Genomic DNA, 57671 nt, shown 5'->3' on the forward strand with positions numbered 1-57671 from the left:
ATCCGGTGCCTCAAGCGTTACGTCGCCCGCGAGCTCTACCAGCTCATCACCTCAAACAATCTTGAACCCGCCGCTTGACATCCATAGGAGCATCCAGGCGGCGCTCGGCTCGCGGCCGTGGGGCTACGTCGGCGGCAAGGTGAGTACCACCAGGGCCGCCATCGCCGGCACCGAGGGCGACGCACTGTTCCGCACCCAGCGGACCGGCGAGACGTTCAGCTACGTGTTCAAGAACGCCCCCGCCGGCACGTACCGGATCGGCCTCGACTTCGCGGAGTTCGAGAAGGTGAAGGCCGGCAAGCGCGCCTTCGATGTGCTCGCCGACGGCAAGATCGCACTCTACGACCACGACGTGCAGGCGAAGGTGGGCGCACTGACCGCCGACCCGAACACGGTCACCGTGAAGCACGCGGGTGGCGATCTGACGATCAAGTTCACCCGCGAGAAGGGCGAGGCCGACCCCATCCTCAACGCCCTGAAGATCCAGGAGGACCCCCACCTCTGAGCCGCCCCACCAATGGTCAGAGCCTCCCCGGCAACGTCGCCGGGGAGGCTCTGTACCAGCTGGCAGGAGTGGCCGAACGCTGCGTTATGCCACCGTCGGGAAGTGGTAGCTGCGGGTCGCAGATTTAGGTAGTTTCTCATCTCAAAATTTGGTAGTTCCACTGTGTTGGCCGCCCTGGCCGACGCCCGCGGGGTGCCCGTCCTGGATCTCGACGACATCGGCACTCGAGATGCCGTAGCTGCCAGCCCGCAGACCGCTGCCTCGACGCCAGGCTTGCTGTGCGTGGACGAGTACCAGCACGCACCCCCAAATAGACGATCGAGGAATACGCACTGAGCACCGGACTGCGTTCGTTCACTTACGAGGACCGCATTCACATCATGCCCGTGGACCGGCTATGGACGCCTATCAACGGCGGTTGAGGAACTCCGAGGCCCGACCAACATCGACCTGGCCGCGGAGCCCCCGCATCGTCCGACGCGGCCCGAGCGACCAACCGGCACGCGGAACGCGACCAACCAAACTGAGTTCCCCCCGCTTCGACGGAGCCTCTCAAACATGATCGACTGATCATGGGGAGGAAGTTCTGTGGCCGCACCGAAGAAGTACCCCGACGACCTACGGGCGCGTGCTGTGCGCTTGTATCGCGAGTCGGATCCGAAGCCGACGATCCGGCGTCTGGCCGAGCAGCGCGATCTTCGAGTACATCGACGGCTGGTACAACACCCGCCGCATCCAGAAGGAACTCGGCTACCTCAGCCCGGACGAATACGAGACCGCCTGGCACACCCAAACCCAGCCAGATAACCTCACCCCTGCCCCGACCGGAAGCAGGTAACCACCGCTCCGTCAAAGCGGGGGGAACTCAAACCGTGGGCTCTGGGGCCGCTCCCAAGGCTTGTTCCGTGGGCCGAACGGTGCACCATGCGAACCGTGGCGTACTTGTGGCCGGAGCCCTCTTGGCGCCCTTTCGCGCATCCGCCGCCAAGGGAACGGATAGCGGTTCCTGCCGGGGCCACAGCTCAGGTCCTGTCGTGGTCAGGGGCCGAGCAACGCCAACGGGACGACGGCGACGCCGTCGCGTCGACGATAGGCATGCTCGCCGGCGTAGATGACGACGGCGTCGATCAGGTCTTCCCCGATCCGGTCGCGAAGCCAATGCAGGTGCTTGGTGTCGTTGTCTTCGACGCGGTCGGCCAGCTTGACCTCGATGCCCAGCACCCTTCCATCGGCGTGCTGAACTATCAGATCCACTTCGTGGATGTTGTTGCGGGTCCGTAGGTGACTGACCCGGGCCTCGGCCGCTTCCGCGTAAGTGTGGATGCTGAGCGCTACCAGGTGCTCGAAGAGAGCACCGAGGATGGTGCCTTCGTGCAAGTTGGTGTTTCCTTGCTCGGCGCGTAGCAGCGCGGCGGCATCCAGCCCCAGCAGCCTCGCGGCCAGCGCCGGGTCGGCCAGATGGTGCCTGGCGGATTGTCCGAGCCGATCGAGATGGTTGTGGCCGGGAATCCACGGCGGCAGGTCATCGAGCAGCCATAGCGAGGACAAGGCATCGCGGTAGGCGAGCGTGGTCTCCTTGGCTGGTTTGTTCGCCAACCCGGCGGTGGCCGCGTCAAGAATCTTCGAGTAGGTCGCCGTCGTCGAGGTCGCTGCGGCATAGGCTGCAAGCCACGCACGCAGCACGGCCGGGCGACGCACCGGGTAGCCCTGCTCCGGGAATTCTCGCTCCACGACGTTGTCCAGGTATGCGTCCAGCTCAGCCCGGCGGACGCGCGGGGGCAGCCCGCGAATGGCCGGGAATCCTGACGCGGTGATCTCCTCGACGTAGCTGGCCAACCGCACCCCGGTGCTCCCCCCGACGTCGTGGTTGCTGGCCAGCAACGCAGCCAGGCTCACGGTAGGCGTCTCGATATCCCGTTCCGCCAAGCTCAGCGGACGCATCCGCATCGGAACGATCCGGCCGGCACCCGAGTGCACCACCGCGCCCCGAGGCGCCGAACTGCCGGCGATGATGAAATGCCCGGGCGGAGAGCCGGCATCCACCGCACGACGAACCTGGTCCCAGACCTCGGGCAGGCGCTGCCACTCATCCACCAGCACCGGTCCTGGCAGGCGGGACAAGACCGAGGGGTCAGCAGTCAGAATCTCTCGCTGCGCGGGAAGACTCAAGTCGACGACTGACACGGCGCGCTGCGACGCTGTCGCCGTCTTTCCGACCCCCTTCGGCCCGTGGATCGACAGGGCGCGCAGATGCGGCTGAAGCTCATCCAGCGCGCCGTCCAGAACGCGGCGCCGGTATTCGATCATCAGGCAACTCTACCAAAAACATCCCTCGTATTCTTCCAATTGCACGCCACCTAGTCTTCCGAACGCACGTTACTGCTGGGTTCCAGACGGCGCCTGCGTGAACCTGCCCCCTGCCGGCTGTCAACGACTTCCTCACCCCGCGGCCGTCCACGCCACATTCATCCCGAGGTCGAGTTGCGGCGGTGGGCGCGATGTCGCTGGGGACAGCGTTGCGGCGGTGGCTGCGAATATGAAGTAGCCGAAGATCACCGCGCGCATGGCCCACACACGGACGCGCCGGAGACCCCCGTGGTGCGAGGGCCTCCGGCGAGGCGGTTCCGTGCGGTGGATCAGGACCCGCGAAGGATCAGGTTGCCGTTGTCCGCGGCGCCGCTTGTTTCGCTGGCGCGTTCTACGGCGCCGCATTCCCCGCGGCTTTATCCCGCTGGCGTTTCGTTCAACTTCAAACCACGCAGGATGTTGTCGCGGTTCGCGTTTCCGCGCAGCGCGGTCAAGGAATTCAAGCGGCCCAGCAAAGTCGTGGAAGATGCGGGGCATTTCAAGTCTTGAATCGCCGACAAGGTTTTTTCAAAACGTTGAATGCGACTTTCAAGGTCCGTTCCACTCGGCAAGTTCGCATTCTTGAGCGCTACCTGCGCGTTCACTTGGGCTTGAGTGGGTGGGCAACGACCGGGAACCTTTACCCCGGTGGGGCCCACGCGGTCGGCCGTCGCGTTCGGATCGCCCGGGCTGAAACCCAGCGCCGGCACCAAAGCGTTAACGTTACCGGAGCTGGCTCCGGCGTTCCCCGTCGCCCCACTCGCGGCCGCGTCACCGGATCCTGTGGCGGCGACTTTATCCGCCGGCGTTTCGTTCAAACCCAAACCAGGCAGGATGTTATCGCGGTTCGCGTTTCCGCGCAGCGCGGTCAAGGAATTCAAGCGGCCCAGCAAAGTCGTGGAAGATGCGGGGCATTTCAAGTCCTGAATCGCCGACAAGGTTTTTTCAAAACGTTGAATGCGACTTTCAAGGTCCGTTCCACTCGGCAAGCTCGCATTCTTGAGCGCTACCTGCGCGTTCACTTGGGCTTGAGTCGGTGGGCAACGACCCGGAACCTTTACCCCGGTAGGGCCCACGCGGTCGGCCGTCGCGTTCGGATCGCCCGGGCTGAAACCCAGCGCCGGCACCAAAGCGTTAACGTTACCGGAGCTGGCTCCGGTCTCGGCGGCCTGGCCCATCCCCGTGCCGACCGCGAGCGCCGAGCCGAGCAGCGCTGCGGCGGCACCTCCAATCACCAGCTTGCGCGTCCGGCTGCTGACTCCGCGTCGATACATGCACGGCTCCTCTTCGTCTCGGTACTGCTTGTACCGAGATATACGAGCAACGATGTGGCGGCAGTTCATGACGCTGAACAAGCTTTCCTTAAAGCTTCTTTAACGAAACTCCCGGGGCCACTCACCTGGACCGTCACCGTGCCCTGGCGGGTCCGATGAGCCAGGCGCGCCATGCACGGGTGGTTACGAGTGCTGAGGCGAGTTGGCCACGTCGTGCCCGTTCTCTGGCGGATGACAGAGGGCCGGAGTGACTCCGATTGCCAGAAGTGCCAGATGTCCAGACCGGTGGCTGTCGCGGCCGCCGCCACCAGGTCGGTGAACTCACGGCCGTCAGGTAGTCGGACTCGTCCCTCTGCGGTCAGGTGGGCCTCGGCCGGAAACGGAAGGGGGATCCGCCGATCGAGAGGGCCACATCAGGTTCGATCAGGCTCAATGTCATGAGATCGGTGACCCGCACGTCGTGGATTGGCCGAAGGACGCAACCCCGACGAAGGCGTGACCGGACCACCGACCGCGCCCACCGTAACGTGGGGTCTGGGGGTCGCCCCCAGGCAAATAGAGTGGGCCGGACGTTGCAACATGCGAACCACCCGGTCACCGCTCCCGGCAACCCGCTACCGGGGCGTTTGACAAGCTCACGGGGTTTTCGTCCGGCCAAGTAAAGGCACACCCCCGCCGGCACCCGCGACCTGGCGTACCATTCAACGTACGTTCTGGCGTACGTTACACCCTGGGGGTCACGATGAAGGTGCTGACAATCAGCGACGTTCGCAAGAACCTCGCCGCCGTGGTCGATGCGGTGATCGATGATGCCGAGGAGTGCGTCATCCCTCGCGGTGGCGGCAAGGCCGTCGTCATGGTTTCGCTCGACGAGTGGAACGCCGTGAACGAGACGCTGCATGTTCTCGGTTCCGCCTCGAACGCCCGCCGGCTGCTGGAGAGCATCGCCCAGGCCGACGCCGGCCTGCTCGCGGAGCATCCGCTCGACCCAACGTCCGCCTCGCCGAAACCCGGCAAGGAAGCCGCATGAGCTTGCGCATCGTTTTCACTCCCAACGCCTGGGAGGACTACGACGGCTGGTTACGCCGAGACATGAAGATGGCCCGCCGCATCAGCAAACTCATCCTCGACGTCCAACGGGATCCACTCGGAACCGGTCTCGGCAAGCCGGAACTGCTGAAGGGCCCGCTCTCCGGGTGGTCGTCCCGCCGCATCAACAACGAACACCGGCTCATCTACCGCGTCCGTGGCGGCGACCTGGAAATCGCCGCCTGCCACGGCCACTACCTCGACAAGTGATAGCGGCTCGCGCCACGCTGCCCTCCTAACGGATCGGACAGCCTGGAAAAACAGCCTGAGCCTGCAGCATCGTCGCCTTACACGCGACCGGCATCCAGCACGCCGTCGACACGCACCGCCCGGAAACCCGAATCGTCACCGTTGTGGAAGAAGATCCGCCCGTCAAGAACGCCGTCATCAACCACAGCGGCCCAACCCCGTCCGCTGACCTCATCACCTTCGTCGCTGCCCTCCCAAGAGAACTCGACACCAGCCCCGCCTGACTGCTTCGCTATCCGGCAGTCCATCCAACCGTCGACGACGATGAACCGGAACCGTCCCCGAAGATCCGAGCCGAACTCGATAAAGGCCGGACCCACCAGATCGAAGGCGTCGGCATCCCACAGTTCCATTTCCAGGATCCGCCACCGGCCGACGAAACCCATTGACGCACCGGGAACCGGCTGCTCCGCCATCACTGGTCACCGCCCGGGGAGCCAGGCCGACGAATCACGCGGGCCGATCGAAGCGGACAGGCTCATCAACCACACCTCACGCGCGACGACACGGGCGCGGTGCGCCGTGCTGAGCCATTCTCGCGCGCCGTGTTCAGCACGCGGCAGGCAACTCCGCCCGACGCCGGGAACACACTGCTTCCCGAACCCGAACTGAAGTCCCGGCTACCAACGCGAATAACGACCGATCCGGCCCGCATCCTCACCGAGAAGCTCCGAGTACACGGCAGGGTCGACGGTGTCGTGATGGCAGCGGTCGACCAGCCGATCGAGACGTTCAGCGATCTCCTCCGAGTCGAGGTCGAGCCGCTCGCACAGATCACGGTGCGCATCGACCAGAGGCTCGCTGATCTCCTGCGGATCGATACGGCGCGCGTAGTAGGCATCGTTCAGATACCCGGCCAACTCGTCCCAGACCGCGATGGCCTGCTCGATCAGATCGAGCATGGCCGGACAACGGGACGCGCGCGCAGGATCTCGACCTCGGCAACCAGGCGACGGCCGGCGTCCTCCACATCGGCGATCTCCCATCTGGTGCCGGTGGTCACGTTCGACACCTCACGGATGACGGCCTGAAAGCCGGCCAGGGCCGACTCGTCGACCAAGGCGAGCATGCCCGCCGCCCCCAGCAGCAAGGTTGCGAACAGGCGATCCCGAACAGCCTGCTCCACCACCAGGTCGGTCAACTGCCGCGGACCGAGAGACTGCACGGCCCGCAGAATGTCCGCACGCTCCGGTTCGACCGGTCCCGCACCATGCGGCCTGCCCGCAGCAGAGAACCTGACGCCCGCCTCGAACGCGGACAACGCCACCGCGACAGCATGGGCACAGAAGTCGTCCTCAACAGACCCGACCTCGCAATCACAGTCCCCGATCAATGACTGATCGACCACACCCACCCACGGCTGGAAACGGATCCCACCATCGCAGACCACCGCCCGAGCACCGCCACCCACCGCTTCCAGCTCTCCCACGCCGTCGTCCCGGAGCAATCGCTCAGCATCCCCAACCACCTGCGCCGAGATCGAACTGCGAAACGCCGAAACATCGATACGAACTGCCACGAGCGCCGACGATACCGCCACCGCCTTGAAGCAGAACAGAGGCGCTGAATCCGACCATCTCCCCGAGCCGTGAGCCACCCATGCCGACGGCCAGAACCAGGCGAACCGTCGACCGGACACCCGACCGACGGTTCGCATGCAAGATCAAAGTTGGCCGGACGTGGCACCATGCGAACCACACGGCCACCGTCCCCGGCAACCCACTGCCGGGACGTTTGGCCAGCTCACGTGGCAGTCGAAGTCTGTCATGAGCACTGGCAGCGGCCAACCGGCCGCCGCGCGAGCGCTCGAAACTCAAGGCGGACAGCGCCTCAGAAGATCCGCCGGAGGTCCCCGCCGTAGTCGAAAATGATCCGCATCCGGGCACCACGGCGCTCTCGCATACGGGCTCAGCTGACGCGGGCCAGTACCGTAACCTTCCCGAACAGCCAAGGGCGGCTCGACAAGCGGTGCACTCGCTCGCTGGTGAGCCGGGTCATGCGCGTTCCTCCTCCATGTCTCGACGAAGCCTTCCTCAGCCCGTATGCCTCATTCTCCAACGCTCCCGTCATGGTCGTGATCCGGCCATCCTCGTGCTGGCGGACATGCACGCTTTCGTGCCCGAGAGTCCGTACCAACGTCTCCTCATCCTGGAACGCCGCCGGTCCCAACTGGACGCCGAGCGAGTCAGTCCTGGCCACAGCACCCGGAAATCCAGGTAGGCGATGTTGACCACTTGGTGACCAGGGTGGCGACCTTCGTCCCGTGGAAAAGCCGGCCGAGGCCCCGGTCTCGCCCGCCGCTGGCCGGCAAGGACAAGCGCGAGGAGATCACCACGGGCCACTGAGCCCGGCGACCGATCAGCAGGGGTTCCGCTTCGGCGGGACCCCTGCTGCTTTCTCTCTCCCTCTCCGGCCGCAACCGCTGACGCCAGTGTGATGTGACGATGACTCCGCTCCGGACGGTGTGTGCCAGACGCCGTCGCGCCGCGACGGCGACACCCGGAGGGAGCACCACCGATGCGGATCAGACCGCTCCGCCTGGCCCTGCTGCTCGGCACCCTGGCCGCCGCCACCCTGGCGGTGCCGGCCAGCCCGGCCTTCGCCAGCCTGAGCCTGTACCGGCAGAGCAACACCAGCGTGTCCGACGACAGCTCACCCAAGACCGTCACCGTGTCCTGCGGTACGGACGACGTGGTGGGCATGGGCGGGCACATCAACGGCAGCAACGACGTGGTGATGAGCAAGATGTTCGTGGACACGGGCCTGAGAACCGTGACCGTGCAGGGCATCGAGTCGACCGCGGTCACCACCGCCTGGTCGGTGGACGCGTACGCCGTGTGCGCCCCCGCCGGCAGCGTGACCGGCCTGAACCTGCAACAGCACACGTCCACGAGCGACCCGTACTACAAGTCCGGCATCACCGCGACGTGCACCGGAAGCAACAAGGTGTTCGGCGGTGGCTACAAGCTGGAGCTTGCCGCGGGCAAGGCGGCCATGGACGAGCTGAACTTCAGCTCGTCGCTCGGCTCGGTCAGCTCGACTGCGTACGTGCACGACCCGACCGTCGGCAACTTCACCCTCACCACGCAGGCCATCTGCGGCACTCCGGCAACGACCATGTCGCTACAGACCTGGACGAGCGCATCCAACTCGATCTCCCCGAAGATCGAGACCACGCAGACCTGTCCGGGCACCACCCAGCCGAGCGGGACCGGCGCGGTACTGACCGGCCTGGTCGGCTCCGGTTCCGTCGCCGGCCTGGAGCCGCACCTCAGCAACCAGGCGGCCGAGGTGACCGGGCGGGAGCTGGGCTTCTCCGGGAATGGCTGGTTGATCCAGGCACAGGCGATCTGCATCGGTTGAGCGCTCAGCGGGCGTGATGACGCCACGATGACACCCGGATGTGACCCTCACGTCAACGCACCGACCTGATGAAGGAGATGGCGATGACGAGACGGCGCATCCGGGCTGTGACCGTGGCGGCGACACTGATGCTGGCGGGGGGACTGTCGGCGGTGGCCGCCGCTCCGGCCCAGGCGATCGACGACTGTGCCGGCCAGGGGCCCCAGACGCTCATCATCGGCACCGCAGGTGACGATGTGCTCGTCGGTACCGACGGACCCGACGTGATCCTCGGGATGGGCGGCAATGACACTATCGACGGCGGATACGGCGAGGACCGGCTCGGCGGCGACACCGGCAACGACACGATCCGGGGCGGCGAGTGCGCCGACACGATCCTCGGTGGCGATGGTGCCGACACGCTGCGCGGCGGCGCCGGCGACGACGAGGTGTCCGGCGACGACGGCGACGACATGATCTACGGTGGCGGGGGAGACGACAACCTCGTCGGCGACGACGGAACCGACACCGCCGACGGCGGCGAGGGCACCAACAACTGCGCCGCCGAAATCATGCTCACCTACCTGTACGGCAACACCTATTTCGGGTCGCCGTTCACCGTCAACGGGGTGACCTACTACGGACCAAACTGCGGGGACCTGCCGGTTCGCTGACCGGACCGGCCGCGGCCTGGCTGCGCTGGACACCGCGCAGCAGGCCACGGTCGGGCGGCGGTGCGTCGATCGACCGCATCGCGCGGGTCCACCGCTCGAACGCGCGCCGCGCCTCGCCGTGCCGCCCCGCTCCGACCAGAACGGTCACCAGCATCTGATGCGCCGACTCGTCGAACAAGTCGGCGCCGCACAGCCGCGTCAGGCTGGTCACCGCCTGGTCGGGATCGCCGTCCCGGGCGCTGATCGTCGCCAGCTGGCGCAGCGAGCGTAACCACGCGGCACGTACCTCCTCGCGCAGGCCGTTCGCCCAGTCCTCGTACGGCTCGTCGTCGAAGGCGTCTCCCAGGTACCGGGCGTCCACCTCGGCCAATATCTCGCGGGCCTCCCGGTGCCGGCCCTCGCGCCGCAGTTCGGCGGCGAGCGCGGCATCGCGCAGCAGCTCCTCCGCGTCGATCAGCACGTGGCCGGTGTTCAGCGACATCCCGGCCCCGTCGGCCTCGATGTAGTGCTCCGCTGACAGCAGCCGGGACGGGTCGAGCACGCCGCGGATCACCGAAAGCAGCACCGACAGCCGGTGCCCGGTGCGTCCGCTGCCGGCGTCGTCCGGCCAGAGCAGCTCGCACAGCTCGTCCCGAGCCACCCGCCGGCCGCGCCGTGCGACCAGGATCTTCAACAGCGACCGTGCCTGCCTCGACCGCCACGCCGGCAGTGATACCAGCCGCCCGCGGACCAGCACCTCGAACCGGCCCAGGACCCGGATCTGCACGCCGGTCGCGGCGGCGGACGGCGCCGAGCCGCCATCCGGCACATCGACGCCCAGCGCCCGCAGCCGCTGCGCCGCAGCTTTCCCGGCGGCGCGGTCGGCTCCGTCGGCGCCGCGCAGCCGGCCGATGCTTACCAGCACGCGATCGGCCGCCGGTGCCGCCCCACCGCGCCGCCAGATCGCCTCGGCCTCGCACAGCGTCGCGCGGGCCCGGCCCGGCTCCGGCTCGGCCACGCCGGCCAGTTCCAGCGCCTCGGCCAGGCAGTCGAGCCGCCGGTTGGCGCGGGCCGCGCGGACCGCGGCCTCGGCCCGCCGGCCGGCCAGCGGGATGTCGTGCTCGGCGAGGGCCACCCAGCCACAAGCAGCGAAAGCCAGCGAGGCCAGGCGCGGGGAGGCCAGCCGCTCCGCCTCCTCGGCGGCGGCCCGGGCCGCGGCCGGGTCCGGCTCCGGACCGGCCAGCAGCACCCGCACCAGCTGGCCCAGTGCCGGGATGAGTACCTGCCGCTCGTCGGTGGCGCGGGCGAGGTCGGCCGCCTCCTCCAGCGCGGCTCGGCTTCGCTGCAGCTGGCCGAGCAGGTGGTACACCTCACCCAGGCCGACCAGCCCCTGCGCCATCCGGTTCAGCCCGTGCCGCCGCGCGACCCGCACCACGCGGTCGAAATGCCGGACCGCGTCGTCGAAGCGGCCCAGTCGGGTCAGCGCCTCGCCGGCGTTGTACAACGCGACCGTGCGCATGCCGGGCGGCGCCCCCGCCGCTTCGGCGGTCCCGATTGCCCGCGCGGCGACGTCGGCCGCCTCGGCGAACCGCGCGTCGCGCAGCAGCCCTTCCGCCTGGTTGAGCAGCACCCGGGCGAGCATGCTGAGGTCGCCACCGCGTTCGGCCGAGGTGCGAGCCTGCGCCAGGTGCGCGTCGCGCCGGCCGCCGAACTCCTCCAGCGCCGCGGCCAGGTGCGCGGCCGCCAGTGCCCGGTCGTCGCCTGACGCCTGTGCCGCGGCGAGCATGCCGGGCACGAGTTCGCGCCACTCCGGCCGACCCAGCTGGGTCAGGGTGTTCACCCGGCAGGCGACCAGCAATACCTCGTCCACGGTAGCGGGAGCGGGTATCCGGTGCCGGTCACAGAGCTCCAGCGCCGCCGGGTAGTCCGAGCGCATGTAGTGAGCCATGGCGGCCCGCCACAGCAGGCCGGCCGGTGCGTGCCCGGCATCGACCAGCAGCGGTTCGAAGGTGCGCAGCGCCGCCGTGGCATCGCCGCTGACCCGTAGCGCGTCACCGAGCAGGGTGCGCAACCGGACGGACCGGCGATCCGCCGGCAGCGCCTGGATCAGACTCGCCGTACGGGCGCCGTCCTCGGCTACCATCGCCTCGCCGTCGGTTTCGATCAGCGACGCGCACAGCTCCGCACCGCCGCCGCGGCTCAGCGTGTCCGCCGCGGCCAGCGCGAGCCCGTTTCGCTGGTACCAGTCGGCGGCCGCGCCAAGCCGCTCCCGCTCCCGCTGCCCCGCCCCGCCCCCGCCACCCCAATGTCCGTCGTGGACAAGCAGGGCGGCGAGCGCCGGTACCACCCGGTATGCCGGGCCGGCGCGGTGCCGGTGTGGTACCACCAGCCCGGTGCGCACTAGCCGGCGCAGCCCGGCACCTACCCACGCCGGATTCCCCAGCATCCCCGCGTCATTCCCCAGCAGCCCCGCGTCCGCCAGCTCCTGGCAGAGCGGCACGGTCACCGGGTCCAGGCCGGCCAGCGCACGCAGCAACTCGGCAAGTTCCGGTCGGAGCGGGGCGAGTACCTGCTCGCGCAGCCAGCCCCCGGCCGGCGTACCCGGACCGGTCAGCGCGGCGAGCAGCGCCTCGTCGCCGATGTCGCACCGGTCCAGTACGTCGGCGGCGTAACCGACCAACGCCGGCCAGCCCGCGGTCAGCCGTACCACCTGCTCGCACACGTCCCCGTCCACCACGCGGTACCCGCCACCCAACACTGCGGCGACCGCCTCCATGGGCAGCGCGACGTCCGCGGCGCCGAACTCGACCACGGGCTGCGGCAGGGCGGCCGACTCAGGGCCGTCCCACGGTTCACGGGACGCGAGGCAGATCTGCACGGTGTCGGGCAGCGCCCGCAGCGTGGCGGCCAGTCGCAGCCGGGCGGCCGGCCCGAGCGCCCCGGCGTCGTCGATCACGACCAGCGCGGCGGGCGTCCCGGCCGAGTCGACCGCGAGCCGGTCGGGCAGGGTACCGGCGGCGGAATGGTAGGCGACCGGCCCCTCGTCGCTGCCGGTGCGGAGAAACGCTGTCTTGCCATACCCGGCCGCGGCCACGATCAGCCGGCAGCCGTGGGTGCGCAACAACGCATGTGCCTCCGCTGCCATCCGACCTCCGATCCGTAGCGGTCATTGTGACCGCCTCGGACCGGTAGGACTGTCAGCCAGCCGCCACCTGCTACGGCGAGCTGCCCGGTGACGAGCTTGCCGCCAGGTAACCGGTGATGCTGCTGGGGCCGGCGGGCCTCGATCTTGTGTCGGGCCCACCCGGTCGGGTGCGCGGAGGGTGAGTGCGACGGCGCGGGACCGAACAGGCGGGGAATCGGCCACTGCCATCGCATCCTCAACGCCCGCGGCGAACCCGGCTCCTCACGGGCGGCGTCGAACTCCGGCTACTGTCTCTCGGGCCTGATCACCTGCCCATGATGCGGCTGCTCTGACCACCAACTCGATCAGCTCACCGACTGGCGCCGCCACCTCACCGACCTGATCGCCGCCACGCCGCAACCAGTCAGCCCCGATACGATCGAACAGATCCACCGACACCTGGCCGACGTCCTACGCTCCGGCACTCGTGGCCAGCGAAAAGCGGTCATGGAAACCCACATCGCCGAAATCCAGCTCGACGGCGACCGGCTGATCCCGGTCTACCGGATCCCGGTGGACGAATTTCGCACACGGGTTGGGGTTGTGGGCCGGACGCGTCGCTGCGCGAACCGCATGTCACGGTCGCCGGTGATCCACTGCCGGGAGGTTTGACCAGGTCACAGGCTCGTGGCGGTGCACGATGACCAACGCGACGGCCACAGCGGACAGTGCCCGCGGCTCAAGCCGCCTCGCCGCGCGGCTCGAAACCTACCCTGAGACTTACGCCCAAGGCCGCTGCCAAACGCTCCAGCACCGCGAGAGTCGGAACGGTTCCGCCGGCCTCGAACCGAGCAACCGCGGACTGCGTCATCCCCGACGCCTTCGCCAACTGTGTCTGGCTCCAACCCTGGCGCTCACGAAGCTCCCGAACGGAACGACCGAGCTCGAACGCCAGCCGCGCCGCGTCGTACGCCTCAGCGGCACCCGGCTCAGCCATCCGCCGCTCCCGCATCGCGGCCCAACCGCCACCATCGCTCATGATCTAGCCTTCCTCGTCCACGATCTGATGCGCCTCGTCGATGCACCGTGCAAGCGCCCGGCGCGCCCGGTCGATCTCCCGCTCGTCCCGCATCCGCGTCTTGTGGAAAACCGTCAGCAGGATGATCCTCCTGTTGGTCGCAATCCAGTAGGTGATCCGGACCGCCTGCCGCCCGAGGTGGAATCGCAACTCGCGCAGCTTCCGATCGAGCTGTTTCGTGTAGGGCTCGCCCAGCAACGGTCCTTGTTCAGCGAGCAGGTCGACGTAGAACGCCGCGTGGGCGAACTGAGCGGTCGGGAGGCTCTCCAGCCACTTCTCTACCTCCGGCTCCAGCTCCAGCTCCCCAGGCCATAGCAGCGATGCTATACCACGACGCACCGGAAGGTGGCACAGCGGCCACGAGGCTGAAAAGCGACGACGGTGCCGGTTTGCGCAATGCCAAAAGCACTGCGACAGAACAGCAGGTCACAGTCTTGGTGGGCCGGACGTTACACCATGCGAACCACACAATGGCCGTTCCCGGTAACCCACTTCCTGGACGTTTGACCAGCTCACGGGGCCAATAGCAACGTCAAGAAGCGATAGCCGCAGATGCCTGAGCCGTCAGGTCACACCCGGCGTACGACCAATCCTGGCTTCACCTCGGCCGCGGCGCCCAGGTGGGTGATGTCGTCCGGATCGCTGGTGAACACGATCGCCCCGTACGCCAGTGCCACCGTCACCACCGTGGCGTCGACGACGTCCCGGGTCCCCGCCTTACCGCACAGCACGCCGGCCGTTTTCGCCGTCTCCAAACCAACCGGGAGTACCTCACAGCTGTGCAGGAATCTTCCGAGTTGTACCTGCCGACGGGCATCACGCCAGGCCCCCCATTGGTCCAAGCAAGCGTTGCCGTACCGCGTCTGCCGGAAGGCGACCCAGACGCGCGACGACCTGATGCGTCCCTGCCACAAGACGTGCACCGAAGACGAGATCTGGAAGGCCTGAGTATGAGCGCCGAGATCAGCCTGTCGAAGTGCGAGGCTCCGGGGTAACGGCCGTTACGACGCTCGACAGCGGTGTCCCGACCCGCATGGTCATAACGCGCCTGCCAATCTCAACCGGCGTGGCCGCCTGGTCCTCGCTGACCGGCGACCAGGAAACAAACAGTCGCCCGGCGAGGAGCACACCCTCCAGCGGGCCATCCGGCCCGTGCATGACGGAGGTGACGACCGGGGCCGAGGTCATCGGCACCGGTCCGAATCCGCGCAAGACATGGAGGAGCCGGGCGATCTCGCTCGGCGGTACGTCGGCCCGGCTGGGCGCGTCACGGGCTGCGAGCAGGTCGGCGCGAACCTGGTCGGCCCACGGGCCTTGGATGACATCGAACTTGATGCAGAGTGCGAGGTAGACGCACTTGAGCAGGGCGATTGACCACCGCTTGTGCTCCGGAGTGTCGTACTGCATTTCGACGTCGCCAGCGGCCAGGATCTCGGCATAGATCTCGTCCGACTTGCCGGCTGGCAGGAGCACAAACTCGTCGTTGTAGGTCCGGCGAACCAGGAGCCGGCCGGTCTTGCGCTTACCTCGTACGGTCTCCGATGCGAACCACGTCGTCACCGCGCCCTCGTACCAGTCGAGCAGGTCCACCTCGACCTTGCTGCCGAAGTTATTGTTGCACCGCTTGCACGTCCAGGTCATCACCTTGCCCCCGATACTGCCGGGCGGCACATGCTCGTCCTCCGTCGCTGCAGGGTCACCGCAGATCGGGCACGCGTCGAAGCGCCGCGGTTGCAGTACCTCGACCAGCTCCAACTCCCCGCGTTCGGCCGGACCGGGCGTCTCGTTCGTCGCTTCCAGGCTTCGGCCGTCGGGCAACCGGATGGAGATCGAGTCGGGTGCGGGTTCACGCTTCGCCATCCAACGAGGCTATCGGCTCGTGCCAGCGCTTTTCGCTACGTGCGCTGGTGGGATGACCGATACGCTGCACCCTGGCGAGCCGGCCGAGCGCCCTAGGCGAATGCGATCGGGCAGCGGCGGAAGCCAATACCCCGGTCGAAGCCCCGTTCTACTTTTGCAGTCGGGCGGGTCCATATTGGCGGTCGATGGAGATCGAGTCACCAGTAGATCGCGACGAACTCGACCTCCAGTTTTCGGGTCGTTTGTTCCGTACGGGCAGGCTGGCGGCTGACCGGTGCGGAGGGCTGTCCGGTCTGCGCAGTCGCCTGGTGAAGGATCGGGTCGCGGACGCGGCGTACTGTCTCGCGGTCGGCGCCGGGTGCGACGGTGTTCGCGACGCCGTCGAACGCGGACCGGCGCTGTTCGATATCGGTGGCTGCGGCTAGCGTGACTGCGGCCATCGTCGCGGCGGCCTGCAGTACCGGTTCCTCGGGGCTCGTGGCGCACTCGGCGGCCAGTGCCCGGCCGAACCACAGCGTGGCATCTTCCCAGTCCACCGGCGTCGGTTCTGGGGCCGGGACGGCGTCGGTGTGTTCAGCGGCGTCGGCCAGAACTTCGGTCAGGCGGGTGAACAGATCGCCGGCCTTCAGGAAGGTCTTCTCCAGGACGGTGGCCAACTTGACCGGCTGCCAGCTCTCGCGCAACGTCGCGGATTCGATCCGGACGTAGGTCGTATAGGACTCGCCGGCGAAAAGGACGCGGCGCAGGTCCCGAGTGTAGGAGGCGAAGTTCGTCACGCCGACAACTTCGAGGAGTTTGAGGTGGTGTTGGAGGTTTCCGTTCGGGTCGACCAGGCTGCGGTGGAGGAGGTGTTCTTCGCCGTCGATGGTGAGGACCGCGAAGTCGATGCTGGTGCCGCGGATCGGAACGAGGCCGACGAGCATCCCTTCGATGATTTCGAGGATGCCGACGATCTGGTTGTACTGGGGCTTGTCGATGCCGAAGAGATCTTCGCGGCCGTTGACGAGGTCGACGACGGACGATAGCGCGGTCGCCAGTTGGTAGGTCCGTTCGGCGCTGAGGTTCACGGTCAGCTCGAGCACATCGCCGCGTTTGATATCGGCCACGCGCAGTAGCTGTCCGTGATTCAGAAGTTTCCGCTTGTGCCGGACGACGTCGCGGACCGTCGCCAGGGAGCGGGGTTCCACTTCGCGGCGGCGTCGCTTGCGGTCGACCGTAGTGAGGAGTTCATCGGTGCCGCCGGTGCGCAGGTCGCGGAAGGTGCTCTGGATCACGGCCTTGCGCACCACCTCCTGGCCGGAGGTGTTCGTCTTCTTGACCCTCGCCTCGGCGCTCAGGCCGAGCTTCTTGCCGGCGCTGCTCCCACCTGCCTTGAATTCGCCCTCCGTGGACCGTGTCAGGGTCTCTTTCACGGTGTCCTTGATCGCGCCGTCGCGGGAGGCGATCAGGCTGGTCACGCTGGCCTCATCGAGGTACACGAACTCCCGGCGCTCCTTGGCCCACCGGCGGCCCTTCCTGCGGAAGATCACGCCGACGTTCCCTTCTCCACGCGGGCGGGAATGCGCTGGACCCGCTGCATGCCCTCGTCGACGTCCTCGGCGCTCAGCGTCGTCCGCCCGTCGAGGGCGGCCAGGATCCCGGCCTCCGTCCAGATCGCAGCGAGGTCGGCGGAAGTCCAGCCATCGGTCCGGCCGGCCAGGGCGGCCAAATCCACCGGCTCGGAGAACTTGATAGCCCGCGACGATGCGTCGAGGACGGCTTTGCGGTCGGCGGGCCCGGGCAACACGAACTCGATCTTGTGGGCGAGGCGGCCCGGGCGCAGCAGCGCGTCGTCTAAGGCATGGTGCAGATTGGTCGTGGCGATGATCATCACTCGTTCAAAGGTGACGTGGCCGTCGAGCAGGGACAGAAACTGCCCGACGAGCCGACTGTTGTAGTCGTGGCTAGCGTCGCCCCGCTGGGTGAAAAGACTGTCGATCTCGTCGAAGAACAGAATCGCCGGGGCATTGGCGAGGGCGTGGTCGAACAGGGCACGCAGGGTTCGCTCGCTCTGGCCGACGAACTGGTCGACAATCGCCGGCCCAGCGACGTTGTAGAACTTCGCCCCGCTCTCGGCGGCCAGGGCCTTCGCCAGATGCGTTTTGCCCGTTCCGGGCGGTCCGGTGAACAGCATGCCCTTGATCGGGTTGACGCCCATCGCCTTGAGCTTGTTCTCCGGGTCCAACGCGACCATAACCAGGTTCCGGGCCCGGGAGACGATGCCGGCCGACCCGCCGAAGTCCTGCAGACTGACGGTGCCGGCCGGTTCGAGCACCAGCGAGTCGATGTCGAAGCTGGAACGATCGGCCAGACCGAGCCGGTCGATCGGAGTACTGGAGAGCAACCGGCCGGGACGTCCTGCGCTGTCCATCTCGATGCTCTGGCCGACCTCGAACGGGTCGGGGCTGCGCTGCGGAAAGGATTTCAGGGCGCCATCCACGTCCATGGTGGCCCGGTCGGCGCCGACGTGCCGCACGACCCCGACCGAGGCGGCTGGGCCCCACAGGGCATCGGGAGCCCTCTCCGGGTCTGCCCCGTCACGGAGAAGATAGACGTCGCCGACGGTGTAGTCCTGCCACTGGGACGTGACGATGTAGCCCGCCTTGCCGTCCTGAAAATCGATCCATACCCGGGATTCGGCTGGCTCGACCAGCCGAATTTTCCCGATTCTTCCGTCGTCCAACACAGTCCTAAAGTCGATCTTCAGTGCGACCCCGATCGTAGAGTCCGGGTACGACACTTTGACGCCGTCGCAGCGTACGAGCCCTTGGAGGCGTGGTCGAACCGGTAGGCCGGAGCCCTCTGGCCCGAGCCGTGTGCCACGCCCCGTGACGGCTCACCGGCGACCGAGGCGGGTTCGGCGGCGTACGGCTGCGCGACTCGTACGCCGACATCCGGGGTGGTCATTAGCGAGGCCACCTCTGGTAGCGACGGTTGCGTCATCGCGAGGTGGATGCCTTGCCGGGAACCGATGTGCCGCCTCCGTCGGTGTCCTGAGTCAGAGGTAGGCGCCAGCGTGACGATAGGGCTTGGACCGGAATACCTCGACTGATGCCGCGGACGCGCATCCCGCGGTCGCCGGAGATGACGCGGACGGTGTCGCCACAGATCTGTTGGACGAACTCGGCTCGGTTGAGGACCTCGTAGTCGGGGTCGGGATGCCGTCGATGATCGACGGGGTCGCGGAGGATCTCCAAGGTGACACCGTCCCGGATCACTGATCCGCCGTTGACCGCGGCCTCGAGGTGCTGGTCGAGCAATAGCAGGCGCTTCTCCGCGCGGCCGGCGAGTTGCTTGCTCGATGCGTATGTCTTGGCGTCAAGTTCGTCCAGGACGAGCAGCGGGATCAGGAGCCGGACCTGTCGGCAGTCGGCTTCAGTACGCCAGTCCACCTCGTTGAACGGCCGATGGTGGATGATCGTGTTCGTGTCGAGAACGAGAATCTCCCCTGGCCGGTCGGCCAGGTGCAGAAACCCGGAGAGGGTCTCGATGACCTCGCGCAGCATCTGCTGCTGCGCGTCGAGCTCCTCATAGAAGACGCCCGGGCCGATCGCCAGGTCCTCCGCTCGGCCGTGCGCCCGCAGGTGCCAGTGCCGCTGCGAGTGCAACCGGTCGATCACGTCGTTGTCGGCGAACAGCTGACGAAACTCAACTTCGGACTGCCGAACCCACTCGACGTAACGCGACAACAACTGGTCCCTGACCGTATTGCGGACATTGCCCGCCTCACGGGACCGGTCTTGCAGGACCTCGATCGCCCGTTGAACCGTCTGCCCTCGCCTCGCGATCACGCAACCAGCATCGCCCACCGTCGACCGCAGCCGCACAACGGGAGTCCCGCCGACACGAGAGTTTGACCGTCCGCCCGCCGAAGTGGGGCCGGTGAGTATGCGCGCTCTGCTCGACCATCGAACCGGCTACTGCCAAGGGTGCAACTCCGCCCTCGGCAGCAATTCCGCATCTCAGGCGAAGTATCCGCAAGCATCACTAAATGGATATTCTTTGTAAATTACATATCGTGGCCGGGCGATACACCATGCGAACCACACAGCGACCATCCCCGGCAGCCCACTACCGGGACGTTTGACCAGCTCACGCCACATTCAGGCCAGGCGATAGGTGGTCGATGCGCCCGGCGAAGTCACTCGCGGCAGGCGGGAGGGCCATGATCGACCTCTGCCCGAGGGGCAGCGGTTCGGCGCCCGTAGGAACGCTGAGGCGCGAACTCCAGGGAATACCAGCAAGATCGAGGGCCTCGTCTCGAATCGCCGCGACCACTCGTTCGTGGGATGTCGATAGCCCGCGACCGGTGAATAGCCTGAGTCACCGATGTCACGCGGGAAGGTTACTGGCAGTGACAGAACGGACGCTCATCACCAAGGCCGCGCTGCCCAAGCTGCCGACCAAGGCAGACGACGGAACCCCGTACTGCATGGAATGCCGTCGGTACGGTGAACTCCATCGGATGGTTGCCGACGGCGTCACGAATCATCTCCAGTGCGAAGCGTGGTCCGTGCCGACCTATACGGAGTGGGACCGGCTGACTCACGAACAGATGATGGCCGGCGAACCGTGTCCGGGCTGCGGGGGAGAACTCGTCTCGCTCGGTGAGCCGGCCTCGTGGACCGGCAAGGGCACGATGTATCTGACCGCCGAGGAGCAGGCCGCCCGCACGGCTGCGGAGCAAGCCTTCAAGGAGCGGCACCCCTACTGCCACGCCGGGCGATGGAGTACGGCGGGTAGCGCGGTCAGCCATTGCGGACGATGCTGCCCGCCGCCTCCGATGAGCCCCGACCAAATCCGCCGGATCTCGGAGATCTTTCAGGGCAGTACGGAGGAGCGGGTACGAAAGGCGCGACGTGAAAGTGCAACGTACGAGCGCCACGAATCGGAACGGCGGCTGCCCGGCCGAGCCCGGCCAGTCGCTGTGGTCCTACGCGAGTACAACGAACGCCGCGCCGAGGCCCTGGCAGCAGGAAAGGGAGAAGACCAGGCGTTGATACGGTCCTCTTTCCCGGACGCGGAGCTGATGTTCCGGTGGCGGATGCAACTGGGCTGCGGCGACATCGTCGAGATCCTGACGCTTGGCAACGACCGGCCACCGACGGACATGACATGGTCGTGGGGCGGCAGCCCGCTGCGTAAAGGCGCTTACACCTGTACCACTCACCGGACCCCAGAGACGCCGTACCAGGCGGTGAGCCGCTATCTCACCCGGTCGACGCTGGATCTCGAAGGCGACAAGCGCCTTCGGCGCGAACCTGAGACAGTCGGCTACTGGACCGTGAAGCTGGAATGCGGACACCTCGACCACCAGATCACGCCGCTGGATTGGAAGCCAGCAGACGGCCATCGACAGACGGAACCCAACGATCCCGACGAGGTCGCCCAACGCAAAGCCCGGATGGAACAGATCAAAGAGCATCTCGGCGTAGCCGAGTACGGGCACGCGATCCGCCGGATCGAGCAGGGCCACCTCGAGCCGGACCCGATGACGACGTGCTGGACCTGCCAGTACGAACAACCCATCGTCGCCTTCCAACGCGTGGGCTGGCTGGTGCCACCAACCCCCGTCAAGGACAGATCAGGAGCGGCCACACCGGCCGCTCCGCGACCGACCCGCGTACAGCTGGAGAAACGCGTAGCCGATCTCGAAGCGGAGATCGCCCGGCTGAAGCAGCAGTAGGTCAAGCCCTCACGCACAGCCGCTGACCAAGAACTCGCTGCTGAGCTCAGGCGCCTGTCGAAGCCGGAAACTACCTTCAGTCCTCCGGCAGGTCGGGCTGGTCGATCGAGGCTGCGTTCTTCGGCCGCTTCACGCTAATGACAATGACGACGTCTTTCCCGGTGTACTTCTTGATCAGGAAGATCAGATTCTGGCCGTCGACGAACTGCATGCGTCCGTGCTCGTACGCCTTCTGGCGACCGCCGGAGGTGAACCATGAGGTTGTGACCAGGATTCCTCGTCCCGCCTTCTTCTCCTCCATGGCGCCGGCCAACTCGCGGATGTGATTGACCCCGACGACGTTTTGTAGTGCTTGGCCTGGATGATGGTGACCCCGCCGACGAACGGATCCGGGTTCTCGACCACAGCGACGACACCGTCGTCCTTGCTGGAGGCGGTGGTCCATCCATGCATGCCCATCCGCTTGAGCTGCCGCTCGGCCGCACTGACGCCATCGCTGGCCGATAGTGTCAGCAGCGTGACAGCTTCGATGCGCATTGCGCTCGCGACTTACGGGGCCAGGGAGTTCGCGGCCCTCCACGCGACCTGCGTTGCGGCGGGCCACGAGCCCGTCGCGTATGTGTACTGCCGCTCGATGAAGCCAAGGGGCAAGGTGGACGCTCGCGAGGCTGCGGCCGTTGGCCGCGTGCTTGAGGCAGTGCCGGCGGGCATGGATCTGTTGCTGCCCGGTACTGCTGAAGGACTTGCCGACGCGTTGGGCGGATATCGGCTAGATCTGCTGGTGGTCTACGGCTTCAACTGGAAGCTGCCTACGTCTGTGTTGCGCGTGCCCCGAGCAGGCGTCATCAATGTTCACTCATCGTTGTTGCCCAAATACCGAGGGCCAGCGCCGGTGCTGTGGGCGATCCGGAACGGCGATCCGGAGATCGGGTTGACGGTCCATCGGATGGATGAACAGTTCGACACCGGTCCGATTCTCGCTCAGCGGGGTGGGATCCCCTTGGCGGAGGACGTCACCCCGCAGGCGTTATGGGATCGGGTCAGCCCGGTTCTCGACGAGGTTCTCACTGTCGCGTTGGACAAGGTGGAGCGGGGGTTTCCCGGGATTCCGCAGGGTGACGCGGGTGCGTCGTACGCGGGGTTCGTGGAGCCTGAGTTCTCCGTGGTGGACTGGTCGCGGACCGCGGCGCAGGTGCACAACCAGGTGCGGATGTTCGCCTTCATGGGGCCGGAGCACGCTCCGGTCGCCGAAGTCGGTGGCCAGTGGTTGAAGGTGCTGCGGACACGGCTGGATCCGGCGGATGGGATCCGCGTCGAGTGTGCCGATGGGCCGATTTGGATTGTCGAGTCGATACCCGCGGAGCCGCCTGCTATCCATCGCTGAGTGCTTGGGTGATGCGCCGGCGTAGTGAGCTGGCCTCGGGGTCGTCGAAGTCTGCGAGTAGGGGAAGTGTCTGCTCCCAGCAGACTCTGGCCTCCTCCGGGGAGTTCTGCAGTTCGAGGGCGTCTGCGAGGTGTTGCAGGCATAGCGCCTGCCGCCACCGGTCGCCGAGTGCGCGATGGGTGGCGGCGGCTACCCGGTAGAAGTCGGTTGCGTCGGCGAGGCGGCCGAGCTGCTGATAGGCCTGGCCGGCGCCCTCGATCGCGAAGGCTTCGCGGCTGCGGTCGCCGAGTTGCCGCTGGATCGCGGCTGCCCGTTGATAGGAGACCAGCGCATCGGCGGGCTGCTCGGCGGCGCGCTGGACGTGACCTAGTTCGACCAGCCAGTGTGCCTGCCACACCTCGTTCTCGTCGTCCTCGGCGATGGTGAGAGCCTCATCGATGTCGGCACGGGCGCGGGCGAGGTCGCCGAGTCCGCGATGGGCCCAGCTGAGCAGGAACAGCGCGTTGCCCACGCCGAAGTGGTCACCGAGTTCCCGGAACACCGTCAGCGCCTCGTGGAGGATCTCGGCCGCGGCCTGCGGTTGCTGCAGTTCGCAGAGCGTCTCGGCGAGGTTGCTCTGCATGAGCGCTTCCCAGCGACGCTCGCCGAGGTCGTGGAAGATCGCCCGGCTCTGGTCGAAGAACGACCGGGCGTCCGCGAGTCGCCGGCGCCGCAGACTGATCAGGCCCAGTGCGTTGGTGGACTTGGCCTCCCCGAACCGGTCGCCCAGGCTCTGGCGGATGCTCAGCGCGGCGCGGTGGCTGGTCTCGGCCTCGTCGAGCCGCCGGGACTGGAAGCATGCTTTGCCGACGTTCTCCCACGCTTCGGCCTGTCCGGTGCGGTCACCGGACCTGGTGGCGGAGTCGACGCCGATGCGGCTGGTGGTCAGCCAGTCGTCGAAGGCGTTCTGGTGGATGTAGATGGCGCGTAGCACGGCGGCGAGCTGCCAGGCGAGGGTGTGCAGTTCCGCCTCGGCGGCGGCCCGGGTCGCGCCGACCAGGTTGGCGGCCTCGGTCTGGTACCACCGCAACGCGGAGGTGTAGTCGTCGAAGGCGAGCGGGTGCACGTCCGGCGGGACGGGCACGGTCAGGTGGTACCGGTCGAAGGGAGAGATACGGGACTGGGCGGCATCGGCGGTGTGCAGATACCAGCCGAGAACGCGTTGTAGCACCTCGGCGTGGGTGTCGGCGGGTTCGAGGAGGCGGACCTGATCGAGGGCGTACGCGCGGAGCAGGTCGTGGAACTGGTAACGGCCGGGGGCGGGTTGTTCGAGCAGGTGCGCACCGACCAGCACGTCCAGGTCCCGGCGTACGGAGCTGGTATCGGTGCCGGACAGGGCCGCCGCAGCGGATAGGCCGAATTCGTTGCCAGGATGGAGGCCGAGAAGGCGGAACAGTCGCGCCGCGGGCTCCGGCAGGGCACGGTACGACCAGGCGAACACCGTACGGACAGCGTCGGTGTCGTCCTCGCCGTCAGCGGTCAGCGCATCCCAGAGTCCCGACTCGTCGCGCAGGTCGGCGATGAGTTCGTCGAGCCGCATCATCGGCCGGCTGGCGGCGCGTTCGGCAGCGATCCGTAATGCCAACGGCAGCCGAGCGCAGAGCCGGACCAGCTCCACCAGTTCGTGGCGCTGGTCGTCGACTCGGTACCGTGCCGTCACATTTCCCAGTAAAGCAACGGCGTCGTCCTCCTGCAGGATGTCCACGCCGACCCGCAGGGCACCGTGCCGGGCGATCAGACCGGAAAGCCGGCTGCGGCTGGTCACCAGGGACAGGCAACTGGCCGTTCCAGGCAGGAGCGGCCGGACCTGCCCGACGGTTGCGGCGTTGTCGAGGATCACCAGGATCCGGCGATCAGCCAGCAGCGAGCGGTATAGCGATGCGCGGTCGTCCAGGTGAATCGGGATGGCGGTTACCGGCACGCCGAGGTCGCGGAGGAACCGGTCGAGCACCTGCTCCGGTGTGGCCGGCGTGCCGGGGTCGTAGCCGCGCAGGTTGACGTAGAGCTGTCCGTCGGGGAACTGGTGGCGGACCCCGTGGGCCCAGTGCAGTGCCAGGGAGGTCTTGCCCACCCCGGCCGTTCCGGTGAGGACCATGAGGGCGGCGGCCGAGGGCTCCTCGGGGTCCACGGCCAGAGCGTTGGTGAGGTGGGCAAGTTCGGCGTGCCGGTTGACGAATCCGCGGACGTCACCGGGCAGCTGCGACGGTGTTATCGCGAACCGTGCTTCTGTTCCGGGTTCGGACCGGTGGAAGTGCACACCGCCATGTACATCGCGGGCTTGCACGATATCGCCGGTCCCGCCCGCTGCCATGCGGTTGCCGTGCCACAGCGTCTCGTCCCGGTCGGCGGGTTCTTCGGCGGACATCGCTGTGTACCGGTCAGGTGAAGGGCTGGCTACGGCGTGCGCGGCGGCGGAAGGGCCGCGACGTTCTCGGCGAAGAACGACTCCAGCGGCTGGCCGATCTCGTACAGGTCCTGGATGAACCGCTGGCAGCGCGCTACCAGGTCACTGTCGGTGAACCTGCGCGCGGACTCCAGGACTCCATCGTCGCCGTAGACGGCCTGGTACATGACCGTCGTTCCGTGGGTGTAGATCTCCGGCAGTGGGGTCTCGCGTTCGAAGTCCGCGATCTGCTCGGCGGTGACCACGCGCACCTTCCCACCGTACTGGTCACGCATCCGCAGAATATGGAGCTCCCATTGAAGATAGGGGATAATGGGTTGCTCGACCACGCGGACTCGCCGATTGACGAAGCCGCATTCCTCAACCTTCCGGTAATACTCGATCATTTCAGAGCGCCCGGCCTCGATGATGCGCATCGACTCCCGCCAGTCGCCCTTATTGAAGGCTTCCCAGCTCGCATTTCCGGGCTCTTTGAAGAACTGCTGCCGCTCCAGTTTCCAAAAACCGGGTGCAGAAGTCGACCACAGATCCTTTTCGAAGTCGGCGTAGTAGGCGGCCAGCTCCAGTCGCTCGCCTGCAGCGCCCCCGAAGAGATCATGCATCCGGAATGTCCGCCTTAGCGGCGAGGATCGTGGCACGGGGAATCACGACCAAGCGCTCTCCCGGGTCGATACTGACACCGTCCGGAAGTCTGGATTCATACGATGCGGTCAGGTCCGCGCCAATGACGACGACATCACCGTTATCAAGTTCCCAGATATCCGGACAGCTTCCATCACCAGAGGTTTGCCCAAGCTCATGCGACGACTTACCCAAGCGCCGCAAGAATGAAGCCGAGGAATCAGCTTCCCATTTTTCAGCCATGCTTCCCCATATCACCCGAGGAAATTATTACTCTGCGTGACACTATCATGACGACCAAATGGGGGTCAAACATGCTGGCAGGCGGCATGACTCCACGAATGGGCATTGATGACCGCCCAAACCACTCACACACGCGGGCTATCCACAGCGGGCCTGATCGCAGAACTTCGATCTTGAAGGTCACCAACCACGCAGGCTGGCCGCCAGGTTGCCGCACCCCGACGCGGATCGCATGAGCCCGGTCGGGCAAGTCTCCAGCGTCATGATGTCGGCTGGAGCCTTCGCCTACAGTGACGCGTGCATCTACGCTCACGTACGTCGATGGTTTCGCGGGCGGGAAGACCACCCCGATCGGCGAAGCCTCCGAGCGAAGGAAACGGGGAGTCACGATGGCAGGCGAGGAGATCTTGGCCGCGGTCGCGCTGACGTTGGCGACCAAATCGTCCGAAGCACTGGCGGAGGGCGGCAGGGCCGTGTTCGCCGCGCTCGCCCGCCTGGTAAGGCGCCGGTTTCAGGGCGACGACGCGGCGCAGACGGCCCTCGCGGAGGCCGAGGCCGACCCATCGGACGACGCCCGCGTTCAATCGCTCCGCGAGGAACTCGCACGGGCTGCCGCCGAAGACCCCGCCTTCGACCATGAACTCCGCCGCCTCTGGCAAAATCTCACCGCCTACTCACGGGCCGACAACGACGGGGTCGTCAACAACCTCTCCGGTTCGGTGGGAGGCAACGTCGTGCAGGCCCGCGATGTCCAAGGCGGCATCTCGTTCGGAAATGTGAGCCCACGCGACTCCGAGACGAAACCCTGACGGACACCATCTGACGGTTCACCACCACGGGGCCGAATTGGCCCCGGCTACACCGCAGTCCTCGTATCGCCGCCGTGTCGGGTGACCCGTGGGCGAAGCGAAATTTTGACGGCGCCGCGGGTGAAGGCCGCATCGGTGGACTTGTTGGACCACAGGTACGCCTCGCCGCGATTGAGCGCGGCCAGCTTGGCCGGCGTCAGGTCGGCGAGTGCCGCATTGGCCTTCTGCAGGTGCTTCAGCCAGGCCGGCGACGTGAATCGATGCAGGATCACGTGGTTGGAGAGTTCGATGAGTGGGATAGGCACCGACGGTGGGTCTTGACTGGCGACAAGGATGCTCATGCCCTTGTGCCGCATCTCCCGGACACTCTCCACCAGGCCGTGCACCAGGTCTGGACTCTCGATGTACTTGTGTGCCTCGTCGAAGACAACAAGCTTGTTGAACCGCTCCCCCTCGGCCGTCGCCTCGGCGAAGAGTTCCATGAGCACCACGAACAGACCAAGCGCCTCGTCCTTCTCGATGAGCTCGTCGCGGAGGTCGACGATGATCAGGCGACCGGGCCGGACGAGATCCTGGACCCGGAAGCTGTCGTCGATGTAGTCGGCCGCGAGGTCGAGTCGCTGGTGGGCGAGCTGCTTGATCTGGTCGGTCAGCGTGGACTGGTCGATGCCGTCGCGGAGGGCGTCAAGCGTGAGCCCGGACCGGTTGGCCCGCATGATCCGGTTGAGTTGACGGATGTAGGTCGACTGGTTGCCGAGGGCGCCCATGAGGAAGCGCCAGTGGCTGGCCCGTAGTTCGCCGGAGCCGAACCTCAGCGGGTGAACCTCGATGGCGGGATATTCGGCGCGGCGTGTCTCGACCTGGTCGGAGGGCGTCAGCATGACCACGTCGGTGAGTGCGGCGGGCTCGGCCCCGTAGCGTTGCCGCAGGCGTTCCACCAGTTCCGCGTCGTCATTGGGATCGACCATGCTGGCGAACTCGGGGGTGTAGGTCAGCGTGGGGCTGTAGTGGAAAACGATGGTCGCCAGCGGCTTGGGGAGCCGGTTGAGCGCCGGAACCGGCAGCGACACGGCTTCGATGACGGAGCCGAGCGTGTAGCTCTTCCCACTGCCCTGCACCCCGAAGAGACTGATCGTGTGGGTCTCGTTGAGGTCCAGGGCGATCCGCTTGCCCATGGCCTCACCGATCACGCCGTACTGGGGTGACGGGCGCGTCGTGCCCACGAACACGTCCGGTTCTGTGGTGTCGGCAGCCTGTTCCGTGGCGACGGGAACGAGCGGCTGGACAGCCGCCGGGCGATCGGCAACGGCTGGCGGCTCCTCGACCGGTTCGGGAGCGTCGTTCGCCTCAGCAGGCGGTTGATCCGGTGGTACCGACTGCTCGGCCGGGATGTCATGCGACCGGGCCGGTGCCCGGAAAGCAGCCTCCGCAGGCCGCGGGACGGTGAGGTCGCGGCCGGACATGGCGGCGGAGGTCTGGCTCTCCGCGACGCCGGCAGCCAGCACCGGATCGGTCACGATCGCGTCGAGTAGCTCATCGACGAGGTCGCGGCCGATTCGGTGGAATTCCACGCCCGACTCGGTCTCGATGTCGGAGCCGGCACCGCTCAGGTCAAAGATGAAACCGGTACGGGTGAAGTCCAGCCGATAGCCGTCGTCGAGGTTGTCGAGCAGCCATTCCGCCTCTGCCGCCGGCCCCGCGGTCATGACGCCGTGCCGAACCGCCCGAGCGAGGTAGTGCCGCAACAGGGTGGCGAGTTCCGCGTTGCGTACCGTCCGGTCGGGCCGATCAGGCTTCAGGAGGTCGGGGTCGAAGCTGGCGCGCAGGACGGCCTCACTCCGGTCGAGCTGCTCGGAGATCTTGTCTCGAAGCTGTTGAACGTCGGCGATGCTGTTCAGTGCCGTATGGCATTTGACCTCGACGAGGCGGCAGGTGATCGTGCGCCGCCGTGCGTTCATACTGAACAGAGCAAGGTCGGTACGGTGCAGAGTGACGCTTTCGGTGATCTCGTCGGCTCGGCGCCGCGCCTCTCGATAGAGTTCCAGATGCGCGTCCAGCGGTACCAGGATCTGATCCTTCAATACGCCCTGGTAGTCCAGGTAGAGCCGGGCGATGGCCAGGCCGAGGACCTCGGTTCGCTGGTTCGGCGCGGTGGATGCGATCTTGAACGCGAGCCGCCCGGACAGCAGCCGGAGCTGGTCGAAGAACGTGCCCGCGTGACGCCGGTCGATGTGTACGCCATGCTGGTCCACCATCGGGTTGAGCATGGCCCGCAGCTCGTCGACCGATCGGGAGCTGACCACCAGGTGATGGTCGAGGCCCGCATCGCCGTCCGGGGCGTAGTCGATCACATAGGCGGGGCGCCGTGCGCTACCCGGGCTGTCGAAGTATTCGACGCCGAGGGTGCGGTCGACGGTGATGACCCAGTCGCTGCATCGGTGGGCCTGGTGCAGTAGGGCGGTGTCGTCGGCGTCGAGGCTGAGTGTGATCCGTGGAACGCGTCCGAGGCCGGGTTCGCCCGTGGTGACGGTCGCGGTTGCTGCCGCAATCGTCGCGGGTAGTGCGGCCAGCAGGTCGGTGCACTCCTCCGCGCCGGGCAGGTCACGGGCGTAGCCGTGCCGGGGTTGCTTATGCCAGGCGATGTCCGTGTCGGTGTCGACGAACCGCACTCGCATGGGTTGGACGAGACCGTGAACCGGCACGGGTACGGGCTGCTCGTCCTCGCCGACGTCGAACTGTTCACCGGTGAACGCGTCGAACAGGATGGTCACGTGGGCGCTGTGGTTGCTGGTCGCCGAGCGGTACTCAGCCAGCGGCCGGATCGCGACCGAGAGTTTCGGGGTGAGAGCAGTTGCCGACGGTACGGCGAAGACCTCAGCTTCAGCCGTGTTGCTCCAGGTGCCTCGCAACAGGTCGGCCAGGGCCTCGCCGACACCTGGGGTCTGCGGGTCCGCGGCGAACAGCCGTAGGTCGTAACGCAGCCGCTTGGTCGAGGGGCGGCGTTCGAGTTCGAGCAGCGTGTCGGCGAGGATGTCGCCGCGCCCGGCGTTGATCGCGCACACCACCAGCGTGCTTACGTACGGGTGCATCCGCAGGTAGCGTTCGAGCCGGTCGGCCAGCTTGGCGGGTGGCACCGTGCCACCGGCGGCCGGCCCGGCGTTGACCTTTAGCGCTTGGGCGAGATCCATCAGCACGGTTTGCGGGTCGTGGGTCTCCGACGGAAGGCAGACACCCCAGTACGGGCTGAGGTTGGCGGCCGCCATGGTCAGGCGTCCGTCGCCGGCCACCACGGTCAGTGGGAACCCGGTGGGTTCGAGTTCCAGCAGTGTGTGGCCGGCGGCGACGAGGGTGGCCGGGTCGGCCGCTGCCGCGTCCGCCAGCCACGCGTTGCCGAGTTCGGCCCAGGTCAGCAGCCACAGCAAGCGCAGTGGATGGGTGGGGGCGACGAGCGTGAGTTCCCGGCTGGTGCCTGCGGCGTCGCGGTAGTCGACCGTCACCGTGTCGACGCGGAGCAGCGAGGTGAGGTCGCGCAGTGCTCCGGCGGCGGACTGCTGGGCCCGGTGCAGGTGCCAGGTCAGCGCGGAGGCGTACGCCTGGGCGTAGGCGATGACCGGTTCACGAAGGGTGAGCAGGTCGCGACCGGCCAGGATCATGTCGTCGGTGCCGGTGATCGCCTGGAAAACCGCCGTTCGGCCCTGCAGGAGCAGGGCTGTTGACTCGTCATGGATCGCGGGAAGGCCGCCATCCGACCTGTGGATCTCCACCGGGGTCTCGGCCGCTACGGTGATCCGCAACGGAAGCAGTCGTTCCGGTGCGGCGAGGATCTCTCGCTCCAACTCGCCGAGGACTGGGCCGACCTGGATTTCGGCATTGCCATACGATCCGAAGCCAGCCTGGAGACCGACGCGGTCCCGGCCTTTCCAGGACACCGAGCGACAGGTGATGTTCTGCCCGTCCCGTCCGTCGGCAAGCGCCGCGAACTGCAGTTGTCGCAGCACCTGGGTGACGCCGGCGCCCTTGGTGATCTGTTGCCGAGTGGGCGGCTCGTCCAGGTCGTCGCCGTCGGCGACCACGTAGAAGCGGTCACTCTCCTCCGGCGGGTGACCGCCGGGCTCGGTCTCCTCGGCGCGTCGCCCGCGTCGTTCGACCGTCGGCAGTTCGACCCCCGCCGCATCCAGCGGCAGCACCCGCACGTAGTGCCAGCCCGGTTCCAGGTTGGCGGCGCGCAGCTTGCGCAGTTTGGCCTTGTACGGGTCGCGGGCGGTGGTGGAGACCTTGACCGTGGTCTGCACGCCGGCCGGACCGGCTTCTTCGGAGACCAACTCCACCACGAACCGGACCAGGCCGGTGACGGTACGCGGATCGGGTTCGACCCGGAACGTGACCGCCAGTTCCGTCTGGCCGGAGCCACCGGCGATCAGATAAGGCTGGCCGGCGACGCTGCCCAGCACGGCATGGCCGGCGTGCTGTGGCTGGCTGCCCGCCAGGGGCAGGTCAAGTTCGCCGATCCGGATCGTGACGTGCTGGACTGGTTGTTCGTCGGGAAGCGGCCAGCGGTGGAAGGCGAGCGGCCAGTTGGCATGGTCGACGACGATCGGCCGGGTCCAGGCTCTCGGGTCATCCAGGCCGGTGCGGGTCAGGAAGTCCGCGAGCCGGGACCGGAAGCCTGAATCGGTGAGCCGCAACGCGATCACCCGCTGGCGTACGGATCGGTCCGCGGTGTTGAGCGTGCGGACTGCGGCCACGTTGCGTTGCACCCGCAGGTGCACGGTGGCGGGGTCGGTGAAGAGCTCGAAGTCGGGGATCAGGCCCAGTTCGAACAGCGCCGCTCCGGCGGCCGGCCGGTCATAGTCGTTGGCGGCAACGGTCAGCAGGTACCGTGCCCGCTCGGCGGCACCGGCCGGACGTGCCGCGTGTTCGTCGAGCGCGGCGAACATCTCGAGCAGATCGTGGCGCAGTTCGTCCGGCATGTTCACCAGCAGTTGCGCGATCAGGTCGGGGTAGACCTCGCCGAGCGTGACGTCCTCGAAGGTGGCTACGTCGAACGAGTCCTCGGCGCTGACGTGCACCCCGGGCGGGAGGAAGACGAGCAGCGGCGGACGCAACCGGTCCTGGGCATCCGGGTTGCGCAGCTCGACCAGCTTGGTGCTGGTCACGGCGACGTCAGCGGTGACGGTCGGCGGCTGGCCGAGGACGTGTACCTGCGCCTGATCGCCGACAGCCTCGCGTAACCTGCGACACAGCCGCTCGGCCAGCGAGGCCGGTACGTCGGTGACCCGGGCGCAGTGGCCCACTCCACGGGCTGCCAGCAGGCTGGACAATCGCGGGACGAGCACTCGTTCGAGAGCCTCGTCGAAGTCGGCGTCGGTGATCTCCCGCAGCCCGGTGCTCGTGCTCATCGTGATGGTCCAGCCGAGTTGAGGAGGTATCGGGGCGTGATGGTCTGGGTCAGATACGCGTCGGACAGGTCGCTGTAGAAGCCGATCTCCCGCAGTTTGGCGACGAAGGCCGCGCGGTTGGCCCGCAGCGCGGCCTGATCCGTGAGGGTCGGCGCGCCGAAGCCGTCTCCCGGCGGCAGCCGGTCGATGTACAGGCCATAGGTCTCACGGAGCTCTTCCAGGAATTCGTCGACTCGGAGCGGCTCTGTGCGCAGCAGGCCGTGGCCGTCGGGCCGCAACAGGGCCAGCTGCAGCAGAACCTCCAACAGCCGGCTGTCGAAGATGAACCGGCGTTCGCCGCGGCGCGGCTGGGCGATCATGGCACCCGGGCGGTTCTTGAGCATCAGCGCGTCGAGGCAGTCGGTGAGGTACTTGCGGTGGAACGCCACCCGGCAGCTCGAAATGATCTCGATGTAGGTGGTGAACGCATCGAGTTTGAGCCCCACCAGGTCGGCGATCGCCGAGTCCGCGTCCTCCTCGGACTCCTGCACCGCGTCGAGCACCCGGGGCAGGCGAGATTTGGCGAAGGCTTCCCGGTCGGCGCGGTATCGGGGTTCCAGCAGTTGCAGTAACTCGGGTACCCCGAACACCCCGTCGGCCGGGCGACGGCGCTTGTTCGTCCGCACCAGGTGCGCGGCCAGGTCGTCGAGCTTGCGTACGGTGAAGGTTCCTTGGATGAATTCGGGCATCCGCGCGTACCAGTAGTGGGCGCTGCGCTCGGCCAGCGCGGCCACGGGCGTACCGGGAATGCCTGCCACGTCGAGGAAGAACCCGCACGCGGGGTCACCGGTCTGCCCGGCGATGCGCTGCGGTAGCAGCCGCATCAGCCGCAGGTGGTACCGGGCGAGGTGGAACGCGAACAGGATCTTCAGGTGCTCGACGAGCACCGACCGGGGAATGACCTCCTGGTGGTATAGCAGCCGGATGAGGTCGGTCACCAGCAGCCGTGCCGCTTCCTGATCCAAAGGCGGGTAGCCGTACGCGGCCTTGCCCTCCCGGTCGGTGACCTTCTTGCGGAGAATCTGGGCCAGGTTGATCAGCGCTTGGGTCTCGACGTCGACCGTGACGCCCGTGGCCGGTGTCTCGGTACGGCCGTCGACACCGGCGAAGAAGAACTGTTTGAGGTCGTCCAGCACCCGTGCCCCGCGACCACCGGGCTCGTGGCGGATCATCCAGTACAGCTGATCGTCGGCCCCGTAGGGCCGGGAGCGCTTGCCCGCCCGGTACCGGTAGGCGAATCCGTGCAGTGGGCGCAGCCCAGCCACCGCCTGCCCCGGTCGCCCGCGGTTGACCAGGTCGAGCAGGTTGGTCTCCAGCCAGCGGTAGGTCATGGCCGGGTCGAATCCCTGGAACTGGTCCTGGTTCTCCAGGATCTCTTTTACGTAGGCGTCGATCGGGATGCCGTCCGGCTGGCCGATCACCACGCTCGGCGAGCCGCGGAACCACAGCCGTGGCAGCAGCCCGGTCAGCACCCGGTCCATGTCGAGTTGCTTGTAGTCCAGGAAACTCACGCCGGGGTGACGGAACTCCCGGTCCTGACGGTGCAGTCCCATCACGCCTCCGCGGCCGGGCCGGTCAAGGTCTCTGGGGTGTCCATCACCAGGACACCGCCGTCGGCGATCCGAATCCGGCGCACGTCGCGGCCGGCCACGGTCAGCAACAGCTCCTGGTACGGGGTGGCCGACAACTCGTTCTTGAAGATGGTCAGCCCCAGGTACAGCCCTTGCTGCTCGGCTGAGCTGGGCAGATGCCCGTTGCCGAGCCGGAACAGCAACTCGAACAGGTCCAGCCTGATCCGCAGCCGGGCCTCGTGGCCGCCGGGGCCATGATGGCTGAGAACCAACTCTTGGCAGCCGCCTTCCAGGTAGGCCGAGGCCGGGCCACCGGCCGGGCGCAGGCGCAGGCTGTCCGCCGAGAACAACCGATAGCTGCGGACCGTGCCGCCGGGAACCGTCCGGACCTGCAACGCGAGCGCGCCGCCGGAGACCGCCGAACCGGAGAGCCCTTCACCCCGGTTGATCGCGGTGATCAGATCGGGCAGATGTCCTGGCACCCGCTCCGGGTGGGCGAGCAGCTCGGTGAAGGTCCGCGCCGACCGGTACGGCAGCATCCGGGCCGAACGTTCCTCGTCCACGCATTCGAAGTAGAAGCGGCGGCGAGCCGCCGCCAGATATCGGCGGTGCACGTCGGTCTCCGCCGGGTTCGCTCCGGCACCACGCGGCAGCCGGGCGAACGCCTCGTCGAGCAGCCGCTGGTCGTAGTCGCCGCGCTGGTCGACGGTCATCAGGGCGCGTCCGGCGTCGGGACCGACGTAGTCCAGCCGCCGGTCCAGGGCCGGGTCGGCGACGGCGGCCACATCCAGCTGCGCCAGTAGTGCCAGGAGCCGGTCCCGGCCACCGTCCGGGCCGATCCAGCTGTTGAAGTAGAACCCGTCGAGGATCGTGTCGCTGTCACCGCGCGTATACAACTGATGGATCTGTTCGCAGTCACGGCCGGAGGTCAGCAGGAACGCCAGCGCGGACCCGACGTCACGCATGGTCAGATGCTGCACCCCGCGCAGAGCGGCGACGGTGAACAGCATCCGCAACCGCCCGGTGATTCTGGGGCCGACGCCCTCATTGGCCAGCGTCTGCGCGTTGTGCCGGGCGTAGCACGTGGCGGCGAGCGGGCATCCTGCGCACCCTTCCCACCGGGCCGGGTCGGTCATCAGAGTCAGCAACCGGTCGAAGACCGGCAGCCCGAACTCCTCGGACTCGGTGAGCAGGCTCCGCCTATTCAGGTTGATCACCGCGACCGGACCGTCGTCGGCAGTGCCGCCCAGACCGACGCGCACCCTCGCCGCCAGCGCGGGGAAGCGCTGTTCGTGGAAGCTGACGAAGTCGACCAGCCGGCCTTCGTTGATGGCCATCAGCCGGGTCTCCCCGGCGTTCCCGGCAAGCTCGGTCCCGGCGTACGGCGCGAAGAAGTCCAACAGCACCTCGTCGTTGGCGCGTTCTCCCTCGTCCTGGCTGCCGTCGTGGTTGGTGCGCAACCAATGGCCGTTCGCCAGGCGCAGATCGGCGCCGTTGTCCCGGTATACCGGCGCCTCGGCGCCGCCTGCTTGCGCGTCGCGCAACAACTGCTGCAGGTACGCCGTCTTGCCGTCGCCCGCATTGCCCGTGATGATCACCAGCCGGTAGCGCCCGGCCAGCACCGCCTCGGTCAGCCGGGTGTCCAGTGCCGTGGGCACATAAAGGTCGAACGGCCGGGCGCCGCTGCGAGTGCCTGCGTTGCTGCCGGCGCTCTGGCTGTACAGCGAACTGAGGAAGCTGACGAAGGAGTTCTCCCCCTGCTGCGCCACTGGCACCGTGACCGGCGGCAGGGTAGCCGGCTTCACCGGTCGGTGTACCCGGTCGCCGATCGACCGGAGGGCTGTCAGGAACTCGGCCGCGTCCGCATACCGCTCGCTACGCCACGGCGCGATGGACCGGAGCAGGACGTCGATCAGCTCGTCGGAGAGGTTGGCGAGGCCGGCGTAGGTCCGCGGATCGACCGCCTCCTCACCGGCCGCGCGCCGCACACCGTCACCGAACGGCCACCGCCCGGTGAGCAACTCGTACAGTGTGACGCCGAGCCCGTACACGTCGCGGTCGACCAGGTCCGCGACCGTCACCCGGCCCAGGGAGTAATCCGGTGGGGCGTACTGCGGGGTGCCGCCGACCTCGGACAGGCTGTCGCTGGCTCGGGTTGCCACGTTGAAGTCGAGGATCTTGCAACCCACGTCAGTGTGCAACAGATTGGCCGGCTTGACGTCGCAGTGGAAGATGCCTTCACCGTGCAGGTGGGCCAATCCCTCCGCGACGTCGACGCCGAATCGCACCACATCGGCCGGACCCAGCGCCCGCTCGGCTACCAGGGCCTTTCCGTCTCGTCCTTCGAGGTGTTCGAACACCACATAGGGCACCTTGCCCAGCTCAAGGTAGTCGGCGTCGCGCACCACCACGATGCTGCGGTGCAGCGGCAGGCTCAGGAGCAGCTTGAACTCCCGCTTCAGCCGCTCGACCACCGACTCGGTGCCCCGGTGAACGATCTTGACGGCCCGCTCCTCGTCGGCCAGGTTGTCGTAGACCCGATACACGGTGCCGAATCGGCCCGCCCCCAGTTTCGCCCGGACCTGGTACTTCGGAGTCAACTGATGCCCCGACGGCAGATGCCCGTAATCGACCGCAGCCGGTGCCGGGCGCGTCACACCGGCAGCGATCCGGGCCAGCCGCTGCAATTCACGTAGGGCATCCGCTGCCGACGGGCGAGCCGACGGCGCCAACGAACACATCCGGCGCAGAAGCGCCTCCACCGGCGGATCCACCCCGGCGGCCGACAGCGCTGAGTCCGGCAGGACGCTGCCCCGGCGGAATTGGTCCGCCGACGACGCGAACGGCAGCTCCCCGGTGAGCAACTGAAAGCCGATCACCCCGGCCGCGTAGACGTCCGAGGCACGGCTCATCGCCTGCGCCCGGTTCTGGCACTCCGGCGCCACATAGGCCGGGTCGAGCGCGTCGGTCAGGCCACCGACGACCGTGTAGTCGCGCGCGCCTTCCGGGCGGGCATAGTCGAAACCGGTCAGCAGCGCCCGCCCGGTGTCACTGGAGACCAGCACCGCAGTAGGGGTCAGCGCCCGGTGCAACACCGCGTAGGCATGCGCGTGGGCCAGCCCGCGCATGACGTCACCCAGGATCCGTAGCTTCGCGTCGGCGCTCAGCGCCTGCCGTGGATCCTTCAGATGCACGGACAGAGCCTGCCCCCGCGTGTCGTCGAGGACCAGCACGAACCGACTGTCGTCGTCGGTTGCGAAGAACGTCCGGCGCCCCACGATGAACGGGCTCGGCGGCAGCTTCGCCAGCACCTCGTACGCGTTGGCGATCTTGAGTCTCTGAGTGGCGCGTTCCCGTTCCGGCAGCAACGGGTTGGCCCGGTACACCCGCAGCAGAACCGTCTCGTCGGCTCCGGCCACCGCGTTGCGCGCCCGGTACTCGGTGACCTCGTCGTTGCCGCCGAGCCGCTCACTCACCACCCAGTCACCGAACCGTTGCGGCCCGGTCGGGCGGCGGACCGTGCCGGTGAACGCCTGAACGATCGCGGCCTGATGCTGCCGGACGTCGCGCGCCATCCCGGGCCGCACCCGGGACACGTCACCCAGCGCCGGGATCAACCCATCCAAGTCGATGACGTGCAGCGCGTCCGCGTCGTCGCGGTCACTCGGGTCGACCAGCCTGGCCTGCGGGCCGACCAGCGCGACGAGTTGGTCGACGTAGACCCGCGACAGCGCGGGCTGGTGCTGGGTGAGCAGGCCCTTAACCGCGCGGGCATGCGCCCGCAGCTTGCGTACGGGTGAGGCGAACGAGTCCCGACCGGCCGGATACCAGCGGGTGCCGGCGACGTCGATACGCCCTCGGGTGCCCTTCACGTCGACCAGGCAGACACCGCGGGCGTTGACGACGACGAGGTCCACCTCGTAGCTGTCCCCGTGGACCGGGATCTCGACGTTGTGCAGGATGATCCAGTCGTCGGGGGCGTGCTCGGCCAGGTGCCGCAGCACCAGACGCTCGGCGTCGTTGGCCGGGGTTCCCCCGCCGACGATCTGGGCCATCGCTACCGGGCCGCCTCTCGCACCGCATCATCCAAGAGCTTGAAAGCCTGATCCTCTTTCTTATCAGCCTCATCTCGATCTCGATACGCCGCCCGCACAGTCTCCGAGATCCGCTCCCGGTCACTCGGTGTGCACTCCGGCACCGGGATCTCCGTGCGAAGCACCTCGTGGATGTCCTGCTGTTTTCCGCCGGTGGCAAGCGACCGCAGGATTCGGAACGCCGCCTCCGAGCGCAGGAAGGCGAAAAGGTATGCACCGGAAAATTCTGGATCGCCCGATACTATCCTCAGGAAATGCTCGGAGAAAACGTATTTTTCAATCCAGCTCCCGGCAGCGAAGACCGGGCGGCAGAATACTTCACCTTCACCCAGCGTGCCTTGCGACGCGATCAGTACCGTCTCGTTGACCGCCTTGACGGCCCTCTGCTCATCCTCAGACATCAAGATTCGGCGCCCTTCGGGCCTGAGCCAGAATCCTTGACGCTGCCCTACTAGCTGGACGCCGTTTTCGGAATCGCTTTCAACACGCTTGAAGCGGTTTCCCCGCGCCAGGCGGCCATCTCTACAGATGTCGCCCATAGTTCGGTGAGGAATTTCTGACAACCGCGAGAGGATCTGACGTGTACGAGGCGTGAAGTTCAGCGCACGAATCGTCATCGGAGTCAGCCCGCTGACGCTGAAGTTGATGTCGCGGGGCTGGTCGTGCCAACGAAGGTCCAACAACTCGGGGATTCCCGCCGACTCGAAGAGGTCCCGAGTGGCGGCGCTGACCTCATCCTCGAACCGCTGACGTAGCTTCATCGCCTCGCCGATAAGGGCATCGATCTGCGATTCTTTGAACTCGCCGATCCTGGGCACCGGGATATCGAGAACGTGGCTCGGCTCGAGATGTCGCACGCTGGTGCCGTAGACACCACCTTTGATCATCGAAACTCCCAACGATCCTGCAAGGAAGGTGTAGAGGTAGCCCGCAGGGATTTTCTGCGTGTCAGGAACCACCCGCATGACATCCTGACTACAGGCGTAGCCTTTCATACTGAGCCTGGAATAGGTGACACGCCCAGAAGTCATTCCTGAGCAGGTAATCAGTGTCCAACCAGGCTCCAATGGCAGCTTCGCGTTCTCAGCGACAGACTTCTTTGTGATCATTTGCAGGTTGGAAAGGTCTGCTTGAAAGATATCCGCGCTCCCAAGGAAAGGAACGCCGTGCTGTGGGTCGGTGGTCCACTGACGCCGGAAGCGTCCGGCGTGAAAGATACGTTCGGTGACCTCGCCCAATAACTGGGTCCGGGGGTAATGCTGGAGAAGCATCCGCGCCGCATACGCCTCCGAGACATACGGTCCCGGGTCAAGGCGGAAGCCCTGGTTGGCGAGCCAGCTGGCGCGTACCGGGTTGTCGAGGGCGGCGATTTTCACAGGGTCTCCTCGGGAAACCAGTCACGCAGCGTGTCGCGAAGCTGGAGGAATGCGGGATCGATGCAGTTCTTGACGGTCACCCGGCCAGCCACCCGGTGGAAAACCGCCTTCGAGGTGTCGGCGCGATGGCGCCGGCGCAGATGTTCGAGCGCCGCCTTCGGGTTACCCGGCTTGGCCTGGCCCGCGGGCCAGTGCCCGCTGACAGCGAGGATGTGCCGGAAGTCCGGAGGGCAGCCGAGGGCGCCCGCGAGGTTGGGGTTGTCCTGCCAGAGCCAGGCCTCCAGTTCGGGGTCAAGGACGACCACCGCATACTCGTCCCACTCCAGGCTGACGTTCTTACTGATCCGGTCGTGGATGTTCTTGACGCCGGGACTGCCCTCCCAGTCGTTGTCGAGCATCACCACGGCATGCCGATGGGTGGCCACATATGGTCGCAGCAGCTGGTGGGCGAGGCCGTACACCTCCGGGTCGCGGCGGGAGGCGACGACGATGTCCGTCGGCTCGACGGTGAAGCTCCCACAACCGAGCCGGCGGTGGCTCGCCGGGTTACCGAAGAATCCGCGGACCGTCTGTTCCATCGAGCCGTCCGCGACGAGGAAGACGACGTCACGCTTGTCTGCTGGCATGACTCCCCTGGGTGAAGGTCGTTACGAGAAGACGCCGGCCGCGAAGAGGGTGCCGATGTCGATGTTGCCCTGCCATTCCCTCAGCTGGGGGTGTTGGTCGCCCGGGATGACAGTGACGGCGCCGTCGGCGCCGATCCGGGCGGCGAGCACGTCGCTCAGCTCGGTGTTGGCAAGCACGATGGGCGACTGGGTGGAGACCAGCACCTGCCCGTCGTAGATCGAGGACAGCGACTGCACCACGGTTTCGATGGCCCGCGGGTGGATGCCGTTCTCCGGTTCCTCGGTGGCCAGCAGCCGGGGTATCGCTGAGGTCGGCAGATATGGCAGCAGCGACAGCGCGAGGATGCGCAGCGTCCCCTCGGACAGCCCGGAGGAGGTCACCCGGTATCCGCCCACGTAATTGACCGCGAAGTAGGCGTAATGGTCCTCTTCGCGTTCGATCGCGGTGATATCGGCGACCTGCGGCAGCGCCGTGCGCACGTGGTCCACCCAGAAGCGGAACCGGTCCGGATCGGACTTCTGCAGATTCAGGGCGAGCCACGGGGTGTTGCGTCCGTCCGGCAGCAGCCGCACCGGGTCGCCGGGTGGTGCCGCCTCCCGCATCGAGTCCCAGTCAGGGTTGTAAAACACCACTCCCTCGCGCAGCAGCTGGCCCAGCCACAGCGCCGCGGGGAACAGTTCGGGGTCGGCGAGTACCGCGCCGAGTGCCAGCTGACCGGGCGGTACTTTCAGGTCGGGTATGCGCGGCCCGCGGGTCGTGGTCTCCACCCAGAAGCGGGTGGGTTCGCCGGCACCGGGCCGCCGGATGATCACCTGCCCGTTCTTGGTGCGCTTCTGCGTCAAGGACTTGCCCTGCAACGGGACACCCGGCTGTGGCCGCGGCCCCGTCTCGGAGAAGAGGAACAGGTATTCCTCCACGACGCGCAACTCGTAGTTGAACACCTCCAGGCGCACCTCGTACCGAAGGTGGGTGGGGGTGTGCTCGGCGAGCGAGGGCGCGCTGCGCCCGGCCATCAGGTTTTCGATGTCGGCGGGCAGCCGGGCCTCGATCGAGAACATGAGCGACTCGCCGTGCCCTTGATGCAGCAGCTCGGTGAGGGTCCGCGCCCGCGGGACCCGCCGCGCGGGCTGCGGACGCAGGAACGCGTCGGCCGCCCGCTGCTGCCCGAGCAGGTCCCCGAGCAGCACCGGGATGTCCAGCAGGGTGGTCTTCCCTGCGCCATTGCCCCCGGCCAGCACGTGGTACCGGCCGAAATCCACGCTCAGCTGTGGAAAACACCGATATCCATACGCTTCGACGCGGGTGATCATCGTGGTGCTCCCGGCTCGGGGTGCGCCTCGCGGAACTCCCGATACTTCTGGGCGATGACCGGCAGGTCGTTGTCGACGGCCTTCTCCCGACGAGTGATCCGCCGGACGGTCGCCACCCCGTTGCGCCGGATGTTCTCCACATATTCCTTGGGCTCGAGGATCACCTCGCCGTCCGGCCGGCGCTTGTACACCGGGTTGCCCCGGCGATCGAAGCCGACCTTCTCGGCCACCGCCATGAAGACCGGGTAGTCCACCTGCTGACCTAGGTCGGCGGCCATCCGTTCCTCGCGGGTCTTGCGCTTGAGGAACAACAGCGACGTCAGGATGTTGACGTTGGCCTCGTGCACGAACGTCTCGACCGGCAGTTCCACGCTGGCAAGCACCCAGCAGTTGTCCAGGATCCAGCGGCGGATCCCCTCGTCGGACGGTCCTGGATTGGACAGGATCCCGTTGGGCAACACGACGCCGAGCTTGCCGCCCGGCTTGACCCATTCCACGGCGCGCTGGATGAACAACTGCTCCGGCGACATCGCGGAGACCCGGCTTCCGGGAGTGGCCTCGACCACGCCGGTCTCCTTGTTACGCGACCACGGCTGCGCCACGCCGTCGCGGTAGTGCTCAAGGATCTCCTGATCTTCGATCTTGATATCCGTGCCGAACGGTGGGTTCGTCATCAGGATGTCGACCTGGCCCAGCGGAAGCCGACGTCGGGCCTCGGGCACATCGGGCAGGTGCCCCCCGGGGAAGGCCAGCGAGTCCATGTGGAACACGTTGCCCGTCACACCGGTGAGCAGCATGATGCTCATGCTCGTGGCACGGACCAGGAACGGGTCGAAGTCGGCCCCGAACAGGTGATCCTGGACGTACGCCGCGAGCCGTTCCTGGTGCGTCTCGAGCTGTTCCTCGGTGTCCGGCAGCCCGGTGGTGCCCTCCTCGGCCTGCCACTTCTTGAGCAGGTGCCGCAGCGTCGCCCGGAGGAAGCCGCCGGTGCCGCAGGCGGGGTCGAGGACAACGTCGTCCTCCCGCGGGTCGAGGATCTCCACCATCAGGTCGACCGCGCCCTGCGGGGTGAAGTATTGCCCGCGGTCGCCGCGAAGGTTAGTACCGACGAGTTCCTGGTAGGCGATTCCCTTGGCGTCGATGTCCGTGCCGGCCAGGTCGTAGGATGCGAGCTCACCGACGATGAAGGCCAGTGCCCGGTCCGACATCGTGATCTGGTCGCGCTCGGTGAAGAGCGGGTACAGCTTCTTCACCTCAGTGAAGAGCTCCTTTATCCGCTTGGCGATCTCCTCGCGCCCCTCCTTGTCGAACGGCTCCTTGGCCTGTGCGTAGAAGCGCCGCGGCACACCCAACCGTCTGCTCTGCCGCTCGTCGTACACCTTGGCGAAGATGACATACAGGAACTGCCAGAAGGCGGCGTCCTTGGGCAGGCCCTCGTTGCCGTGCACGTAGTTGTGGCAGCGCCGGAACGCCGTCTTGAGCATCGCGGCCTCGCCGCGCCGCAGCCGCGCGGCTGAACCCAGCGTGCCGCTGAGGCTTTCGTGGCTGACCGGCCAGTCGGCCCGGTCGTCGAACTCGACGCCGAAGGTGCTGGTCTCCCGGTGCAGGAAGAAGAAGTCGATCCCGTTGGTCCACATCCCGTACTGGGCGTTCGGCGTCTGCGCCTGACCGAGCAGGTCCTTGAGGTCGTCGAGGTCTTTTCCAGCCTGTTCGAAGGTTCGGATCTTCGTGACCGCCCGGCCACTCTTGGGCTCCGGCTTGCACACCACGACTCGCTGCAGATTGGCCAGCGTGTGCTCGCTCCCGGGCGCGAACACGACAATGTCCGCCTTCTTCGTGCTCCGGCGGCGGCCGTCGATCGACACCGGGATGGGGAAGTCACGCTCCATGTCGTCGACGGAGACGCCATACTCCAGAAACAGCGCACGAGCGATCCGCTGCCGGACCCCCTCGTTGCCTCGCTCCTTAATCCGACGGTCGGTGATGTAATCGATGATCTCGTCTTCGGCCAGCGCATCGTCGTCGGCTGCGGCGCCGGTCTCCGCCTCGTCGGCCGCGTCGTCCTCGAGGTCGAAAAGCGTGTCTACGCCGTTGTCGTCCGTCATCGTTCTGCGCTCAGCCTTCCCATGTCACCACCGCGGCACACTGCGTGTCCAACTCCGTGCCGACCGTGCCGGAATCCTACGGCCATACCGCCGAGGACATGAGGACGACGCACGGTCCGTGCAACGCGGGGCGACGAGACGGCGGCGCCGGGGCGGTGGTCACCTCGTCGTGAGCCACTCCCAAGCCTTCATCTTGTCGCCCGTGACATCGTGGTTGACCGTCCCAGCGACTAGATCATCCGAGAGCGGATACCGGACGTCTTCCTTGCTCGACAAGAAGAGATCAGCGAACAGGCCGGCATCATCGCAGTGTTGCCGCAATACGCGTGTGACTTCAGAGCACTCCGCGCCGACCAGATCACGCAGCGCCTCGATCGTCAGATCTTCGTCGGCATACTGGCTGTCGTCGATCTCGATGCCGTCGCGCTCGACGAGCTGCCCTAGCGTGAAGGCGTCGATGAGCGGGGGCGGCCCGATCAGATCGCCGTTGACCCGGTATCGCCATTCGCCGGATGACCCCTCGTCGAAGGCAAAGGCAGCGAAGTCCAGATACAACGCGCCGAGAGCAACTGCCCGCAGCATGCACCGGGTCCGCTCGACCTCGGAGGTGTAGCCGGTCAACCCGTGCTGCTCGAGGATGCCCCACGCGTAGGCGGCCCAGGTCAGCTCCGATCCGGAGACCCAGATCTGGATGACCGGTTCGACCACCGCCTTGACGTCATCCCAATCGAGTCGGTCCATCTCGATCTCCACGCCGCATCCTCCGCCGCATCGACGACATCCCACGCCCAGCCGAACCTGAGTCCACAGAGGATAGCCAACCGATTCTGGCTGAGGTGGCTCGCCACTCGGAGCGAACCGGACGATGATGCGCCACCGGATTCTCCTGGCCACCGCCACCGGCGCCTCGGGGTCGCGACGCCTGGCGCAGACCCGCCTGTCGAGGGCCGAATCGGGCAGCCACTGACCGCAGCCACCGCCGGCTCGCCTGCTTGTGCGGGAACATCATTCCCGGAAGCCGCTGCTCCTGAAGACCTGCGCGACCGATTTCGCCAGGCTCCGGCATACCTGGGCTGCTATGTCGTCAAGTCGAACTCGCCGATCTTGACTCCGGCGAGGAACGCGGTCCATTCGTCGGGAGTGAAGATCAGCGCCGGGCCGCTGCGGTCTTTGGAGTCGCGGACGGCGACGATGTCGGGAAGGTTGCGGGCGACCTCGACGCAGTTGCCGCCGTTGCCGTCGGATCGGGTGCTCTTGTGCCAGACTGCGCGGCTGAGGTCTGCGGTGCTCATGGCCAACTCTTTCAGGATGGATCGCCAAGCTGCTCGATGAGGAGCCGCGACTCTACGGGCCCGAGGGCCGCAGCTCGCAGGTCATCCCACAATTTAGTGTAGGCCCGGACCAGATCGGGCCGGTCGAGGTAGTCGGCGTCCGTGAAGGTCTCGGTGTAGATCACGTCCGATGCCGAGTCCTGGTCGAAGCGCAGGATGACGAAGCTGAACGAGGAGACGGCGTAGGTCTGCGCGGCGAAGGGCAGGACCTGGATGGTCACGTTGGGCCGGTGGCTCAGCGCGACCAGGTGGGCGAGCTGGTCGCGCATCGTGCCCGGGCCGCCGACCATGCGCCGGATCGCGGACTCGCTCAGGACGTAGGCGAGTTCGGTGTTCTCGTCGATGATCGACTGTCGTGCCAGTCTGATCTTCACCTGCTGGTCGAGCGCCTCTTCGTCAGGAATGCCCGGACTGGTCAGGATGGCTCGGATGTACGCCTCGGTCTGCAGCGTGCCCGGGATGATCTCGGCCTGGTAGGAGCGGATCTCCGACGCGTCGCCTTCCAGGTCGACGAAGGTGCGGAACCAGGCGGGCAGCTGCTCGCGGTAGCTGCTCCACCGGCCGCGTTGCCGTCCGGCTTTCGCCAGCTCACGCATCGATGCGGCGACGGAGTCCGGCACTCCGTAGGCGTTGATCAGCAGGGTGAGGTCCGTCGGTCGCACGCCGCTCTGACCGAGTTCGATGCGACTGATCTTGCTGGCCGCGGACTCGATGGCCGCGGCTGCCTCGTCCTGCGTCATGCCGGCCTGCTCGCGAGCGCGTTTGAGCGCGATGCCGAGGCGACGTCGCTGGATGGTCGGGTTGACCAAGACGACTGCTCCTTCCATTAAGCCGAGAGGTGAACGGCCCAGCTACCGCAGCCATCATCCCCTTCCGCATTCGATAGTGCGACTTGGGTTCCTAATTTTCGTGCCCGGCGGTAGCGTCACCCACAGCAAAATTAGGAGTCCAACTTAGGCTCTCGTCCAGCGCGGCACGCGTCAGGACGACCGCTTACTCACCGAACGGGAGGCGGGAAATGGATGGAAACACCTACTATGCGACTTCGGCCGAGAGGCAACTGAACGAGGCGCAAGGGATCCTCGACACGCATGTCACCTCCAGTGCCACAGGTCGATGCCTGGCTTGTGGCTCGCTGGGCCCGTGCTGGAGGAGGGAGAGCGCCGTTGCGATCTTCTCGCGGAGTCTGCGCCTGCCCACGCGCCGACCCGGTGCCAGCAACCCCGAGCTGATCAACGCGCACTGCGTCACTGCGCCCGACCTGTTCACGGCGGGGCGGAAATGAGCAACGCCACTGCGCACCTGGACCGCGCTCGTCGTGTCAGCGCCGTCGACGTACCCGCAGCGATCGCCCTGTTACGAGGATTCCTGGAGCGACGAAACCCCTACCTGACCGCCGTCGACCCCGAGATTCGGGACATGGCCGAGTTGTTCGTGAGGCTGTCGATCGACGCCGCCACCGAATCCGCCCCGGCGGGCTGGGCTGCCTACCTGCATCGGGCCGCTCTTAACCTGAACGGTGCGACCGCTCCGAGGACACAGGACGCGACCAGCCTGGTCATCGAGTTCGCGCGACGACGAAGGACACCCACCGCGCCCGACGATCTCATCACTATCGAGACAGGACCCGCTGGCGGCGATTCCTCCGCAGGTAGGGAGGTGACCACCCGATTCGCAGTGGCGAACATGCTCCAGTCCTACGGACTGTGCGAGGCAGCGGGACGCGAGGCGATAGCAGCCCTGTTTCAGTGGTCGCTGCACCACGACGACGCGCCGGACCTGACCTACCTATACCTGGCCGAGGCCCTCGCGGTGCACGTCCGCTGCGGCCGCGCACGGGAGAGCAAGTCGATCGTGAATGCCTACGGGGCAATGCTGCCCGGACCCGGCACTGAGGGGGAGGCGTTTCTCCGCTCCCACATCACGCTCAAGCTGGACGAACGCGAACAGACTCAGCGTCACGCTCTGGTGTGCGGCATCCGCCGACGACGATCCTGCGAAGATCTTCGCGCGACGATCCTTGCCAGCTTCGCGGCCTGACCTGTGGTGACTGACCGGCGCGGCCGTCAGCCGGGTTCGGGCTCCGGCTCGCGACCCGGCGTCGAACGAATCCGATCATCGATGAAGTGCGGCTATCGACGGCTGGGAGATGCTGGCAGGCTGGCATCCGTGACGAGAACATCCGATCAACCCGGGAGCGGCGAGAGCGGCACGCCCGGTGCGACCCTCGCGCTCCGGGAAAACGCGGAAGCGCTGGCGTCGGAGTTACGCGATCTCCCGGCCTCAGTGTGGCCGGCTCGGTCGCGCGGTGCAGCGTCGTCGTACGTGGTGTTCATGGAGGACGAGGTCGCCTTGGCGGATCTCGTGGTGGTGCTGTGGGACATCGCGCGGTCCCAGCCGTTTCCGCCGGAGGTGACGGTCCAGTCCGGTGTCGCCGGGGTGGTGGTACTGGTGCACGGCCCGGATTTCAGTCTCGCGGGTCGTTCGGGTGGTCCGGTGCTGGTGGTGTCGAATCGGATCCGTGGGGTGTTGCGGATCGATCGTGATCCGAGCTGGCAGCAGGAACTGTCGGCCCTGATCGGTGAGTTGATCGCGGTAGGGCAGGGTTCGGAGCCGTTCGACGAGTCGGTGGTGCCGCCGCCTCCGCGGATGCCGTGGCACCGCGACCAGTAGCCGACTTCCTACGCACTCCACCGGCCGGTTTCTCGTCGGAATCCTCGTCGCGGGCGGCGACGTACTTCAGGAAGCGGGCTTTGGCGCGCTGGCGTTGCTTGTAGGCGGTGTCCAGGCTCATGCCGAGTTGGTCGGCGGCGTCCTGCATGCTGACGTGGTCGAAGCCGGTGATAGTGAGCAGCTTGACGTCTCGTTCGGCCAGCGGACTTCCGGCATCGGCGAGCGCGGACAGAAACTCGTGGAAGAGGACGTTGAGGTCCTGATCAGGCGCACCGCTGGCCACAGGTTCGGCTATGGCTGCGGGTGACGGGCGCGTTCGGAAGGTTCGGGCTCGTTTGGATGGCCGGGGTTGTTGGCTCTTGGCGTGGGTGACGCCGCTCTCGATCAGCTTCATGCCGAGGTTCGTCGTACGGATGTCGATGGTCGTCATCCGTTTCAGGAAGCCGTAGAGCAGGTCGTGGTCGATGTCGGCGGTGTCGTCGTGGTATGCAAGGGTGACGCGTTTGCGGGAGCGGCGCAGGCCGCGGGCGGCGAGGCTGATCGCAAGGAGCCGGTACGGCTCGGCGGTGGCGTGCCGGCGGCCGCCAGTGATGACGGCGGCCCAGATCTGGTCGCGCTGGGGGTAGTCGGCGTCTTCGAGCAGGAACCGCAGGAGCGTGCGGGGCCGCATGTCCTTGGGCGGCAGGCCGGGCCCGAGGTGATCGGCTGGGACGGTCCAGTTGAGCATCGCGAAGCGGTCCTCGAACCAGTCGAACAGCGGCCCGTGCCGAGCCTCGATGCCATCCCGGTTGCCCGGCAGCACGAGCGGAGTCAGATCGCGTAGGCCCAGCTCAGCGCCGCGTGAGAGTGGTGTTGATCGGTTCGGCTGCACCACCAACCCCCGTCGCCGGTGTGATCGCTGGAAAAAATCTTGCGGGTCTGGTGTCCAGAACGGCGTCGAGTCGCCCCTTTCTCCTGTAGCAAGCCCGCGCTCTCTTGCTTGCGTGCCGCCGTCGCCGCCCTCGGGCTGCGGCGGCTGCCTCGTTTCATCCCCTGCTCCGCTGCCGCGGGGCAGGCTCGTCGTCTTCTGTGGAGAGTGAAGCCATGATTATCGATCACTGTCACGCTGTTTGGGGAGAGCAGGATACGCGCCGGTTCTGTCACCAGCGCCGATCCGAGCCCGTTCGCGATCTGTCACGGTCTGTCACCGCGAACCGGATCCTTCCCACCGCCCGGCACGACCGGGCATCACCGGTGCGGGGCCGCCGGTGAGCGAACCTCGTCCACCATTCCCGGCGCGGGCGGACCGTGCCGTCCGTGTCGAGGGTGTCGTCCAGGTCGTCATCATGCTGGCGATCGGGGCGGCCGCGGCGGCGGCCTCGTTCACGCACGTGCACGACGTCGCTCAAGCGCACGGCCAGCCCGGCTGGCTGGCCTGGGCTGATGCGATAGTGCTGGAGCTGATGTCCGTGGCCGGCGGCCTGGAACTCCGGCGCCGCAAACGCCTCCGTGCCCACCTGTGGTTCCCGGCCGTGGTGCTGACCGTCGCTGTGGTGCTGTCGCTGGGCGCGCAGGTCGTGGAGGCCGAGCCGTCGGTCATCGGCTGGCTCGCAGCGGCACTGCCCGCGGTCGGGTTCCTGGCCATGGTGAAGATCGCACTCGGCCGAGCCGGACCAGGCCCGGCCGCCACGGTCCCGGCCTCGGCGGCCGTCCCGGACGGTCCCGGACGTCCGCAACAGCCACCAACCGTCGCGGACGACGGTCCGCCACCCGCGACGGTCGACGACGAGATCCGCGACCTACTCCCCGTCGCTCGCAAGGCCGCGGACGACCTGACCCGCGAGGGTCGGCCACTGTCACGCGAAGCCCTGGCCGAAGTGCTCCGCAGGCAGGGCCACGCGATGTCCAACGCGCGAGCGTCCGCACTGGTCAAGCTCATCCGCGACCAACCCACCCGCCCCGAAGCACCAACCGGAGACGGCGACACACACCCGACCACGGGGAAAGCCGACCTGCCTGCTACCGCCGTCACCGGCTCGCCGTCGTGATGACGGGCGTCGGCGGTGCTGTGGCGAGCCGTCTGCCGTCCTATCAACGAGAAGGAGTGTCCATGAACCGCCCGTTAGCAGGGCCGCGGAAGTTACCTCCGTGCTCCTGCCGAAGTCCAGACCCAGCGCCCGCGGTCGATCTGTCAAAACCTGTCACGCCGGCGACCACGGCTCCGTCACCGCTGCTGCTCGCCTCGCCGCGCACCCAACTGGCACCCAACACTGACGGCAGGCCCGGACCGCCGACCACACCACCACCAGGTCAACCAGCCGACGCATCCCTTCCTCGGAACGGAAGCAACACGGCTTTCGGGGCAGACCGACCGGTTGGGTGTGGTCGGGGTGTCGGTGCCGGGGTGCATCCGGGTGGCGGTGTGGGGGTCGGTCTTGACATCGACCCCCACACCGACCCCATCGTCCGCCTGTCAGTGCAGGTCAGCCGCTATCCGGCGGCGGTCGTCGTGTGCTGCGACAGACCCTCGTCTGGGGTCTCCCCTGGGGGTGATGCCTATCCCTACCAGCCCTGAACAGCGCCTGCTACGGGCGCAATCCGCTCTCACCGGCCGTGATCTGCGGCTGCTCGGCTGGCTCTACGACCACGGCGTCCTGACCACCGACCAGATCAACACCGCCCTGTTCGGGTCGCTGACGTTCTGTCAGCGGCGGCTGCTCAAGCTCCTCGCGTTGGGCGTGGTGGCCCGGTTCCGGCCGCAACGCTGGGATGGCGGCTCGTATCCGTACCACTACCTGCTCGACCAACTCGGCACCGAGATCGTCGCTGCCCAACGCCGCGACCCCCCGCCCCGCCGCGACCAGGCGAGGCAGCGCCGCCAGCACCTGACCTCCCGGGCGAACCTGCCGCACCTGCTGGCCACCAACCAGTTCTTCGTCGACCTGGCCGGCCACGAACGCACCCACCCCGGCAACCGCCTCATCCAGTGGCGGTCCGCCTCCGCCCTGCAAGAGAGAGGAGCCTTCTTCCGCACCGGCGACGACCCCAGCCTGATGCTGCTCACCAACCTGCCCCGCCCGGACGCCCACGGTGTCTGGGCCGAACACGATCGGCAGGTGCCGTTCCTGCTCGAGATGGATCTCGGCACCGAAAGCCTGACCATCCTCGCCAACAAGATCATCAACTACGTACGGCTCGCGGACATGACCCGCTGGCAGTGGCCGGTGCTGTTCTGGCTGCCCTCGACCCGCCGCGAACTCAACCTCCACCAACTCCTGACCGACACCGACGTCCCCGACCTGGTGGCCACCGCCGCCGGCGACCACGCCACCGCCACCGGACAGTCGCCCGCCGAGAACGTGTGGTGGATGCACGGCCACCACGGTCCCCGGCTACGCCTGGCCGAACTCCCTTACGAAGACGACACCACGGAGCACACCTGATGAACGCCCACGAAGCCGAACCAACCAAGACCAGCAACCACCACGACACCGGCGAGCAGCAACCCGGAAGGACCGGCGTGCTGCCGCTCCGGACCGACGACCACGGAGACGATGTGCAAGCGACACGGACACTTGCCGAGCTACTCGGCGAACCGGAACCGATCCGCCACCCTGACGACGTGCAGTGGTTCACCGCGACCCTGCTGGCGCATCCGGGCAAGGCGGTCCAGACCGCCCCGGTGATCGCCATGGTCGCCGAACTGCTCGACATCCTGCGCGACGACCACGTCAGCGACCAGCAAGCCCACCACGCCCTACACCGTGCCGTCCGGTGGCTACGCATCTTCACCACGGAACCGCCCGGACCGACCAATCGACACCACCCGGACACCGGCCGCCGCAACTACGCGGCCTCCGAGGAGAACCTCGCCGCGGCGGCCGCCTCCCGGCAACTGGCCACCACCTGGCTACGCGGCACGCGACAAGCCGCCATCCGTACCGCCCCGGTCATCGGCGTCGTCGACCAACTGCACGCCGACCTGCAGTACTCCACCAGCAACCGCGACGCCCAATCCCGGCTACGCCACGCCGTCGCACTGCTCGACGTCTTCGTCACCGACGACCAGACGGCACCACAACACAAGTAGCACTCGCACGCTCTCACCGTGGCCGGCACCCGTCGGGGTGCCGGCCACGGCTCGCGCCAAGAAACCTTTGTGCCGACCAAGATGCAATTCCAGAAACCGCATTGAAGAAAGGAATCCGAGCACATGATTCGTCACGCAACGCACTCAATCTTGCGTATCTCCTATGGAGGCATATGCCGCGCGACCCCGACCATTCAGCAACAGAAATCGGGTATCATCGAAATACGCCTGCCGAAACCGGTCCGGGATCCAGAAAAGCCAGAAAACCACGGACCACATCGGGCCGAAAACAGGCCGCCATAACCGACATCCGAATCCACCACATCGAAACGGTCCCCATGGCCGCCGCCCAATACGCCAGAGCAGTGGAAGCTCTCGCCGTCCTCATCGCCCGCTACGAACGCGAACACCCCGACGACGACCCAGACACCGCATGACGCACGACCAGGTGGGGTGGCGCGACAAGCGCCACCCCACCGACCACCCCTCGGAAGGAAATGCCCGTGGCAGCCACCACCGCCCGCTCCCGACGCCGCCGCACACGCACCGGCTTCGGCGACACCCCCACCGGCACGCGCCGCGTAGCTCTCTACCTACGTCGCTCCACCGACGACGAGCACCAGCCGTTCTCCATCGACGCCCAGCTCGCCGCGCTCACCTCGTACGTCAACTCCCAGCCCGGATGGATCATCGCCGGAGAACCCTTCACCGACGACGCGTCCGGAGCCACGACCGAACGCCCCGGCCTGCAACGCGCCCTGCGCGCCGCCGCAGCCGGCCGATACGACGTGCTGCTCGTCTACCGTGTCGACCGGTTCTCCCGCCGCCTGTCCGACCTGCTGGACCTACTCGGTCAACTCGAAGACGCCGGAGTCGCGTTCACCTCCGCCACCGAACCGTTCGACACCTCCACCTCCATCGGCCGCATGCTCGTCCAACTCCTCGGCGTCTTCGCCGAATTCGAACGAGAAACCATCATCGACCGCGTCATCAACGGAATGAACGCCAAAGCCGCCAAAGGAAAATGGCCCGGCGGCAACCGCCCCTACGGCTACCTCATCGACCGAACAACCCAGAAACTCACACCACACGAACACGAAGCGGCGATCCTCCGGGAAATCGTCCGCATGTACGTGAAGAAACGCCTCGGCACCCGCGCCATAGCCGACGAACTCAACCGGCGCGGCATCACCAACCGCACCGGCAAGAAATGGTCCGGCATGACGATCGGCCGCCTCCTGGAGAACCCTGCCTACACCGGCGACATCGTCTACGGCGACACCCACGTCCCCGACGCCCACCCCGCGCTCATCGACCGCCCCACCTGGGACCACATCCGCGTGATCGCCGACTCCCGCTCCGACGCCCACAACCAGCGAGCCATGAACGGATCCGACTACCACCTCACCGGCCTGATCACCTGTCCACGCTGCAAGAACAAGTACATCGGCACCTCAGCCAAAGGCCGCACCCGCAGCTACCACTACTACACCTGCTACTCCCGCAGCCGATACGGCGCCCACGGCTGCACCAGTCCCCGCCTGGACGCCCCCGCCATGGACGAAGCCGTCCTCCAAGCCCTGCACGACTTCTACCGCGACGCCGACACCCTCATCGCCAACGCAATCAACCAGGCTCGAGCCCACCACCGCGACACCAACGCCGACCGGCACGCCGAACTCGACGCCATCGAAACCGCCATCACCGCCAAGACCACAGCACGCGACAAATACCGGACCGCGTTCGAGAACGGCACCATGGACGAGGAAGACACCGGCCCGCGACTGCGCGAACTCCGCACCGAGATCGAAGCCCTCAAAGTCCGCCGCGACGAGATCACCGACCTGATCAGCGACGAACCCGTCGCACCGTCGCCCAGCACCCTCGCGAAGACCCGAGCCCGCCTCGAATACGTGATCACCAACGGCGAGTCAGCCGAGCGCAAGGCCATCATCGAAGAGCTGATCGCCGAGATCCGCATCATCGGCGACGAGATCATCCCGGTGTTCCGGCTGCCCCGCGACGAGGCCGTCGCGGTGGACGCGGCGACACCCACTACGTCCACCGGCGACGGCAACGAACCGGATCCGGTTCGCGCAATGCCAAACCTGGTGGGCCGGGCGAGACTCGAACCGCAGCCTGTGGAAGGCGGGTGGTGATAGCACCACCTCGAACCGGCTGGCCAGCACCATCGTTCGGGGACCGGAACATCCGTACGGTCGGAAGCATGTTTTTGCACCTCATGCCCCTCGTCTCCTCGCCCTGCTCTATCTGATCGTCTTTGCCGCGGTGGCCGTCGACGGGTTTGTGCCGATCGTGCCGTCGGAGGTTCTGGTGATCGGGCTTGGGTCGCTGAGCGCGACCGGCCGCCCCAACCTCGCCGCCCTCGTGGTGGCCGTAGTGGCCGGTGGCATGGCCGGGGACCGGGTTGCCTATCTGCTGGGGCGTAAGGCGGCCGGGCGTTTCCGCGCCGGGAAGCTGGCGTCAGCCAAAGCCCGAGCCGAACAAGCCCTCCTCCGACACGGCGGCGCCGCGATCCTGGTCGGCCGGTTTCTGCCGTACGGGCGCACGGCGACCGCCCTGACCGCCGGCTCGGTGGCTCTGCCGATGCGGCGGTTCCGACTCTTCAGTTGGCTCGCCGGGGTGGCCTGGGCGGCGTACGCGATCGGGCTCGGCCGGCTCGGTGGCGCGACGTTCGGGCACTCGCCGCTGGTGGGGGTCGCGTTCGGCATCGTGCTCGGGCTGGGCCTCACCGCGCTGCTGAAGCGCCGGACCAAACGGGCACCAGCATCCGATCAGGATTTGTTAGCGTCCCCCGCATGCCAGAACTGATCATTCCCACCAGCCGGTTGCAGGCTTCCTGGCTCGAGGCGCGAGACGAGTGGCCACCGGGGGCCCACCAGGACGGGACGGGTCTGCGCCTGGCGCCCAACGGCGGCCTCGACAAACCCGAAGCGTTCGCCGAGTGGGTCGATCTGCTGCGAAGGCAGTCGGACCGGTCGGTGGCGGTCGGCGACGGGCGGGTCCAGGCCACCCACTGGTGGATCGTCGAGGACGACACCTACCTGGGCGCCATCGATCTCCGGCACTACCTGAACGCGCTCCTGCTCGACATCGGCGGCCACGTCGGCTACAGCATCCGGCCGTCCGCCCGGCGGCGCGGCCTGGCCACCTGGGCTCTCGGGGCGGTTCTTCCCGAGGCCCGCGCGCTCGGCCTCGACCGCCTCCTCCTCACCTGCGACGACGACAACGTCGCGTCGGCGCGCAGCATCGAGCGCAACGGTGGCGTTCTGGAGGACGTACGGCATGCCAAGCGCCGCTACTGGATAGCGCAACCGGCCCATCCGGAGTAATCCATAGGTATGGATGGGATTTTCCGGCGTAAGCCGGTCGAGGACATCACCGACGAGGGCGACACCGGCGGCCTGCACCGGTCGCTCGGGTTGTTCCAGCTGACCGCGATCGGTGTCGGCGGCATCATCGGGGCGGGCATCTTCGCCCTCGCCGGGGCAGTGGCGAACGAGACCGCAGGCCCCGCGGTGCTCGTGTCGTTCCTGATCGCGGGTGTTGCCTCGGCGTGCGCGGCGCTTTCCTACGCCGAGTTCGCCGGGCTGATCCCCAAGGCGGGTTCGGCCTACACGTACGGCTATGCGGTTCTCGGGGAGATCGTCGGCTGGTTCATCGGGTGGGACCTGCTCCTGGAGTACACGGCGATCGTCTCGGTCGTGGCGATCGGCATCTCCGGGTACTTCTCGTTCCTGCTCGACGACATCGGCGTACACCTGCCGGCTTGGATGTTGGGTGCGCCGGGGACCGGTGGCGGGCATGTGGTGGACCTGTTCGCGGTGTTGTTGTGCCTGCTCATCGCGTACCTGCTGAACCTGGGCATCCGGGCCGCCGCGCGCGCCGAGACCGTCGTCGTGGCGATCAAGGTCGCGGTGGTTCTGCTGGTGGTCATCGTCGGCTTCTTCCACATCCACACCGGCAACTACCGACCATTTTTCCCGTACGGCGTGGGCGGCGCGATCACCGGCGCGTCCACCGTGTTCTTCGCGGTGTTCGGTTATGACGCGATGTCGACGGCGGCCGAGGAGTCGCGTGATTCGCGGCGGCACATGCCGAAGGCGATCATCTACTCGCTGATCATCTCGATGGTGCTGTACGTGCTGGCCTGTCTGGTGCTCACCGGCATGCAGAAGTACACCGACATCGACCCGGAGAGCGGCTTCTCGTCGGCGTTCGCCTCGGTCGGGTTGTCGGGGCTGGCCGACGTCATCGCGGTCGGGGCGATCATCGGCATCCTGACCGTGATGTTCACGTTCATGCTGGGTGTGACCCGGGTGTGGTACTCGATGAGCCGCGACGGCCTGCTGCCGGCCTGGTTCGCCAAGCTGCATCCGAGGCGCCAGGTGCCGGCCCGGGTGACCTGGATCGCCGGCGCGGTGTCCGCGGTGATCGCCGGGTTCCTGCCGATCCGGGAGGCGGCCGAGCTGACCAACATCGGCATCCTGCTGGCCTTCGTGGTGGTGTGCGTGGCGGTGATCGTGCTGCGTTATCGCCGGCCCGACCTGCCGCGGGCGTTCCGGCTGCCGGCGATGCCGGTGGTTCCGGCGCTCGGCGTGCTGTTCTCGCTCTGGCTGATCACCTACCTGTCCCCGGTCACGTGGCTGCGGTTCGCGGTCTGGTTCGTGCTCGGCCTGCTGGTGTACGCGTTCTACGGCCGCCGCCACTCCCTGCTCGAGCAGCGCTGACATGGAGCTGTCGTTCGAGCCGCTCTCGCCGGTGTCCTACCTGGACCGGGCGGCCGAGGCGCACGGCGAACGGATCGCCGTCATCGACGGTGACCGCCGGTGGACGTACACCGAATTCCGTGATCGTTGCCGCCGGATGGCCGGCTTCCTTGCGCCGCGTGCCGGCGGCCGGCCGGTGGCGGTGCTGGCGCCGAACACGCACGTGCTGCTGGAGGCGCATTTCGGGGTGCCGTGGGCGGGGGTGCCGCTGGTCGCGGTCAACACCCGGTTGTCGGCCGGCGAGGTCGACTGGATCCTGGCGCACTCGGAGGCGTCGGTGCTGCTCTACGACCCGGTCTTCGAGGACCTGGTCGGCAAGCTCGGCACGGCGATCGAGCGGATCCGCACGGACGAGATGCCCGCCGCGCCGCCGCTGCGGGTGGCGCCGGCCGACGAGCGTGGCCTGTTGTCGATCAACTACACCTCAGGTACGACCGGGAAGCCGAAGGGCGTGATGTACCACCACCGGGGCGCCTACCTGCAGGCGCTCGCGATGGCCGGGCACACCGGGCTGTCGCCGTCGTCGGTGCACCTGTGGACGCTGCCGATGTTCCACTGCAACGGCTGGTGCTTCCCGTGGGCGGTGACCGCGGCTGGCGCGACGCACGTGTGCCTGCCCCGGGTCGATCCGGCGCAGGTGTGGCGGCTGATCCGCGAGGAGCGGGTCACCCACCTCAACGGCGCGCCGACGGTGCTGTCGATGCTGGCCTACGCCCCCGAGGCCGGCGACGGCGTGCCGGACGGCCGGGTGGTGCGGGTGGCCACCGGCGGCGCGCCGCCGTCGCCGGCCATCCTGCGGCGGATGGCCGAGCTGGGCTTCGACGTCACCCACCTCTACGGCCTGACCGAGACGTTCGGCCCGGCGATGATCTGCGACTGGCGCCCGGAGTGGGACACGCTCGACCGCGCCGGCCAGGCCCGGATGAAGGCCCGCCAGGGCGTGGCGAACATGGCCGCGGTGACCCCGCGGATCATCGACGCGAACGGCGCCGACGTGCCGGCCGACGGCGCGACGATCGGCGAGATCGCGCTGCGCGGCAACACCGTGATGCTGGGCTATCTGAAGGACCCCGAGGCCACCGCCGCGGCCGCGCCGGACGGCTGGTTCCGCACCGGCGACCTGGGCGTACGCCATCCCGACGGCTACCTGGAACTCCGCGACCGCCTCAAGGACGTGATCATCTCGGGCGGCGAGAACATCGCATCGGTCGAGGTGGAGCAGGTGATCGCCGACCATCCGGCGGTGCTGGAGGTGGCGGTGGTCGCGGTCCCCGACGACCGCTGGGGCGAGGTCCCGGCCGCCTACATCACGCTCAAAGACGGCAAGACAACAACCGAGGAGCAGATCATTGCGTACGTCCGGGAGCGCCTCGCCCGATTCAAGGCCCCCAAGTACGTCACATTCGGCGACCTGCCAAAAACCTCAACCGGCAAGATCCAGAAGTACGTCCTCCGCAAGCGCCCTCTGCCTTCCTGATGACGTTCAGCTGAGGCGCTCGTAGGTCAGCGAGAGGTCGCCCTCCCAGTCGCCGCCGTCACGGC

At 67.2% G+C, this 57671-nt stretch carries 50 protein-coding genes (1 of these 50 running past the window's edge); 22 read left to right on the plus strand and 28 right to left on the minus strand.

Annotation, left to right across the window (positions count from 1 at the left end):
• Positions 1-505: malectin domain-containing carbohydrate-binding protein (locus AB0E90_RS39505; protein ID WP_360417297.1), on the plus strand; the 505-nt coding region annotated here is incomplete at its 5' end.
• Positions 506-1133: 628 nt separating this feature from the next.
• Positions 1134-1343, plus strand: coding sequence for an IS3 family transposase (locus AB0E90_RS39510; protein WP_360417299.1), 210 nt, complete (start codon positions 1134-1136; stop codon positions 1341-1343).
• A gap of 200 nt (positions 1344-1543) precedes the next feature.
• On the opposite strand, the gene AB0E90_RS39515 is transcribed toward AB0E90_RS39510, so the two are convergent.
• Together AB0E90_RS39515 and AB0E90_RS39520 are read right to left on the minus strand one after the other, a co-directional pair.
• On the minus strand, positions 1544-2812 hold the full coding sequence (locus tag AB0E90_RS39515; RefSeq protein ID WP_360417300.1) for a DUF4143 domain-containing protein: 1269 nt from the start codon (positions 2810-2812) through the stop codon (positions 1544-1546).
• Positions 2813-3228: 416 nt separating this feature from the next.
• Positions 3229-4125, minus strand: coding sequence for a hypothetical protein (locus AB0E90_RS39520; RefSeq protein WP_360417302.1), 897 nt, complete (start codon positions 4123-4125; stop codon positions 3229-3231).
• Positions 4126-4867: 742 nt separating this feature from the next.
• On the opposite strand from AB0E90_RS39520, the gene AB0E90_RS39525 reads away from it, so the two are divergent.
• Together AB0E90_RS39525 and AB0E90_RS39530 are read left to right on the plus strand one after the other, a co-directional pair.
• Positions 4868-5155 carry a type II toxin-antitoxin system Phd/YefM family antitoxin gene (locus AB0E90_RS39525; RefSeq protein ID WP_360417303.1) on the plus strand — a complete coding sequence of 96 codons (288 nt, stop codon included), beginning with the start codon at positions 4868-4870 and terminating at the stop codon, positions 5153-5155.
• Positions 5152-5424, plus strand: coding sequence for a Txe/YoeB family addiction module toxin (locus AB0E90_RS39530; protein ID WP_360417305.1), 273 nt, complete (start codon positions 5152-5154; stop codon positions 5422-5424). The genes AB0E90_RS39525 and AB0E90_RS39530 overlap by 4 nt, the downstream gene beginning before the upstream one ends.
• A 77-nt stretch (positions 5425-5501) precedes the next feature.
• Here AB0E90_RS39530 and AB0E90_RS39535 read toward each other — a convergent pair whose 3' ends face one another.
• From AB0E90_RS39535 to AB0E90_RS39545, 3 genes are all read right to left on the minus strand, one after another.
• The gene (locus AB0E90_RS39535; protein WP_360417307.1) at positions 5502-5879 is read right to left on the minus strand and encodes a hypothetical protein; all 378 of its coding nucleotides are present in this window, start codon (positions 5877-5879) and stop codon (positions 5502-5504) included.
• A 204-nt stretch (positions 5880-6083) separates the two neighbouring features.
• A complete protein-coding gene (locus AB0E90_RS39540; RefSeq protein WP_360417309.1) occupies positions 6084-6365 on the minus strand; it encodes a hypothetical protein in 282 nt (93 codons plus the stop codon).
• Positions 6353-6982 carry a hypothetical protein gene (locus AB0E90_RS39545; protein ID WP_360417311.1) on the minus strand — a complete coding sequence of 210 codons (630 nt, stop codon included), beginning with the start codon at positions 6980-6982 and terminating at the stop codon, positions 6353-6355. Before AB0E90_RS39545 ends, AB0E90_RS39540 begins: the two co-directional genes overlap by 13 nt.
• A gap of 998 nt (positions 6983-7980) precedes the next feature.
• On the opposite strand from AB0E90_RS39545, the gene AB0E90_RS39550 reads away from it, so the two are divergent.
• Entirely contained in the window at positions 7981-8826 is an 846-nt protein-coding gene (locus tag AB0E90_RS39550; protein WP_360417313.1) for a hypothetical protein, read from the plus strand.
• Between the two features lie 83 nt (positions 8827-8909).
• Positions 8910-9479, plus strand: coding sequence for a hypothetical protein (locus AB0E90_RS39555; RefSeq protein ID WP_360417315.1), 570 nt, complete (start codon positions 8910-8912; stop codon positions 9477-9479).
• On the opposite strand, the gene AB0E90_RS39560 is transcribed toward AB0E90_RS39555, so the two are convergent.
• On the minus strand, positions 9427-12603 hold the full coding sequence (locus tag AB0E90_RS39560; RefSeq protein WP_360417316.1) for a tetratricopeptide repeat protein: 3177 nt from the start codon (positions 12601-12603) through the stop codon (positions 9427-9429). The genes AB0E90_RS39555 and AB0E90_RS39560 overlap by 53 nt on opposite strands.
• 486 nt (positions 12604-13089) lie before the next feature.
• On the opposite strand from AB0E90_RS39560, the gene AB0E90_RS39565 reads away from it, so the two are divergent.
• Complete coding sequence (locus AB0E90_RS39565; RefSeq protein ID WP_360417318.1) at positions 13090-13254, plus strand: hypothetical protein; 165 nt, start codon at positions 13090-13092, stop codon at positions 13252-13254.
• A 67-nt stretch (positions 13255-13321) separates the two neighbouring features.
• On the opposite strand, the gene AB0E90_RS39570 is transcribed toward AB0E90_RS39565, so the two are convergent.
• The 7 genes from AB0E90_RS39570 to AB0E90_RS39600 all read right to left on the minus strand — a co-directional run bounded on the left by AB0E90_RS39570 (position 13322) and on the right by AB0E90_RS39600 (position 19350).
• Complete coding sequence (locus AB0E90_RS39570; protein WP_360417320.1) at positions 13322-13621, minus strand: helix-turn-helix transcriptional regulator; 300 nt, start codon at positions 13619-13621, stop codon at positions 13322-13324.
• 3 nt (positions 13622-13624) lie between these two features.
• Entirely contained in the window at positions 13625-13999 is a 375-nt protein-coding gene (locus AB0E90_RS39575) for a type II toxin-antitoxin system RelE/ParE family toxin (RefSeq protein WP_360417322.1), read from the minus strand.
• Positions 14000-14229: 230 nt separating this feature from the next.
• The gene (locus AB0E90_RS39580) at positions 14230-14583 is read right to left on the minus strand and encodes a PIN domain-containing protein (RefSeq protein ID WP_360417324.1); all 354 of its coding nucleotides are present in this window, start codon (positions 14581-14583) and stop codon (positions 14230-14232) included.
• A 40-nt stretch (positions 14584-14623) separates the two neighbouring features.
• On the minus strand, positions 14624-15520 hold the full coding sequence (locus tag AB0E90_RS39585; RefSeq protein ID WP_360417325.1) for an HNH endonuclease: 897 nt from the start codon (positions 15518-15520) through the stop codon (positions 14624-14626).
• A 197-nt stretch (positions 15521-15717) separates the two neighbouring features.
• Positions 15718-17049, minus strand: a complete 1332-nt coding sequence (locus AB0E90_RS39590; protein ID WP_360417327.1) for a hypothetical protein — start codon at positions 17047-17049, stop codon at positions 15718-15720.
• Positions 17046-18242, minus strand: coding sequence for an AAA family ATPase (locus tag AB0E90_RS39595; protein ID WP_360417329.1), 1197 nt, complete (start codon positions 18240-18242; stop codon positions 17046-17048). The genes AB0E90_RS39590 and AB0E90_RS39595 overlap by 4 nt, the downstream gene beginning before the upstream one ends.
• Positions 18243-18498: 256 nt before the next feature.
• On the minus strand, positions 18499-19350 hold the full coding sequence (locus AB0E90_RS39600; protein WP_360417331.1) for a PIN domain-containing protein: 852 nt from the start codon (positions 19348-19350) through the stop codon (positions 18499-18501).
• A gap of 563 nt (positions 19351-19913) precedes the next feature.
• Between AB0E90_RS39600 and AB0E90_RS39605 the strand changes: the two genes are divergently transcribed.
• Complete coding sequence (locus tag AB0E90_RS39605) at positions 19914-21245, plus strand: hypothetical protein (protein ID WP_360417333.1); 1332 nt, start codon at positions 19914-19916, stop codon at positions 21243-21245.
• A gap of 76 nt (positions 21246-21321) precedes the next feature.
• Here AB0E90_RS39605 and AB0E90_RS39610 read toward each other — a convergent pair whose 3' ends face one another.
• Complete coding sequence (locus AB0E90_RS39610) at positions 21322-21690, minus strand: restriction endonuclease (protein WP_360417335.1); 369 nt, start codon at positions 21688-21690, stop codon at positions 21322-21324.
• A 6-nt stretch (positions 21691-21696) separates the two neighbouring features.
• Here AB0E90_RS39610 and AB0E90_RS39615 point away from each other — a divergent pair, with 6 nt between their 5' ends.
• Entirely contained in the window at positions 21697-22629 is a 933-nt protein-coding gene (locus tag AB0E90_RS39615) for a formyltransferase family protein (protein ID WP_360417337.1), read from the plus strand.
• Here AB0E90_RS39615 and AB0E90_RS39620 read toward each other — a convergent pair.
• The 3 genes from AB0E90_RS39620 to AB0E90_RS39630 are packed head-to-tail and all read right to left on the minus strand — an operon-like array spanning position 22616 to position 25936.
• The gene (locus tag AB0E90_RS39620; protein ID WP_360417339.1) at positions 22616-25033 is read right to left on the minus strand and encodes a tetratricopeptide repeat protein; all 2418 of its coding nucleotides are present in this window, start codon (positions 25031-25033) and stop codon (positions 22616-22618) included. The genes AB0E90_RS39615 and AB0E90_RS39620 overlap by 14 nt on opposite strands.
• A gap of 29 nt (positions 25034-25062) precedes the next feature.
• On the minus strand, positions 25063-25674 hold the full coding sequence (locus AB0E90_RS39625) for a DUF6879 family protein (protein ID WP_360417341.1): 612 nt from the start codon (positions 25672-25674) through the stop codon (positions 25063-25065).
• Complete coding sequence (locus tag AB0E90_RS39630) at positions 25667-25936, minus strand: hypothetical protein (protein WP_360417343.1); 270 nt, start codon at positions 25934-25936, stop codon at positions 25667-25669. The genes AB0E90_RS39625 and AB0E90_RS39630 overlap by 8 nt, the downstream gene beginning before the upstream one ends.
• Positions 25937-26325: 389 nt before the next feature.
• Here AB0E90_RS39630 and AB0E90_RS39635 point away from each other — a divergent pair, with 389 nt between their 5' ends.
• Positions 26326-26745 (plus strand): hypothetical protein, encoded by a 420-nt coding sequence (locus AB0E90_RS39635; protein ID WP_360417345.1) that lies wholly within the window; start codon positions 26326-26328, stop codon positions 26743-26745.
• 47 nt (positions 26746-26792) lie between these two features.
• On the opposite strand, the gene AB0E90_RS39640 is transcribed toward AB0E90_RS39635, so the two are convergent.
• The 10 genes from AB0E90_RS39640 to AB0E90_RS39685 form a co-directional block, all read right to left on the minus strand.
• Positions 26793-32144 carry a hypothetical protein gene (locus AB0E90_RS39640; protein WP_360417347.1) on the minus strand — a complete coding sequence of 1784 codons (5352 nt, stop codon included), beginning with the start codon at positions 32142-32144 and terminating at the stop codon, positions 26793-26795.
• The gene (locus AB0E90_RS39645) at positions 32141-33736 is read right to left on the minus strand and encodes a hypothetical protein (RefSeq protein WP_360417349.1); all 1596 of its coding nucleotides are present in this window, start codon (positions 33734-33736) and stop codon (positions 32141-32143) included. Before AB0E90_RS39645 ends, AB0E90_RS39640 begins: the two co-directional genes overlap by 4 nt.
• Positions 33736-37809, minus strand: coding sequence for a protein kinase (locus AB0E90_RS39650; RefSeq protein ID WP_360417351.1), 4074 nt, complete (start codon positions 37807-37809; stop codon positions 33736-33738). Before AB0E90_RS39650 ends, AB0E90_RS39645 begins: the two co-directional genes overlap by 1 nt.
• A gap of 2 nt (positions 37810-37811) precedes the next feature.
• Positions 37812-39224 (minus strand): hypothetical protein, encoded by a 1413-nt coding sequence (locus AB0E90_RS39655; protein WP_360417353.1) that lies wholly within the window; start codon positions 39222-39224, stop codon positions 37812-37814.
• Positions 39221-39850 carry a hypothetical protein gene (locus tag AB0E90_RS39660; RefSeq protein WP_360417355.1) on the minus strand — a complete coding sequence of 210 codons (630 nt, stop codon included), beginning with the start codon at positions 39848-39850 and terminating at the stop codon, positions 39221-39223. The genes AB0E90_RS39655 and AB0E90_RS39660 overlap by 4 nt, the downstream gene beginning before the upstream one ends.
• A 21-nt stretch (positions 39851-39871) precedes the next feature.
• Complete coding sequence (locus AB0E90_RS39665) at positions 39872-41110, minus strand: ATP-binding protein (RefSeq protein WP_360417357.1); 1239 nt, start codon at positions 41108-41110, stop codon at positions 39872-39874.
• A 47-nt stretch (positions 41111-41157) separates the two neighbouring features.
• Positions 41158-43266 (minus strand): N-6 DNA methylase, encoded by a 2109-nt coding sequence (locus tag AB0E90_RS39670; RefSeq protein WP_360417359.1) that lies wholly within the window; start codon positions 43264-43266, stop codon positions 41158-41160.
• A 159-nt stretch (positions 43267-43425) separates the two neighbouring features.
• Positions 43426-44019 carry a hypothetical protein gene (locus AB0E90_RS39675; RefSeq protein WP_360417361.1) on the minus strand — a complete coding sequence of 198 codons (594 nt, stop codon included), beginning with the start codon at positions 44017-44019 and terminating at the stop codon, positions 43426-43428.
• Between the two features lie 323 nt (positions 44020-44342).
• On the minus strand, positions 44343-44558 hold the full coding sequence (locus AB0E90_RS39680) for a DUF397 domain-containing protein (RefSeq protein WP_360417363.1): 216 nt from the start codon (positions 44556-44558) through the stop codon (positions 44343-44345).
• An 11-nt stretch (positions 44559-44569) separates the two neighbouring features.
• Positions 44570-45406, minus strand: coding sequence for a helix-turn-helix transcriptional regulator (locus AB0E90_RS39685; RefSeq protein ID WP_360417365.1), 837 nt, complete (start codon positions 45404-45406; stop codon positions 44570-44572).
• Positions 45407-45878: 472 nt separating this feature from the next.
• Here AB0E90_RS39685 and AB0E90_RS39690 point away from each other — a divergent pair, with 472 nt between their 5' ends.
• The 12 genes from AB0E90_RS39690 to AB0E90_RS39745 all read left to right on the plus strand — a co-directional run bounded on the left by AB0E90_RS39690 (position 45879) and on the right by AB0E90_RS39745 (position 57606).
• On the plus strand, positions 45879-46637 hold the full coding sequence (locus tag AB0E90_RS39690; RefSeq protein ID WP_360417367.1) for a hypothetical protein: 759 nt from the start codon (positions 45879-45881) through the stop codon (positions 46635-46637).
• Positions 46638-46922: 285 nt separating this feature from the next.
• Positions 46923-47270, plus strand: coding sequence for a hypothetical protein (locus AB0E90_RS39695; RefSeq protein WP_360417368.1), 348 nt, complete (start codon positions 46923-46925; stop codon positions 47268-47270).
• A 364-nt stretch (positions 47271-47634) separates the two neighbouring features.
• Positions 47635-48093: a hypothetical protein gene (locus AB0E90_RS39700; protein WP_360417370.1), complete on the plus strand. Its 459-nt coding sequence runs from the start codon at positions 47635-47637 to the stop codon at positions 48091-48093.
• A gap of 424 nt (positions 48094-48517) precedes the next feature.
• On the plus strand, positions 48518-49297 hold the full coding sequence (locus tag AB0E90_RS39705; RefSeq protein WP_360417372.1) for a DUF2637 domain-containing protein: 780 nt from the start codon (positions 48518-48520) through the stop codon (positions 49295-49297).
• A gap of 504 nt (positions 49298-49801) precedes the next feature.
• Positions 49802-50692, plus strand: coding sequence for a replication-relaxation family protein (locus AB0E90_RS39710; protein ID WP_360417374.1), 891 nt, complete (start codon positions 49802-49804; stop codon positions 50690-50692).
• The gene (locus tag AB0E90_RS39715) at positions 50692-51339 is read left to right on the plus strand and encodes a hypothetical protein (RefSeq protein WP_360417376.1); all 648 of its coding nucleotides are present in this window, start codon (positions 50692-50694) and stop codon (positions 51337-51339) included. Before AB0E90_RS39710 ends, AB0E90_RS39715 begins: the two co-directional genes overlap by 1 nt.
• A gap of 173 nt (positions 51340-51512) precedes the next feature.
• Entirely contained in the window at positions 51513-51776 is a 264-nt protein-coding gene (locus AB0E90_RS39720; RefSeq protein ID WP_360417378.1) for a hypothetical protein, read from the plus strand.
• A gap of 66 nt (positions 51777-51842) precedes the next feature.
• Positions 51843-53498 (plus strand): recombinase family protein, encoded by a 1656-nt coding sequence (locus AB0E90_RS39725; RefSeq protein ID WP_360417380.1) that lies wholly within the window; start codon positions 51843-51845, stop codon positions 53496-53498.
• A 130-nt stretch (positions 53499-53628) separates the two neighbouring features.
• Positions 53629-54171, plus strand: a complete 543-nt coding sequence (locus AB0E90_RS39730; protein WP_360417382.1) for a DedA family protein — start codon at positions 53629-53631, stop codon at positions 54169-54171.
• Positions 54159-54692, plus strand: a complete 534-nt coding sequence (locus AB0E90_RS39735; protein WP_360417384.1) for a GNAT family N-acetyltransferase — start codon at positions 54159-54161, stop codon at positions 54690-54692. The genes AB0E90_RS39730 and AB0E90_RS39735 overlap by 13 nt, the downstream gene beginning before the upstream one ends.
• Positions 54693-54701: 9 nt before the next feature.
• Positions 54702-56090, plus strand: coding sequence for an amino acid permease (locus AB0E90_RS39740; RefSeq protein WP_360417386.1), 1389 nt, complete (start codon positions 54702-54704; stop codon positions 56088-56090).
• 1 nt (position 56091) lies between these two features.
• The gene (locus AB0E90_RS39745) at positions 56092-57606 is read left to right on the plus strand and encodes an AMP-binding protein (protein WP_360417388.1); all 1515 of its coding nucleotides are present in this window, start codon (positions 56092-56094) and stop codon (positions 57604-57606) included.
• 6 nt (positions 57607-57612) lie between these two features.
• On the opposite strand, the gene AB0E90_RS39750 is transcribed toward AB0E90_RS39745, so the two are convergent.
• A protein-coding gene (locus tag AB0E90_RS39750; RefSeq protein ID WP_360417390.1) for a hypothetical protein crosses the window boundary here: on the minus strand, positions 57613-57671 show its 3' portion. Its footprint extends 397 nt past the window's final position; only the last 59 of its 456 coding nucleotides appear in the window; the start codon falls outside the window, past its right edge; the stop codon is at positions 57613-57615.

The organism is Actinoplanes sp. NPDC026619 (assembly GCF_040638295.1).
In the GTDB taxonomy this organism is placed as follows: Bacteria; Actinomycetota; Actinomycetes; order Mycobacteriales; family Micromonosporaceae; genus Actinoplanes.

What these genes read in the sequence shown, in the direction of transcription:
- AB0E90_RS39735 (WP_360417384.1), top strand. Translation starts at nt 54,159, where the DNA reads ATGCCAGAACTGATCATTCCCACCAGCCGGTTGCAGGCTTCCTGGCTC.
- AB0E90_RS39535 (WP_360417307.1), bottom strand. Translation starts at nt 5,879, where the DNA reads ATGGCGGAGCAGCCGGTTCCCGGTGCGTCAATGGGTTTCGTCGGCCGG.
- AB0E90_RS39515 (WP_360417300.1), bottom strand. Translation starts at nt 2,812, where the DNA reads ATGATCGAATACCGGCGCCGCGTTCTGGACGGCGCGCTGGATGAGCTT.
- AB0E90_RS39530 (WP_360417305.1), top strand. Translation starts at nt 5,152, where the DNA reads ATGAGCTTGCGCATCGTTTTCACTCCCAACGCCTGGGAGGACTACGAC.
- AB0E90_RS39720 (WP_360417378.1), top strand. Translation starts at nt 51,513, where the DNA reads ATGCCGCGCGACCCCGACCATTCAGCAACAGAAATCGGGTATCATCGA.
- AB0E90_RS39520 (WP_360417302.1), bottom strand. Translation starts at nt 4,125, where the DNA reads ATGTATCGACGCGGAGTCAGCAGCCGGACGCGCAAGCTGGTGATTGGA.
- AB0E90_RS39740 (WP_360417386.1), top strand. Translation starts at nt 54,702, where the DNA reads ATGGATGGGATTTTCCGGCGTAAGCCGGTCGAGGACATCACCGACGAG.
- AB0E90_RS39690 (WP_360417367.1), top strand. Translation starts at nt 45,879, where the DNA reads ATGAGCAACGCCACTGCGCACCTGGACCGCGCTCGTCGTGTCAGCGCC.
- AB0E90_RS39620 (WP_360417339.1), bottom strand. Translation starts at nt 25,033, where the DNA reads ATGTCCGCCGAAGAACCCGCCGACCGGGACGAGACGCTGTGGCACGGC.
- AB0E90_RS39560 (WP_360417316.1), bottom strand. Translation starts at nt 12,603, where the DNA reads ATGGCAGCGGAGGCACATGCGTTGTTGCGCACCCACGGCTGCCGGCTG.
- AB0E90_RS39555 (WP_360417315.1), top strand. Translation starts at nt 8,910, where the DNA reads ATGACGAGACGGCGCATCCGGGCTGTGACCGTGGCGGCGACACTGATG.
- AB0E90_RS39670 (WP_360417359.1), bottom strand. Translation starts at nt 43,266, where the DNA reads ATGACGGACGACAACGGCGTAGACACGCTTTTCGACCTCGAGGACGAC.
- AB0E90_RS39525 (WP_360417303.1), top strand. Translation starts at nt 4,868, where the DNA reads ATGAAGGTGCTGACAATCAGCGACGTTCGCAAGAACCTCGCCGCCGTG.
- AB0E90_RS39565 (WP_360417318.1), top strand. Translation starts at nt 13,090, where the DNA reads ATGGAAACCCACATCGCCGAAATCCAGCTCGACGGCGACCGGCTGATC.
- AB0E90_RS39645 (WP_360417349.1), bottom strand. Translation starts at nt 33,736, where the DNA reads ATGGGACTGCACCGTCAGGACCGGGAGTTCCGTCACCCCGGCGTGAGT.
- AB0E90_RS39680 (WP_360417363.1), bottom strand. Translation starts at nt 44,558, where the DNA reads ATGAGCACCGCAGACCTCAGCCGCGCAGTCTGGCACAAGAGCACCCGA.
- AB0E90_RS39640 (WP_360417347.1), bottom strand. Translation starts at nt 32,144, where the DNA reads ATGAGCACGAGCACCGGGCTGCGGGAGATCACCGACGCCGACTTCGAC.
- AB0E90_RS39635 (WP_360417345.1), top strand. Translation starts at nt 26,326, where the DNA reads ATGGCAGGCGAGGAGATCTTGGCCGCGGTCGCGCTGACGTTGGCGACC.
- AB0E90_RS39550 (WP_360417313.1), top strand. Translation starts at nt 7,981, where the DNA reads ATGCGGATCAGACCGCTCCGCCTGGCCCTGCTGCTCGGCACCCTGGCC.
- AB0E90_RS39570 (WP_360417320.1), bottom strand. Translation starts at nt 13,621, where the DNA reads ATGAGCGATGGTGGCGGTTGGGCCGCGATGCGGGAGCGGCGGATGGCT.
- AB0E90_RS39650 (WP_360417351.1), bottom strand. Translation starts at nt 37,809, where the DNA reads ATGGCCCAGATCGTCGGCGGGGGAACCCCGGCCAACGACGCCGAGCGT.
- AB0E90_RS39625 (WP_360417341.1), bottom strand. Translation starts at nt 25,674, where the DNA reads ATGCATGATCTCTTCGGGGGCGCTGCAGGCGAGCGACTGGAGCTGGCC.
- AB0E90_RS39610 (WP_360417335.1), bottom strand. Translation starts at nt 21,690, where the DNA reads ATGGACCACCGCCTCCAGCAAGGACGACGGTGTCGTCGCTGTGGTCGA.
- AB0E90_RS39630 (WP_360417343.1), bottom strand. Translation starts at nt 25,936, where the DNA reads ATGGCTGAAAAATGGGAAGCTGATTCCTCGGCTTCATTCTTGCGGCGC.
- AB0E90_RS39585 (WP_360417325.1), bottom strand. Translation starts at nt 15,520, where the DNA reads ATGGCGAAGCGTGAACCCGCACCCGACTCGATCTCCATCCGGTTGCCC.
- AB0E90_RS39715 (WP_360417376.1), top strand. Translation starts at nt 50,692, where the DNA reads ATGAACGCCCACGAAGCCGAACCAACCAAGACCAGCAACCACCACGAC.
- AB0E90_RS39745 (WP_360417388.1), top strand. Translation starts at nt 56,092, where the DNA reads ATGGAGCTGTCGTTCGAGCCGCTCTCGCCGGTGTCCTACCTGGACCGG.
- AB0E90_RS39615 (WP_360417337.1), top strand. Translation starts at nt 21,697, where the DNA reads ATGCCCATCCGCTTGAGCTGCCGCTCGGCCGCACTGACGCCATCGCTG.
- AB0E90_RS39710 (WP_360417374.1), top strand. Translation starts at nt 49,802, where the DNA reads ATGCCTATCCCTACCAGCCCTGAACAGCGCCTGCTACGGGCGCAATCC.
- AB0E90_RS39540 (WP_360417309.1), bottom strand. Translation starts at nt 6,365, where the DNA reads ATGCTCGATCTGATCGAGCAGGCCATCGCGGTCTGGGACGAGTTGGCC.
- AB0E90_RS39660 (WP_360417355.1), bottom strand. Translation starts at nt 39,850, where the DNA reads ATGCCAGCAGACAAGCGTGACGTCGTCTTCCTCGTCGCGGACGGCTCG.